This window comes from Desulfobacter curvatus DSM 3379 (assembly GCF_000373985.1).
Taxonomy (GTDB): domain Bacteria; phylum Desulfobacterota; class Desulfobacteria; order Desulfobacterales; family Desulfobacteraceae; genus Desulfobacter; species Desulfobacter curvatus.
Genome location: NZ_KB893053.1, coordinates 1 through 57,671, shown reverse-complemented (window position 1 = coordinate 57,671; position 57,671 = coordinate 1). Strand labels below are relative to the sequence as shown.

Here is a 57,671-nt window from a genome sequence, read left to right as displayed (position 1 = left end):
ACTGATTTCCAAACTCCGGGCAAGGCCCTGGGTTATTCCTCTAAGCACTGTTTCCGTTGTTTTGGTGGGACTGAAATATACAAGGGTAATCTTTTTCATGCCTGAAACCTCCATTTCTTGTGTTCTATCGTATCCGGGTATCTTTCACAAAGGGTAAAACGGCGGCCTTTAATGCCACCATATCATCGGCGCTTAGAAAATGTTCATCCACGGCGGCAAAACCCGGATCCAGCACATCCACGTTCCGTGAGCAGGGCTGGAGCACATAGGATTCTGCCCCCCGGATCATTTTGCCGATATTTTCCATAATCCCAGGCGAGACAAACGGTCTTGCACAGGTGGTCCTGAATTCATAGGCCGGTGCTTTTTTCATGATCAGCGCAATACTTTCCATGATCCGGTCCAGGTGTCCGGGATTTTTCATCACCATGGGATAGTGGTCTATATCTGTTTTAATGTCCATGGCCAGATAATCCACAAGGCCCTGATCAAACAGAACGTCCAGCACTTTAGGCGCTGTGCCGTTGGTGTCCAGCTTGACTTTATATCCCATCTGTCTGACCGTTTGGATAAAATCAGTCAGATCCGCTTGAAGGGTGGGTTCTCCGCCGGTAACCACAACACCTTCAATCATGCCCTTGCGTTTGTCCAGAAATTTTAAAATTTCTCTCTGATCCGGGTTGTCGGACTGGCTCAGGTTTAATGGATTCAAACCCGAATTACCGGAACTGACGCCCCTGTCGGGACGGGCAGTTCCGGTAGCAAGATCCGGATTATGGCAATAGGGGCAGGTGAAGTTACACCCCCGGGTAAACACCACACAGGCTATGGTTCCCGGAAAATCAATCAGGGAATTTTTTTGAAATCCGCCAAGATACATGGGTAACGGTTTTTAAACGGTTATGATGCGATCTTTGCCGCCACCTTCTGGGGGGTATAGGTCTTGCGCATGTGAAATTCTGTCTGTTTGCCGTTGTTCCACTGGCTCACCGGCCGCAGATAGCCCACTACTCTTGAGTAGATTTCCGTATCGGCATTGCAGGTTTCGCATTTGGCATGTTCCCCTGCAATATAACCGTGGGTGGGGCAGACACTGAAGGTGGGTGTCAGGGTGAAATAGGGCAGGCGGAAGGTGTTGGACACCTTGGAGACCATGTGTTTGACTGCCTCCACGTCTGAGACCTCCTCACCCAAGAACAGGTGCTGAACCGTGCCGCCGGTGTATTTGGTTTGCAGTTCGTCCTGAAGTTCCAGCGCCTCAAACAAGTCATCGGTATAGTTTACCGGCAGGTGGGTGGAGTTGGTGTAAAAGGGGTCGGAACCGTTTTTAAACTCTTCTTCGTTGGCGCAGACAATGTGTTTGAATTTCTTTTTATCCAGTTTGGCAAACCGGTAGGTGGTGCCTTCGGCAGGGGTTGCTTCCAGATTGAATATTTCACCGGTGCTTTCCTGCAGGCTTTCGATTTTGCTGCGGATATGATCCATGGCCTTGACAGCAAAGGCCTGGCCCCGGGGGGTGGCAATGCCGCTGTCCGTGCCCAGGAAATTCAGGCAGGCTTCATTCATGCCCAGAACGCCAATGGTGGAAAAGTGGTTGCGCCAGTAAACACCGGTGTTTTCCTTGATTTGTCGCAAATAGAATTTTGAATAGGGATACAGGTCGCCTTCGGTGAACTTTTCAAGAATTTTGCGCTTGATACCCAATGATTCGGCACTTATGTCAATCAGCTTATCCATGCGGTTGAAAAAATCTGCCTCATCCTCGGCAAGGCGCCCGATCCTGGGCAGATTCAAGGTGACAACCCCGATGGAGCCGGTCAACGGATTTGCACCGAAAAGCCCGCCTCCACGCTTGCGCAGTTCCCGGTTGTCCAGTCTGAGCCGGCAGCACATGGAGCGTGCATCCTCGGGGTCCATGTCGGAATTGACAAAGTTGGAAAAATAGGGGATGCCGTATTTGCCCGTCATTTTCCATATATTTTCCAGTTTGGGATTTGCCCAGTTAAAATCCGCCGTGATGTTGTATGTGGGAATGGGGAATGTGAATACCCTGCCCTTAGCATCACCTTCCATCATCACTTCTGCAAATGCGGAATTAATCATGTCCATCTCATTTTGGAATGCGGCATAGGTGTCTTTCTGGTATTTTCCGCCAATAATGACAGGGGAATCCTTGAGCATGGCAGGCACGTTCAAGTCCATGGTGATATTGGTGAAAGGTGTTTGAAAGCCCACCCGGGTTGGGATATTGATGTTGAAAACAAATTCCTGCAACGCCTGTTTAACTTCTTTGTATTCAAGCTTGTCATATCGGACAAACGGGGCCAGCAAGGTATCAAAATTGGACATGGCCTGGGCTCCGGCCGCTTCTCCCTGCAAGGTATAGAAAAAGTTGACGACCTGGCCCAAGGCGCTTCTGAAATGTTTGGGCGGAGAGGACTCTACCTTGCCGGCCACGCCTTTGAAGCCTTCAAGGAGAAGATCCTGCAGATCCCAGCCCACACAGTATACGGACAGAAGGCTTAAGTCATGGATATGGATATCTCCGCTGTAATGGGCATCCCGGATGGCCGGGGGATAGATTTTATTGAGCCAGTATTCGGCTGTGATATCCGAGGAGATGTAGTTGTTTAGTCCCTGGAGGGAGTAACTCATATTCGAGTTTTCCCTGACCTTCCAGTCCATGCGGCTGATGTAAGATTCCATGAGGCCGACGTTTTCATTGATGGCAATTTTCCGGATCTGGTTGTGCTGCTCCCGGTAGATGATGTATGCCTTGGCGGTTTTGTAAAACGGGGAATCCAGAAGTACCCGCTCCACAATATCCTGGATCTCCTCCACCTCGGGAATGGGCCCAAGTTGAAGGTCACGGGCAAGGGTCAGTACCCGCATGGTCATTTTTTTTGCATCCCTGCCGTTGAATTCCTTGGTTGCTGCACCTGCTTTGATCAAAGCGTTTGTTATTTTAGAAGAATCAAACGCAGCTACCCGTCCGTCTCTTTTTTTGATTTGTTCAAACATTTGACTACCTCTTGAAATCTGATTGATATTCACATACTCTGATGAGAATGCAGACGGGGAACCCCGGGCTGCAGCTTAAATTTAACGCGATATGTAGTTGTGTGTCAATACAAAAAAACTATATGTTGTGTTTTTAACACAAATCACACAAGGGTGTCATGCAACTTGACCAGAATCCGTTTTTTAGAAAAACCATAACACCGTGGTATGATTCAAACTTCGCCTGCTGGCTCCTGATTTGGTCTATGGTGCTGGTCTTTTGTTTTGCCGTGGGCGGAGTGATTGTGGCTGGTGACGATCCTAGGCTTGCCCGCCATATATGGTTTCCGTTGCTGCTGGCCGGGCTTTCCGGTTTTCTGGTTGTTAAGGTTTATGTGCGGTTAAACAACAGGATCAACAACGAGTAGCTCGTGCCCATCAGAAATAGCCTTTTTGCCCAATTGTGAGCTAAAGCTCTTCTTCGAACCTTCGTTGGATGAAAATGCTTATTTCTGGAAAGGCACGAGTTAAATGTCTCCGACTACCTCTATCAGGTGGTGAACAATCTGGGCTGTAACTCCCCATATCACCACATCTTCGTATGGATAAGTCAGTTCCTTGACACCGGGCCTGTGGCCGGCATAGCCGTTTTTCCGGTGGGTTTTCAGGAGCGTTTCAAAGGGAATTTCAAGCACTCTTGAAATTTCTTCGGTCTCAAAAACGATGTCATCTTTCTGGTTCCAGATACCTGTAAACGCTTGGATGTCCCGGTTTTTCAAGGTCTGAAAATGTCCCAGTGATCCGATATACTGCACATTTTCAGAAAGAATGCCTGTCTCTTCATAAAGCTCACGAAAGGCCGCTTGCTTGGCCGAAGCGTCTGTTTGTTCCACATGTCCGCCTGGAAAAGCCATCTGGTTGCGCCAGGCATATCCTTCCCGGTCCGCTTTCTGGATGAACAGCAGGGCAGGTTCCCGGTTGAAAAGAAAGAGTGCCATCACGGATGTGGGCTTAAACTGCGCAGGATCCGGGGCCGGCGGATGGGCGGCCGAAACAATAGCTGAATTTATTATTTCAATATATGATGAGATGTTCATGGATCATCCTTTTAAACTATATCTATCAAGCCTACAATCTTAATCTGCCGTTGTCAAACCGGGCCTTTTTGAATTTTAACCCGTTGTCTTGACAATTAGTTTTTAGCGACAATTATTATTAAAAAAATTTAATTTTAATCGTTAAACCGTAAAGTTCTTAGGAGTTATAATGGCAGAAAAAGAAACCAGACAATTTAAAACCGAAGTTCAGCAGCTTTTGCATCTGATTATTCATTCTCTTTATTCCAACCAGGAGATTTTTATCCGGGAGTTGATTTCAAACGCCTCGGACGCCATTGACAAAGCCAGATTCAAGGAACAGACAGAACCGGATCTGTTTGCCGATGACAATGATTATCATATTCGCCTGGCTGCGGACAAGGAAGCCAAAACCTTCACCATCACGGATAACGGTATCGGCATGACCTTTGACGAGGTCAATGACAATATCGGCACCATTGCCCAATCCGGCACTGCAGCCTTTATGGAAGCACTGGAAAAGTCAAAGAATGAAACCGGCCTCTCCCCGGAACTCATTGGACAGTTTGGCGTGGGCTTTTATTCTGCTTTTATCGTGGCAGACAAGGTGCGCCTGGATACCAAAGCCCCGGGACAGGAAAAGGGGGTCCGGTGGGAATCCGACGGTAAGGGTGAATATACCCTTGAAGAGATTGACAAGGAAAAACGGGGTACACAGATTACCTTGTTCCTCAAAGATCCGGAAGAAGGCGAGCAGGATTTCACCGAAGAGTATGTCATCCGCAACATCGTTAAAAAGCATTCCGATTTCGTCACCTATCCCATTATCATGAACGTGGAGACCAGCGAGCCCATTCCTGAAAATGAGATTATCAAAGACAAGGACGGCAAGCCCATCGGAGAGACCTACCGGAAAGTCAGAAAAGACGAGACCCTGAACTCCATGAAGGCGATCTGGGCCAAGTCCAAGGACGATGTGACCGAAGAGGAACATAAGGAGTTCTATAAACACATCTCCCATAACTGGGATGACCCCTGTGAAATTATCCACAAAAAGTTTGAAGGGGTGACCGAGTATGATGTGCTCATGTATCTTCCCTCCAAGGCCCCCTTTGACATGTTCCGGCCGGAACGTAAACACGGCATGCAGCTTTACTGCAAGCGGGTGTTTATCATGGATGACTGCAAGGAGCTTTTGCCCGAGTATCTGGGCTTTGTCCAGGGCATTGTGGATGCACCGGACCTGAATCTTAATGTCAGCCGCGAGATTCTGCAGGAAGACCGCTTGGTCAGAAATATCCGCAAGAATCTGGTCAAACAGATTTTTAGCGTGCTCGAAGGCATGGAAGATGAGAAATACATTGAATTCTACGAGGAGTTTGGCCAGGCCCTTAAGGCCGGTATCCCCACGGATTACGATAATAAGGAACGGCTGGCATCGTTGCTGCGTTACAAAACCACCAAGTCCGGTGACAAATATGTGACCCTTGACCAATACATTGAAAACATGCAAGAGGGCCAGAAAGAGATTTACTACATCACGGGTGAAAATCTGGCCTCTCTTGTCAATTCCCCGCTGCTTGAGGCGCTCAAAGCAAAGGATTACGAAGTCCTTCTCATGGTGGACCCCATTGATGAATGGGTGACCCAATCCCTGCCCGAGTACAAGGAAAAGAAACTGAAAAGCGCGGAAAAAGGCGACCTTGACCTGGAAAAGGTGGATGACGAAAAGAAAAACGAGTATTCTGCGTTGCTCTCTTTTCTTAAAGGCAAGCTGGAAAGCAAGGTCAAGGACGTGGTGGTCTCCAACCGGCTCAAGGACTCTGTTTCCTGTCTGGCAGGCGATGAGTGGGCCATGAGCGCTTATATGCAGAAAATCCTGAAAGCATCCGGCCAGAAAGCCCCGGATCAGAAGCGTGCCTTGGAAGTCAATGTTAACCATCCGGTCATGGAAAAAATTAAGTCCGTGTTTGAATCTGACACCACAAACCCCGTGCTTACGGACTATTGCGACCTGCTTTATGATATTGCCGTGATTTCCGAAGGCGGCAAGCTTGATAATCCGGCACGGTTTTCCTCTCTTGTGGGAGATCTTATGGCAAAATCCATATGAAAATTTGCCTTGAAAGCCTGGGCTGTTCAAGAAACCAGGTGGACAGTGAAATTATGCTTGGCCGGCTGACTGCAGCCGGCCATCAGATCATAACTGACCCGGTTCAGGCTGATGCCATCATCATAAATACCTGCGGGTTTATCTCAACCGCCTCCCAGGAGGCGGTTGATGTTATTTTGGAGATGGCTGAATTTAAAACCACCGGTGTGTGCCGGCACCTGGTTGTTACCGGTTGTCTTGTCCAGCGGTATAAGGATGACCCGGATCTTTTGGATAGTTTGCCGGAAGTGGATGCTTTTTTAGGCACTGCAGCCTGTGATCATATCGTAAGCGCCGTGGAAAATGCCGGCAAGACCCCATTTACCCTGTTTCCAGAGCCCGACACCCGGCAGGTGGACACCCCTGTGCAGGCCCGGGAACTTCTTTGTGAAAAAACCGCCTACATCAAGGTGTCCGAAGGATGCAGCCGTCATTGCACCTATTGTATTATTCCCAATCTGAGAGGACGCCAGCGTTCCCGGCCCGTAGAACTGATCTGCGATGAGGCGTCTGCGCTTCTTGATCAGGGCGTTAAAGAGGTCATCCTCACAGCGGAAAACACCACGGACTACGGTCTGGATTTGGATGGACCGGACTTTCATACGGTGCTTGAAAAAACTGCGGAAACTATGGCCCGAAAAGATCCGGCCGCCTGGCTGCGGTTTTTGTATACCCACCCGAGTACCCTTGATGAACGGGTCATTAAAGCGGTGCAACGCCATCCCAATATCTGTTCATACTATGATGTGCCCATTCAGCATGCCCATGATGAGGTCTTGAGACGCATGGGCCGGCCGTATACCCGGCAGGATCTTACCCGGTTCTTTTCCGATATTCGACAGCTGGATCCGGATGCCGTGTTGCGGACCACCGTAATCGTGGGCTTTCCCGGGGAGACAGACCAGCAGTTCAAGGACCTGTTGGCATTTATACAGGAGGTGGAATTTGATCACCTAGGGGTATTCACCTATTCCGACGCCCATGACCTGCCCGCCCACAAGTTAAACGATCATGTCCCCGAAGACCTGGCCGAACTGCGGCATGACACCATTATGGCGGCCCAGGCAAAGATTTCAGAAAAACGCAATGCCCGGCATGTGGGCCGTGTCTATCCGGTTCTTGTGGAAGAAAGTCCTGAGGACGGGGTATACATCGGCAGAACCCCGTTCCAGGTGCCTGAAGTGGATGGGGTAACATTTATTTATTCAGATGGACTGGACATAGGCAGCTTGGTTCAGGTAAAAATAACCGACGCATTTGAATATGATATTGCCGGGGAGATGGTGTGACAAAAAATATAAAAAAAGAGATTATGGCGCTGGCCGGTCCGGACCTTTTGCTGGTGGAGCAGGCCCTTGAAACAAATTTGACCCCGAATCTGGATCTGGTCAGGCAGGTGGCAGGCCATCTGCTGTTTGCCGGCGGTAAAAGGCTGCGGCCGCTGCTCATGATCCATGCCGCCCGCATGTGCGGGTTCCAGACCGGGCAGGAAATCGAGTTCTCCACTATTTTTGAGTACCTTCATGCAGCCACTTTGCTCCATGATGATGTGGTGGACGGCTCTGATACACGCCGGGGCAAGCCTTGCGCCCATACCCTGTGGGATGCGCCCACAGTGGTACTTACAGGGGATTTCCTTTTGGCCACAGCGCTAATTATTGCCGCAAAAACAAAATCCCCCCGGGTCATTGAAGTGATCGCTCAAATTACGGCAGACATGTCCCAGGGCGAAATTCTCCAGATGGAAAAAAAGGGGAACCCGGACCTCACAGAAGATGAGTACAATGAAATCATAGAGCGAAAGACCGCCGTTTTGATCCAGGGTGCCTGCCGCACCGGTGCCATTGTGGCCAAGGCCGATGAAAATCGGGAAACCGCCCTTAAAAATTACGGCTGGCACTTGGGCATGGCCTTTCAGATGGCCGACGATCTGCTGGACTATACCGCCACCGCCGAACAGCTGGGCAAGAATCCCGGGGCGGATATGCGGGAAGGCAAGTTGACCCTGCCCCTGATTTACAGTCTTGGAAAGGCCGATGCCCAGGACCGCGAATGGATGCTGGATGCCATGGCCCGGCCACAGTTTAATCCGGACGAGTTTGAAAGTCTTAAAGTCCTTCTGACCCGTTTGGGCGGCATTGAATATACAAACAACCGGGCCCTTGCCCATGTGCAGTCAGCCCGAACCGCCTTGGATATTTTTCCTGAATCCGATTCAAAATATCTGTTGGAACTGATTGCGGATTATTCCATCCTCAGAAAGGTATGACCATGATCTCTCCATTCCGATTTTTATTGGCCGCATTTATCATTGCGATTTTTTGTTTTTCCCTGGCCGGGGCAATGGCTGCCGGGCAGGATAGTGTCTACATCACCACCGGCCGGCATAAAATAAGCGGTCAGGATACGTTAAGTGCCAAAAAGGCTGCAGTGACAGATGCCTTGGAAAAGGCGGTTCAAAGTGCTTTTGTCTCTGTGGTATCCCAGAAGAAATTGGGCGAAAATCTTGATTTTCTTTACGACCAGCTTCTTGTCCGTACCATGGATTTTGTGTCTACGTACCGGGTTATTAACGGCAGGGCCCACAATGGGGCATATCTTGTGGGCGTAGAATCAAAGATCAGCCTGGACCTTATGAAGAAACGCCTGCGTGATTCCGGTATCTTCAACCAGGCCCGGAACAATCCAAAGGTTCTTTTGCTCATTGCAGAACAGGGACTTGAAGATACGCAACCCCGGTGCTGGTGGTGGCAACCGGAAGGACAATCCTATACCTCCATTGCTGAAAAAAGCCTGAAAGCCGTATTTGAGCACGCCCATATTCCTTTGGTTGTTACAGGGAATAATTATCCTGATCCTGCTGCCTATCATGTTGTATTTTCTGCCATGGATGACCAGGCAGCCGCCATGGCCATGGGGCAGGCCCTTGGGGCCGACATGGTCGTTTTTGGCATGGCATCGGCCCAGGAGTCCGCGAACCGGATGGGTAATGAAAAAACCTTTGAGGCGGGTGTTTCCTTTACGGTGCTGGATATGGCTTCCCAGAAAGAGGAGATCCGCACCACTGCCACTGCGACGGCCAAAAGCACGGATGCCCAGGGCGCAGACCAGGCACTTGTCCAGGCCGCAGATACCGCCGGGCAAGCCTTGAAGGAAAAACTTGAAGGGTTCTGGGCCCAGGCCATGAAAGAGAAAAGAGCCTTTGATCTTTATGTGGAAGGGGACAATTTTCTGACCCGGTTTATTGCCCTGAAACGTCAGCTCAAAGACATCCGGGAGATTGAAGATATTTCGCCCCGGGAGCTTGGATCTTCCCATGCCATTATGGAGGTCAACTATAAAGGTACCCCTGCCCAGTTTGCCAATGCTGTGATGCTGAGAACCTTTGAGGAATTCGGTATTGAAGTTTCCGTGGTTTCTGATGAAGCGGTGAAAATAAGATTTGTAGCCTCCCCGGACAACAACGTGGCCCCCCAGACGCCCCAGGACGACACAAAAGTTATTGCCCCGCAGCCGGACACCTTTCCCCAGGGATCGGACAACACGACCGGCCAGGGAATTATTCAGGAAACACTGCAAGAATAGCTTCAATATTCTTGACATAATTTCAAGGGTCTGTTAGAAATTACCTAAATTTAATGGCGCGTAACTCAGTTGGTAGAGTGCTACCTCGACACGGTAGAAGTCAGCGGTTCAAGTCCGCTCGTGCCAACCATAAAAATCAAGCACTTACGAAAAAGTTCGTAAGTGCTTTTTTAGTTTTTGCTACCGGCTGCTGCCAAAACAATTAATTGAAAACCCGCGGGGTTGGTCCGCCCCCTGTCAAAATATAAGCGGGCGTGCTTTGGCTGCCCCCCGGAGTTATGTGTTAGCTTTCCGGAAACTCTCATTCAGGTATGCCCGGATCTGGATGAGAAATTCTGGTTTTCTTATTGGAGTGTATTGTATTTTTTCCAATTGTCCGCTAAGAATGAGAAAGGATATACTAATTGACATTTTTTTCGATAGCGTTGAAAAAAACTTGCAAATGTTTATTCTCCTTATATTATGGAAGTTCGTGTTTAATAAGAAATATGGTTTTTTGTGGCAATTGAATTTAATAAAAAAATGATTAAAGAATCAAATAGATAGTGGTAAGTATTATGAATAAATTGCCCGCTAAAATAGATCCTTGTCCGGTTCAGGAAGCAATTCTTGAAATTCGATATTCATCGAAATTCCCTAGTGATGCCATTTTTGGTATGTTTTATGGAAAAATTGGAAGCCTATTTGATGGAAAACCTATTTCATTACCAATACTCCAAATCCCGGAAGCTATAAGGCGTCAAGATCCATCATTAAAATATAAAGCCTATCATCAATTCGTGAGTGGTAAACATACCCTAAACATTGGGCCAGATGTCTTAACTTTTTCGACTAATACCCCCTATTGTGGATGGGAAGAATGGTCTGCCTTCTTCTATGAAATTTTGTCAAAAAGCATTGACGCTGAAGTTATGACTAAAGTTGAAAGGTTAGGCCTTAGATATATCAACCATTTCAAAAACAATATTTTTGGGAAAATACACTGCGAAATTGACTTAATTGGTAAAAAGCTAAAAAAAGAGTCAACAAATATCCGTACAGAAGAGGTGGATGGAGATTACATAAAAATCCTTCAAATTGGCAATTCTGTCACCATGGTGAAAGGGAACCATTCGATTTCAGGCTCCATTATTGATATTGATATCTTATGCAACATCGAAAATTCAATGTCTTTTTTAAAGAATTATATTGAGGTTGTTGAAAACGCCCATATTAAAGAAAAAGAACTCTTTTTTTCTTTAATGAAAGACTCGTTTCTTGAAGAATTCAATCCTATTTATGGAGAATAGTCATGGTAGAATTATCAAGCTCGACAAACTCGGTTTATAAAATGGTCATAGGCATTGGCACAGCATCATTAATTTCTCTGAATTTCACACCGGATTCTGCCGGCCAAGTGTATGCAGGTACGTCCTATGATTATCAGTATGAATGTACATCTGAGAATCAATGCTTTTATCAATTGAAACATGAAACAATGAGGCAGGCATCGCACCAAGACAGTTTGGAGCCAATCGTTGCTATGCCAGTAGTAAAAAAAATAAAAGTGAGATTTAATAAGCCTCGAAAACTCTCATTTCATGCTGTTGAGAATGAAGAAGGGTTTCTGAGTTAGCAATATGAATTACCCATGGTACAAAGAGGTTCATGACTCTGATTCTATTACGCAAGGAGATATAATTTTTGAATGCCCGATCCCTTCTCCAGATGAAAATCTGTTTCAGGCTATTCTTGATGAAGCTGAAGAAATAGAGTCGAGTATAGATTTACAGACTGCGGATATAATAATTTTAACTCAAGCCTGTGATATCGAGCACGATAAAATTGATTCTGTTGTGTTATGCCCCATATGGCCCCTTAGTACTTTGATAGAAACAAATTCATATTTTAAAGCGAGCAAGGCCAGAGAAAGTTTAAGGCAAGGAAAAGAGCCCGCCTATCATTTATTAGGCGAATATACCTCAGATAAAATCAAATTAGATTTTTCAATTGTTGATTTTCATCGGATCTATTCATTGCCAAAAAAATACATAAAACAAATAGCCAAAAATAGAACAACAAGATTGCGGTTGCTACCACCATATAGAGAACACCTTTCTCAAGCATTTGCTCGATATTTTATGAGAGTGGGTCTCCCAATCGATATTGAGAAAGACGCCATAAAGGCGTATTCATAATATTTAATTTTTGCCTAAAATGTGCATAGTTTAATTGGTGAAAGATCAGGTCGGCCATGGCTGTTATTAAAAATCAGACAAAAAAATCAAGGGGTTACGTAAAATTTTTCGTAACCCCTTTTTGATTTTTGTGCCTCTCTCAATTCAAAAAGTATACTCTTCGGAAAAAATTCACCCGGCTCCAATACCATTTTTTATAAAGGTAAATACGGCCATGAGTACACACATCAGGGAACTTACAACAATCATGGCCCGGATTTCTTCTGGTCCAAGTTTTCGGACTGCGGGATATTTTGCTGCCATGGCGATTAGAAAAACAATGACGATAAAGGGCAGGGCCGGCAGATACAGGTTCATGGATCTTGCCGTTACAATTGAGAGAATCAGGCCGATAGCGGCCACAGGGAAAAATGCCCGGGATTTGTTTTGCCTTTGTTTTGATCCGGCAAGGCTGAATATATTGTCGCTCATGCCGAACCGAAGGGCGCCTGCGGACAGCAGGGCCACCACGACCCAGTCGGTGACACCGAATATGGGCATGAAATAATCATTGCCGGGCATGGGCATTTTGACCAGGAAAAAATCTACCAGGGGCACCGGGCCTGTCATACCTTCCCGGTAATAGTCGGAAATATCTTCTGCAAAATTTCGGGTGGGGCCTGAAAAGACACTGAATATGTCGGACAATGCCACGGCCATGCCGATGGGAATAAATTCAGACGGCCGCTTCAGGGGGATGACCAGCCAGTGAGCTGCCACACAGGCTAAAAGCACCAGGGTTGCCGTGGACAAGGCTGTAACGATATTGTTTTTCAAACCTGCCTGGCCCACCGGCAGGTAGAGTATTATAAAGATCAGGGTCAAAGCGCCTATCCAGGACAGACGCCGGGCAGTGTTTGTGCCGATGGCCGGTTCAATTTGTCTTTGATAAATCCGGGTCATCCAGGCCAGGCAGACAATCAGGCCCACAATGATGATATAATTAAACCCGGGCCGGGCCGCTTCCGGCAATATCCGGCCCAGGGCTTGGAATCCAAGTGTGCCAAGGCCCCAGACCAGGTATATGCTGATTATAGGCCGAATCGTTATTCCTATCTGTCGGCGGCACTGCCTATCCCGAGAAGATCGGCGATATTTGCAGAGGGGTCAATTTTAGGTTCAATCTGCGGGGTTGCACAGGTCAACAACGTGGAGACGCCGGGGCCGTGACCGGCCAGCAGGCAGTTCGAGTGTACCACAATACCAATGGAGACCGCGCCCTGGACATAGGCCCTGCCATAGGAATTGTCATGGTCCATCAGGGCCACAAAATCCCCGAACCTGATTTTGTTCAGGTTGTATTTTTTCACGGTTTCGGGATCCGAAGTCATGACATCATAATCACCTGCCCCCACATGGGCCCGGCCAACACCTGATCCCATGCAGGGCGCAGGCACAATGGTAGTCACCGGTACCTGGAGAACCCCTGCGCCGGTTTCAACAATATTCATCTTTCCCAGCAGTTCCGGGTCCAGGTTAAACAGTTTGATATCAGGATAGTCGGTCAGGGTTAGCCCCTGACCTTTGGCCCGGATCAGGATCTTGTCTTCATAGCTCATCTTTTCCTTGGTTTTCCGAGGGAACTCTACAATCACATGCTCGGAACCGCCGTGGTGGCCAATGACGACACCGGTGTCTCCCTGGGCGTCCCCGGAAATAATTTTCGCCTGGTTGCCCACACAAGAGAACAGCTGCAAGGTGTTGTTGGGGAAATCATTTGGTTTTTCCATATTGGCCGTGCAGGATACCCCGGGTTCGATATGGTCACCGGCCAAGCCAAATGCCGGATCCCCGGCCTGGACATTGAGGGTGATGCCGCCGATGCCGGGCAGAAGAAATGGATTTCCCTTATGGTCTACTTTCCAGCCGGCCCCTGCCCGGGGCATGCCGGGTTTGCAGGCCAGAAACATTTCAACCACTTTATCTTTGTTTGTTTTTAACATGATATATACCTTATTTTTTTAATTTAATGAGAAACGGAATTGCCGTGAAGCCTGCCAGGGCGGATATGATAAACATCCTCTCCAGGTCGAATGCGTCGGCAAGGGCCCCTGCCACCACAACAGCTATGGATCTGACGGCAAAGGAGAGCATCATGAAAAGACCATTGGCGGCTGCTGGACTTTTTTTGGCATTCTCCTGGACCAGGGCCAGCATTACGGGGGTGGTTGACAATACGGTGAACCCTGTTATCAGCAGCGAAATCACCTGGACGGCACCTGTGGTTGTGGCAAACAATAAAATGGTTACAGGCGCTACGGTCAATGCCCAGAACAGCACGCGCCTTCGCCCCAGGCGATCGGACAAGGTGCCTGCGGAAAGGATGCCGGCAACGCCTGTGGCCTCATACAGGGTCAGTGCCGTGCCGCCCATCCACAACGAACCGGTGGCCTGTTCCACATATACTGTCAAAAACATGCCCATGGAACCGTGCATCATGGCCCGGGCCGAAAGGATGCCCGCCAGGGGATTGAGCACATGCCGGATTTCTTTGTAAGCTTGGGTTAAAGATCCCCGCCGCTTTGCTTTTACAGGTTCCTGGGAGGGTTCCAGGGTTATGAATAACAGCACGGAGGTGGCCAGAGCCAAAGCCAGGACAAAATGGAATTGGGCCAGCCCCAGGTAAGATACCGCAGCCACGGCAAGGATGGGGCCCATTGTCCTTGCAAGCTCGCCGCCGGTCATGAAAAAGCTCATGCCCCGGCCTTTGAATTTGCCCGAATACCTTGCCACCGCCACCGGCGCCGGGACATGGAAAAGGGATACCGAGATGCCGGCCACAAAGACCAGGACCAGCAGCATACCATAGGACGGGGCAATGCCGATGAGGCTCATGGGAATGGCAGTCAGGGTCGGGGCCAGGATAACCAGCCACCGGGCCAGCCCTTTGTTGTCTGCAAACAAACCGATGAACGGGTTGGCCAGGGATGGGATCTGCATGACCGTGGATAAAAGACCTGCCTGGCTCAGGGTGATGGAAAGCTTTTCAATGATCAGGGGCAGCAGGGGGGCCAGAAAGCTTGTGTAAATATCATGGACAAAATGGGCAAATGCAATGGTGGTGACCCTGGACGCTTGAAATTCGGACGTCTGTACCGAATTTTTATCTGGTATTGTCATTTAAAAATCAGCCTTTGCGACCACATCCATGGCTGCATGGGCCGTCATGTCGCACTGCAGCGGTGTGATGGATATAAAGTTTTTATGCAATGCACTGTCATCAGAACCTTCACATGGCACCGTTTGCTCCATACCGGCGTACCAGTAGTATGTCAGGTCCCTGGGATTTTGGCGGCGTTCGAACATATTGATCAGGTTGTTATCCGCCTGGGATGTTACCTGGGTTCCGGCAATCCGGTCAAAGGAAATGGCCGGTGCATTGATGTTCAGGAAAACCCCCGGGGGAAGATCCAGGGCCATGGCTTTATCCAGAATGGAAGCCGTATAGCTTGCCATGCCCTGAAAGTCCATACCATCACCGTACTGGATGGATACGGCAATGGCGGGAATTCCGTTAATGGCCGCTTCCCGGGCCGCGCCTACGGTACCGGAATAGTTGATGTTTACCCCGGTGTTGGACCCGGCATTGATACCTGAAATCACAAGATCCGGTTTCTGGTCGCAGATATCAAACAGGGCCAGTTTGACGCAGTCGGCCGGGTTTCCGGCAACCGCATGGCCAAAGTCGCTGTGTCCCAGGCGCACTTTCTGGTGTTTCAGCGGCGTGTGCAGGGTGATACCATGCCCCACGGCGCTTTTCTCCCTGTCCGGGGCAGCCAGGGTCACCTCATGGTCTGATTTTAAGGCATTGAACAGGGCACGAATGCCCGGGGCCTGGTAGCCGTCGTCATTTGTCACTAATATTTTCATAGCTTGTTTGGTTCCTGTTGCAGATTTGCGCGCTTAAAAAAATTTTTTGCGCTTGTGTTGATAAAACATAAAAGGGGAGACAACTGCAATAAAAATTGACAAAAAAAGGCTACGCCCTTATATATTATAAATTGATTAGCATATAAACAATAAAAAAAGGCAAAGGAATTCATGGGAAGAAAAAGCATATCGCATATCAGAAAACCTGAAATACTAAGACATACCTACAAGGTTGTGGAAGAAGAAGGCTTTAAGGGTATGACCATCGGTAAAATCGCAAAACGTATGGGCGTCAATTCAGGTCTGCTTATTCATTACTTCAAAAGCAAAGAAGGTCTGATCATGGAAATGGTAGATTTTCTTTATGAAACTTCCATGAATAATTATCTCAAGGAGCTGGAGACGCTCACCAGCCCCAAGGAGAGAATGGATACCCTGCTGGAAATCCTTTTTGACGCCAGCGGCACCTGGCCCCAGCGGGATGCGGTGTTCTGGTCCTGCTACGCCATGGGATTCAGGGATGAGAATATCAGAGAAAGAATCCGGGACATGATGCTTAAATTCATTGAGTTCGGCATTGAAGAGATCGCAGGATGGGAAGAGACGGGGCTTGCCAGTGTAGAAAACAAAAAGAGAGCCTCCGCTAAAATTTTTGCCCTGTCCGAGGGCTTCGGTATTGTGAAAAATTCACTGGATGATCCGGAGCTTATTAAGGAAGTTGCCGACTTTTTCAAAAATACCACCTTGAAAATTTTAAATTGCAAATCAGCATTAAATCGGGATCAGTCCTGAAAACCACCGTCCTGCTTTGCTGTTCCCGGTAAAGCTGTTTTACATCTTTTTTGACTTCTACAAAATCAGTGCCACAGATAGTGAAATATTTGAAACATATCTGACTATGGCCCAGGAAAGAGGCGATATTTAAACCACGAAGACCTTATTGGGGACTAGGCTCAGAAAACGGCTGCCGGTTTCCGTTATCTGGATCACGCTTTCTATGCCTGCGGCAAACCGGTCTTTAAAAATGAATTTCGGTTCCACGGCAAACACCATTCCCGGTTCAAGTACTGTGCTTCGCCCCTTTGAGATAATGGGATCTTCCACCAGTTCGAGACCAATGCCATGACCTAAAAATTTGGATTTTAATCCGGGAAGACCTAAAAATTGTTCCCCGTATCCCAGTTTGTCCGCCATGGTCACGGATCTTTGAAAAATCGTTTTCATGGCAACACCAGGCTTCATGGCCTCCTTGACATGGAAAAGAATGTCAATGGCTGCCTGGCTTGCCGCATCGGCCTGGCTGTCCATTTTTCCGGCCACAAACATCCGGGATTCATCCATGTGATAGCCAAAGGCCATGGTGCCCAGATCAATGAGTACGGGATCATTTTTTTCAATCACCCGGGTGCCTGCACCAAAGGGATAGGCCGTGTACATACCGGTGCCGCATACCGGGGAATCAAGCGCCCCGGACTGCCCCCCGCTTTCCCCTCCCATGATATGGAAGGTAAACCCAACGGATCTGTAATGGCGCGTCTGAAGGCGGCCCGAGTGGCCCTGGGTCCTGGCAAAGGCCTCAATGCGGCCGGCAAGGTCTGTTTCCCGGGTGCCGGGTTCAAGGTTTCCGGCGATAAAGTCAAACACCCGGTTTGATATTTTTGCCACATCCTGCATAAGGCTAAGTTCATATTCTGACTTTATAGCCCGGCAGGACATGATCAGCGGCGTGGCATCCTGCCAGGTACAACCAAAAAACAACGACTGATAAAATTTGAAATCCCTGACCGGAACAAGGTCAAACGCGATGCCCATGGTTTTTGCAAAACCGCCGTGTGTGTCCTTGATGATTTGGGGGATTTCCGTGACGGAATGCACCGGGACAATCTGGGCCAGCGGGCTTTCGGCAACCGCTCTGGGAAGGTATCTTTTTACGAATAAAAGAGGTTCATGGTCCAGGGCCACGTATAGCCAGGCATCCTGGCCCGAGCCGCTGAAGTAGTAATAATCAGGCCTGTGGGTCAGAAATACCCCGTCCACGCCGGCCTGGGCCATCTTTTTTTTCAGAGTTTGTATCCGCCGGCTGATTTCTGCTTCAGGGGTCAAATCCAGGGGCAAAAGTTTGTCTATCATTTTTTCTCAATTATGTTGTTTATCGCACTTGAAGTTACTTGTTTACTTTATCAGTATATTCTAGATTTTCAAAGGGTTTGGATAAAGGGCAACATACCGACAACCGGAACCGCTGTTTTGGTAACGGTTTTGGTGGTTTTTCTTTTTTTTATGTTTGACATCCGGCGATTTTATATTAACTTCAAATAAATTTTTTAATTTTCAGGAGAAAAAATATGGCAGATTTGACAGCAGTTATGGAAACTTCAAAAGGCACCATTAACATTACGCTTTTTGCAGACAAGACCCCGTATACCGTGGGGAATTTTGTAAACCTTGCCAAACGGGAATATTATAACGGTTTAACCTTTCACCGTGTGATTGCCGATTTCATGATCCAGGGCGGATGTCCTTACGGCAATGGTATGGGCGGCCCGGGTTACGAATTTGAAGATGAATTCAAAAAAGATCTCAAACATGATAAACCCGGCATCCTGTCAATGGCCAATGCCGGTCCAGGGACAAACGGCAGCCAGTTTTTTATTACCCATGTGCCCACGCCCCATCTCGACGGTATGCACACGGTATTCGGGGCTGTTGTCAGCCAGGCCGATCAGGATGTGGTCAACAGTATTACCCAGGGAGATACCATTGAAAGCATCACCATCAAAGGCAATGTGGGTTCTGTGTTCAAAAAAGTTAAACCCAAACTGGATGAATGGAATAAAACTTTGAATAAGTCCTTTCCCAAGCTTCCCAAAGCTTAAATTCGCCTTTAAACAAAAAGACCTTTTGCTGCTTGATCATGCGGCAAAAGGTCTTTTATTTTTGATTCAGCGGTTTTGTCTCTAATGTTCGGTTATCAGTCCAGGTCAATGTACAAAGGGATAATATGAAGGGACGCGGAATTTTCCTCAGTATCCCCCAAACGCCAGTTTTTCGCCGGAATTCCGGCTTCTTTGATTTTTTCAATCATGCCGTTGATATTGATCAAGGGGTGCCGGGTAAATACATTGGGCAGTCCGTATGTCAGGCTGCACACCAGGCATTTGTCCGGCCGGCGCAGCAGATTAAAGGCAAGGACAATCCGGCTGCCGGAAATGCTGATAGGCTCCAGCCTAATGTCATAGGCGCCTTCTGAGGCATCACCATACAACGCATCAAAAAACTGATCACTTCTTTCCGGCGGCAACAGCTCATCTAAAAAGTCCTGGGTGAGTATGCTGTCAAAATCTTTTTGAACCATTTTTCTCTATCCTTTTTTATTGCCAGTATGTTCATTAGATCAGATTTCTCTTCTATTCTTTTCATGCGGGAAAATCAAGGGATAAACCTGGAAATCCGGGCTAATTGCATGTAACTTGTCTCCAGCTTGATACCACTTCCATTGGATTATACGGTTTGGAACGCCCTTTGTATTAAATTTAAAAAGCTGTCGCTTAACCATTTGATCTTGCTTCGGTATCTGGTACAATGAAAACTTAAAAGAGAGAAGGGGCTTCCGTAACGGGTGTCCATTCGTAAAAAATGTCTATATTCTGTTCATTGCCAGTCATAAAAATGGAAATAATTAAATGAAAACGTTAAAAATTTCCCGGGGGTTTGACCTGAATGTGGCTGAACAGCCCGATTTGAGTTGTGCGCACCTGGCCCTGCCGTCCAGTTTAGGGTGCTGTGCCGGGGATATACCGCATATTCGGCCTAAATTGCTGGTTAAAGAGGGGTGGCACGTTAAAACCGGCCAGCCGTTGTTCACAGATAAGCGGGATACGACCATACAGTATGTCTCTCCGGGAACCGGCCAGGTGGAAACGGTTGTTTACGGGCCCCGGCGGCGCTTGATGGAGGTGGTGATCGCCATTGAGTCCGAAGATGAGTATGTTGAATATGATCCGGTTGCGTTGGACGGCATCGCGGGCATGCCCCGGGATGCGCTTGTGACGGCCCTGAAACAAGGCGGCCTGTGGCAGAGCTTGCGCCAGTTTCCTGCCCTGGATTTCGCAAATCCCGATCATTCTCCCGCCGTAATTATTGTGGCCATGGACGGCAATGACATCTTTTCGCCGCGCCCCAATTTCATCCTTCAAGATAACATTAGTGCCTTTGAAGCGGGCATGGCGGTTTTGCGCAGGTTTTCAAATCGGCTTGCCGTGGTCTGCCGGGAAAGCAGCCTGGAAGGTATCCAAGCGTTGGGCAGTTCAGTTTCGGACCAGATCACCCATACCGCCCCGGACATCTATCCGGCCTGGCACCCCGGTGCCGTGCTCTATCAGATCAAGAAACAGGCGGCGGAGAACAGCGCTTGGTGTATCCGTCTGGATCATCTGGTCATGATAGGCCGTTTTTTACTATCCGGGCGGTATCCGGTTGAGAAAATCGTCACCATTACCCAGCCCGGCGAACGGAAGCCCCATATGCGGGTCCGCCAGGGCATGCCGTTGTCTGCCCTGGCCGGAAAAATGCCTGGGAATAGTATTGCCACCACAGGCCGCTTCAATGGCCGGATTCTGGAAATGGATGCCCATATCGGTTTTTTTGAAAATACGGTCAATATCATTGAGGCCGGGCCTGGGGAAGAGATGTTTGGGTTTGTCCGGCCGGGCCTTGACAAGCCCACGGTATCGGCTACCTTTTTGTCTTCCCTGTTCCGGCGCCCGGCAAAAATGGACTGCACCCTTCACGGGGAAGCACGGGCCTGCATTAACTGCTCCTATTGCGAACGGATCTGTCCCAATGATCTTATGCCCTCTTTTATCATGAAGGCGCTACATGCCGGTGAACTTGAAGACGCATTGGCGCTTGGACTCATGGATTGCTGCAAATGCGGGCTGTGTTCATTTACCTGCCCATCAAAGATTGAACTGACCCGGATACTTTCGGACGCCATGGACGCCTATTACAAGGACAAATAATGAAGAATCCGTTAAAAAAGTTTTTTGATGATACAAAGCCCTTGTTTACCGGAGACGGGAAGTATAAGAAGTTTGAACCTGTCTGGGACGCCACAAAAACATTTTTCTTTCTGCCTTCCCAGAGAATTAATGTTATGCCCTTTGTCCGGGACCATCTGGACCTGAAGCGCTACATGAGTATTGTGATCCTGGCACTATTGCCGGTAACATTTTTCGGGATATACAATACCGGCTACCAGGCCGGCATCGGGGCCGGAGAAGCCTGGTCTGTGATCCAATGCTTTCTTTTTGGTGCCTGGTATGTGTTGCCCATAATTATTGTTTCTTATGCTGTGGGGTTTGTTTGGGAGTTTCTCTTTGCAGTCATCCGGGGACATAAGATATCCGAAGGACTTCTTGTCACAGGACTGCTTTTCCCCTTGACCCTGCCCCCCACCATCCCCTTGTGGCAGGTGGCCCTTGGCATTTCCTTCGGGGTGGTGATCGGCAAGGAGGTGTTTGGTGGAACGGGCCGCAATATTCTTAACCCGGCACTGACCGGGCGGGCCTTTCTGTTTTTTTCCTACCCGGTCTCCATGTCCGGGGATGTATGGGTGGCGGGCAAGCATCTGGTGGACGGCGTAACCGGGGCCACGGCGCTTTCCGTGACGGGTGCCGGGGGGCAGTCCATCACCGCATCCCTTTCCAATGCCGGTTATTCCCTGGGGCAACTTTTCATTGGATTTGTGCCGGGCAGTGTGGGGGAAACGTCCGCGCTTTGCTGCCTGATCGGTGCCGCCATTCTCATGGTGACCCGTATTGCCAATTACAGGATCATTATCGGCGGCATTGCAGGGCTTGTCATCACCGGTATTATTGTCTACCTGATCCCCGGGAGGCAGGGTACCTGGTCCAATGCCGGTCCCCTTTACCATTTGTGTGCCGGTGGATTTTTGTTCGGCATTATCTTTATGGCCACGGATCCGGTCTCCGCGCCGGGTACCAACCCGGGGCGTTGGATTTTCGGAGCTGCCATTGGTTTTTTAACCGTGATCATCCGGGTGGGCAACCCTGCGTTTATGGAAGGGGTGATGCTGGCCATCCTGTTTATGAACGTGTTTGCACCTCTGCTGGACCACCTGGTACTCAAGTATAAATCATCAAAGAGGATACCCAATGTTTGAGAAAAACTCAAAAGCCCATGTCATCCTTTTTGCCCTTGTCCTGTCCGTGGTGTGCAGCCTTTTGATTACGGCGGCGGCAACGGGCCTTAGGGACCGGCAGCAGGAGAACATGGCCCTGGACAAAAAAGTGAACCTGCTCAGAGCCGCAGGCCTTGTGGATGCCGGCAAAAAGCTTGGGAAAGACACCATTAACACCCTTTATGACCAGCGCATTGAAGAGGTGGTTGTGGACCACCGGGGAAAAATTATGGAAACTGAAAACCCCGACGGCATGCATTTGTATTTTGTCCATGCACAGGGCGCTGGGAACAGTCATGACTTAAAGGATATTTCCGGTTATATCGTACCCATCAATACCCGGGGGCTGTGGGGAAAAATTCATGGGTACCTGGCCTTTGAGAATGACGGGCAGACCGTATCGGGATTTTCCGTGTTCAGCCATTCTGAAACCCCGGGCCTGGGTGGGGAGATTGAAAGTGCCTGGTTCCAGAAGAATTTCAAGGGTAAAAAGATCCTTAATTCCCAGAATAAATTTGTCTCCATCGGCATTGCCAAGGGAAAAGCCGGTGATCTGCCCAAAGATGAACAGAAAAATTATGTGGACGGTATCTCCGGGGCCACCCTGACAGGCCGGTATCTGTCCGAAGGCATTAAAAATACCCTGATGAAATACGAGGGGGTATCGGTGACCTTCCGGCAGAAACAATTAAAAGCGAAAGATGGAGATCCATCCCATGACTGAAATATGCAAAAGGTGAACCATGAAGCTTAAATCCAAAAGTGAATACCAGGACATTCTGATCAAGGGCCTGTGGAGCCAGAACCCCGTGGCCTACCAGGTGCTCGGGATCTGTTCAGCCCTGGCCGTAACCGTGAAGATGTCCACGGCCGTTGTCATGGCCCTGGCCCTGACCGCTGTAACCGCCTGCTCATCCATGATTATCTCATCCATGAGAAAGATCATTCCCTCCAACATCCGGATCATTGTGGAACTGGCCGTTATCTCCACCCTGGTGATCGTTACAGACCAGGTGCTTAAAGCCTATTTTTATGACATCTCCAAACAGCTCTCCATTTTTGTGGGGCTGATTATCACCAACTGCATTGTTTTAGGCCGTGCCGAAGCCTTTGCCCTGGCCAATGATCCCATTGATTCTTTTGTGGACGGCATTGCCAATGGTCTGGGTTATGGTCTGATCCTTGTGGTGGTGGCCTTTATCCGGGAGCTTCTGGGGTCGGGGAAATTTTTAGGATTCCAGGTGGTCCCGGGCTTTTTATATGATCTTGGTTTCCAGAATATGGGGCTGATGGTGCTGGCCCCGGGCGCCTTTTTTGTCATCGGCCTTCTGGTGTGGCTGAAAAATTCTTTGCCCGGCATATCAAGCCAAAAAAAATAAGGAGCTGTCATGGGCGATCTATTCAGTCTGTTTATCAATTCCGTTTTTATCGGCAATATCCTTCTGGCCTATTTCCTTGGGATGTGTTCCTTTATTGCGGTGTCCAAAAATGTGGATACTGCGGCAGGGTTGGGGTTTGCCGTTATTTTTGTGCTTTCTGTCACATGCCCGGTCAACTGGATGATCTATCACGGATTTCTGGCCCCGGGCGCTATGTCCTGGCTGGGACTTCCCGATCTTGACCTGAGCTTTTTAAAATTCATTACTTTTATTGCCGTGATTGCCGCCCTTACCCAGGCCGTGGAGATGGTTATTGACCGGTATTCGCCTGAGCTTTACGCGACGCTGGGAGTGTTTTTACCCCTGATTGCCGTAAACTGCGCCATTTTGGGCACCAGTCTTTTTATGGTGGAGCGAAATTATACCTTCATGGAATCTATCATTTTTGGCGCAGGTTCCGGCACCGGCTGGATGCTGGCCATTGTCACCATGGCCGCTATCCGCAAAAAAGCCCGGTATTCGGAAGTGCCAGACGGTTTGCAAGGGTTCGGGTTTACTATGATCATTGCCGGATTGATGGCCATGACCTTTATGATGTTTTCAGGAATTACATTATAAGGAGGCATATCTTTGATTTATATTATCAGCATTGTGGTGTTTACCGTCGTTATCGGTGTTCTGGTTATGGTGCTTCTGTTTGTGGAGGCAAAAGTGACCACAAAGGGAGAACATGTGGTGACCATCAACGGTAAGGCCGACGAGGCTTTGACTATTTCGGGCAATCCCACGCTTTTGTCTGCCCTGGCGGGTAAAGAGATCTTTTTGCCCTCGGCCTGCGGCGGGTCCGGGTCCTGCGGGATGTGCCGGTGCAAGGTCCTTGAGGGCGGCGGCAGTGTGCTGCCCACAGAGCTGTCGCATTTAAGCCGGAAAGAAAAAGTAGAAGGGATTCGTCTCTCCTGTCAGCTTAAAGTCAAAGAAGACCTTTCCATTGAGGTACCTGAATCCATTTTCGGCATTAGAAAGGTGGATGCTGAAGTGGTGTCCAATAAAAATGTGGCCACGTTTATCAAAGAACTCGTGCTGCGTCCTTCCGACCCCTTTGATTTCAAGGCCGGGGCCTATATTCAGATTGATGTGCCCGAATATGAAATTGATTTTAAAGATTTTCATATTGCAAGCAAGTATGTCAGTGAATGGAAAAAGTATAATCTTTTAGAGCTGACCTCCAAAGGGATAAAGCCTGGATTCAGGGCCTATTCCCTGGCCAATCCACCCCATGACAAAGAGGTCCTCATGCTCAACGTACGCATTGCAACGCCGCCGCCGGGCACCGAAGGCATTCCTCCGGGATTTGGTTCCTCCTATGTGTTCGGGCTTGAACCCGGGGACCGGGTGATGGTGTCAGGCCCTTACGGGGATTTCATGGCAAGGGATACGGACCGGGAAATGTGTTTTATCGGCGGAGGCGCCGGTATGGCGCCTTTGCGTTCCCATATTCTGCACCAGCTGGACGGTATTAATTCCGGCCGTAAGATCTCCTTCTGGTACGGGGCCAGATCCATCAAAGAGATGTTTTACGACGAAGATTTTAAAGAACTTGTGGAAAAATATTCCAATTTCTCCTACCATGTGGCCTTGTCCGCCCCCGAACCAGAAGACAACTGGACCGGCCGGACCGGGTTTATCAACACCTATCTTGTGGAGACATACTTAAGTACCCATGAAGATCCGGCTGAGATTGAGTATTACCTGTGCGGTCCGCCGCCCATGATTGATTCGGTTATTGATAGCCTTTACGAGATGGGTGTGGAAGATGATATGATATTTTATGACAAGTTTTAAAGGAATTGGATGCAAACTTCGTTTTTAGGGAAAATCCTGCACACCCCCCTGGTGCTGGCATCAGGTGTGCTCGGCAACAATAAAGCCATTTTAGAAAGGGTCTGGGAAAACGGGTGCGGGCTTCCCACCATGAAGTCCATTGGACCCGCCCCCCGGGAGGGCCATAAAAATCCAACGGTCATTGACCTTGGCAACGGCATGATCAATGCCGTGGGACTGCCTTCGCCGGGCTACTTGAACATGGAAGAGGAGTGGCAGGAACTGTCGGACCGGGACTTTCCCGTAAACGCCAGCATCTACGGCGGGTCCGTGGATGAATTTGTCCGGGTGGCGGAGTTTGTTTCTGCAAAGAAGCCGGACTTTATTGAACTGAATATCTCCTGCCCCAATTCGGATCAACACGGCATGATTTTCGGGGTGAATGCCCAATCTTCCCATGATGTTGTGGCCGCGGTTAAAAAAGTAATTCATGTGCCCCTGATTGCCAAGCTGACGCCGGCAGCCCCGGATATCGCAGCCATTGCAAAGGCGTGCGAGGATGCCGGTGCCGATGCCATCTGCGCCATTAATACGGCCGGGCCGGGCATGGTGATTGACATTGAGTCCCGGCTGCCTGTGCTTGCCTTTAAAAAGGGCGGGCTTTCAGGTCCCATGATCAAACCCATTGCCGTGCGCTGTGTGTACGATATTTTTCGATCCGTATCCATTCCCATTATTGGCCTGGGCGGCATCAGTACGGGAGAAGATGCCATAGAGATCATCATGGCAGGGGCGACCCTTGTGGGAATTGGCACAGCCGTGAGGTACCGGGGTATCACCGTGTTTGATAAGGTAAATAAAGAGATCGACGATTGGCTGGCGGCCCACGGCACCACCATGGAAGAGATCCGGGGTGCAGCCCACAGGGAGGCCCTATGATTACGCAGTTGCTGCCCGCCATGGTCAAGGTGGCGGACAAGGACGTTCACAGTCCGGAGTTTGCCACCCTTTATATCAATGAGTCCATTGACTTTAAACCGGGCCAGTTTATCATGGTGTGGATTCCCGGTGTGGATGAAAAACCCTATACCATTTCCCATCACAGTCCGGACCGCTTCGGCATTACCGTGGAAGCCAAGGGTGTTTTTTCAAAAAAAGCTGTCTCCCTTGGACCTGGTGATAAAATCGGTATTCGTGGGCCCTTTGGCAATGGATTTAATATGGGAATCGGTCATAAACGGGTTGCCGTTGTGGCCGGCGGCTGCGGTATGGCCCCCCTTGCCCCCCTTGTGGAGGCTTTTCAGGCCAATAACGGGCCTGAGGTTCTGCTGATCCAGGGAGCCCGGTCCAAGTCTTTTCTACTCTACCCGGACCGGTTCACGGCAAAAGCCGAAATCTGTACCGATGACGGATCAAAAGGGTATAAAGGATTTGTGACGGATATCCTGGTACGGAAAATAGAAGAACTGTCAGCGGCTTCCGCCCCTGGTTTTGATATGGTCTATGCCTGCGGTCCGGAAATCATGATGGCAAAGGTGTTTGAAGTTTGTGAAGCCCACGGCATCCCCTGCCAGGTCTCCCTGGAACGGTATATGAGATGCGGGTTCGGCGTGTGCGGGGCCTGTGTCTGCGGTCATGCCGTGGTGTGTAAAGACGGGCCGGTGTTTGGCTCAAAGATGTTGAGAACCATGGCGGATTTTAATACCCGGGCACTGTTGAAAACCGGCAGACCGGTGCCGTTAAATGAGTATGCAGCCTGGCGCTGCCAGTAAAAGGAAAAAGAATGAATTATAAAGAGGAATTTATTGAGTTTCTGGTGCAGTGCAATGCCCTGAAGTTCGGTGAGTTTGAGCTGAAAAGCGGTAGAATTGCCCCCTATTTTATTAATACCGGCATGTTTGATACCGGATCAAAGATTAAAAAATTAGGCACCTATTATGCCAGGGCTATTGACGCCCATTTTAAAGAAGATTTTCACGGGATTTACGGACCTGCATACAAGGGTATTCCTTTGTGCATCACGGCAGCCTGCGCCCTGGCTGACATGGGCATTGACAAGGGGTATGTGTTCAACCGCAAGGAAGCCAAAACCTATGCCGATAAAAGTGCTGTGGTGGGCATGCCGTTGACCTCCGACACCCGGCTGATCCTGGTGGATGACGTCATCACTTCGGGCAAGGCTATCCGGGAATCCCTGGAAATTCTAAAAGGCTGCAGCAATCCCCAGGTGTGCGGCATTATTATCAGCGTGAACCGCCAGGAAAAGGGGAAAACAGACAAAAATGCCCTGGCAGAGGTGGCAGATACCCTTGGTATTCCCATTTTTGCCATTGTGACCATACGGGAGATCATTGAGTTTCTCCACAACCGGGAAATCGCCGGCAAAATTGTTTTGGATGACCCAATGAAAGCAAAGATCGAAAACTATCTGAAAACCTATGGTGCAGAGAGTTGAAGTTAATTCAGCCCATGGTTTAAAATTCATAATCAAAATACAAAAATCCCGGGAAAGTAACCATTCAAAGCCAGGCCCTCAGGTGCAATGCCTATTTAAAAAGAGTATCTATTGAATATGCCCTTTCTTTTTTCCAACAGTTTTAAAATCCAACGCTAATGCCATAGTAACATTTTTTGTTTATTGCTTCGGGGTTGTTTCCGAGTCCCTAAATTGAAACAATTTTCCCTTTCCCGGGATTATTTTTGATTCACACAACCCAAAACGGAGGAGAAGAACAATGAAAAAGCTTGCCGTTGTAGCAGCAGGGCTCATTCTGGGCCTGTGTCCGGCTGCGGTTTTTGCCCACGGCCATGGATTAACGCAAAACAAGCACTACCATCAAAAGCACCACCACCATCAACAGCATCGTGCATCCCAGAAGCTGTTCCGGCATGTCGGCACATTTGATGTCATGGCAGGCAACGGTTCCGGGGTTGCTGAAATTGTTGACGTCACCACTGACGGCAAACAGCTAGTGTATACTGACGGCGAAAATAGCGCCATCGGTTTTGTGGATATCTCTGATCCGGCCAATCCGGTCGGCCAGGGTACCGTAACCGTCGGCGGTGAGCCGACCAGCCTTGTGGTTCTTGATCCCCTGGTGCTGGTGGGCGTTAATACCTCTGAAAGCTATGACAATCCTTCCGGTCAGCTGGTGGTGGTTCACCGCAATACTCGCCAGATTGTTGCCGTGCATGAACTGGACGGTCAGCCCGACTCTCTTGCCCTGGCCCCGGATCACAAACGCGCCGCCATTGTTATCGAAAATGAACGGAATGAAGACCTTAACAACGGGATTATTCCCCAATTGCCGTCCGGCACCCTGCTGATCGTTGATCTTCGAGGGCCTGCCAAAAATTGGAAAATCACCGAAGCCGATTTTTCTGATGTGAAAGAAACGGCTTTTTCAGGCACGGACCTGGAAGTTGAGTATGTGGACATCAACAGCCGCAACCAGGCTGTGGTCTCTTTCCAGGAAAATAATCATCTGGCCATTGTAGACCTTGTCACCGGCAAGACCGTCAACAATTTTTCTGCCGGGAAGGTGGTTTTGAACAATGTTGACACCAAGGAAAATGACCTCATCGAATTTAACAGCCGGATCGAAAAGCGTGCGGAGCCCGATGCCGTATCCTGGATCAATAATAATACCTTTGCAACGGCCAATGAAGGCGACTACGAAGATGAAAACGGTGAAGAGGGCGGCAGCCGCGGATTTACCATTTTTAATACCGCGGGGTCAGTTGTCTATGAATCCGGGGAATCTTTTGAACTGTGGCTGGCCTCCATGGGCCATTACAATGAAGGCCGTTCGGAAAACAAAGGTTGTGAACCCGAGGCTGTTGAAGTCGGTGTTTACGGCAAAAATCAGACCCTGCTCTTTGTGGGTTCCGAGCGCTGTAATGCTGTCGGTGTTTACGATGTGAGTAACTCTGATGAGCCCAAAGCGTTGCAGGTGCTGCCCACGGGTATCGGTCCAGAGGGGCTGAAAGCCATTCCAAAACGCAATCTTTTTGTCGCTTCCACTGAGACAGAGGTGGCTGATGACGGGATTCCGACCATGATCAATATCTACCAGCTTAAAAAAGGAGACCCCGCCTATCCCATGATCTCTTCTGCCACTGGCGACAACGACACACCTATTCCCTGGGTAGCCCTGTCAGGTCTTGCCGGTGATCCTGAAAATCCGGATATCCTTTATGCGGTAAGTGATTCCTTTCTTGCCCAAGGATTTATTTACACCATTGACGTTTCCAGGAAACCAGCCTTAATCGTTGACCGTATGCCGGTTACGGGCGCAAGTGAAAGCCTTGATCTTGAAGGTGTTGCTGTTGGCCCTGACGGCAACTTCTGGCTGGGCAGCGAGGGCGACGCCGCCGACCGTCCCAACCTGATCCTCAAGGTGAACCCTGAAACAGGTGCGGTCATAAAAGAAGTGAAGCTGCCCTCGGATCTGGAATCCCAAGCCCTTAAAAACGGTTTTGAAGGGATTGCCGTAACCGGCGAAGTCGACGCAGAAGTCATTTATGTGGCGATTCAACGCGCCTGGCCGGACAGCGGAGACACCAAAAAAGTAAACACCAAAATCGGTCGTTATGATGTGGCCAATGATGCCTGGTCATTTGCCTACTATCCCCTGGAAAAGGAAGGAGACGGCGGCTGGATTGGCCTGTCCGAACTGACCCTTCTGCCTGACGGGACCTTTGCGGTTATCGAGCGTGACAAGGGCTGGGGACTGAGCACGGGGAATAATGCCGAGCTTAAAGCTGTGTATGGCGTTGACCTTGCCTCTACCGAATTCCGTACCTGGAACGACTCAGAAGGACTGGTCACCCTTGACAAAACGCTGCTCTGGAATCTTGTGCCGGAGATGACCCATGCAAGTATCTGGACTGCTGAGAAACTTGAAGGTCTGGCTGTGGCAGCCAACGGCATGGTTTATGCGGTTACCGATAACGACGGTGTGGACGATGCTACGGGTGAAACCTTGTTCCTGCGTCTTGGCCTCTGGAAAAAGCCCTGAGTTTTATCCTTTTTGGGGCCTACCGGTAAAAGATACTGCGCTTTAGACAGAAGAAGATAGAGTTAACCGGGTCGGCGAATTTGCCGGCTCGGTTTGTTTAGGGGACATTTTTGACTGCAAAGAGGCTAAAATCTATGGTGCAGACTGTCGAAGAGAATGGTGCCCATGGTTAAAATCAGCAATTATTTTTTGATTTTCTTTTATCTGTTTTGATAAAATCAGGTAAAAATTTTGCCGTATCAAAGGTTTTGGGTGGTGGGTGAACAAGGCTGCAGTTTTCTTTGGAAAAATTTCCTTTATGGTGTCATATCCGCTTTCTAAAATAACAGGCATATAATCAATCTCACCTGAAATCAGTTTTCTGAAATTGGCTTCCTCGTTTTCTGCTGTCTGTGACAAAAGCCGGTCTGAAAAAATTGCGGCATCAAAAAGATCCTCATAGCGCATCCCTTCAACAATACCTGCCCTGTAGCGCCCCAGATCATCAAGTTGCTGCCAGTCAAATTTGTTGGATTTCAGATGAAAAAAAACAATGTCTGCCGCAATGAGGGGGGTACTGAAATAAAAATCATCATTTCGGCTTTGGGTTTTTTTCCAGAGAATCGTGCCGTCAACCAGACCGTCCTTTGCCATATTAAAGGCGCTGAGCCTGGATCTGAAAATGAAGGAGACCTGGTAGTTTTCCAATGCAAATGCCCGGGTCACGATGTCTTCCACTTTGTTGGAAAAGGAGGGCTCAAAATTCCGGGATGGTGTTTGGGGTGGCCGAAGTCCTGTACTGATCGTGATTTTCCGGGCCGGGCCAAATACTTCCTTCTGGGCCCTAAGAACATATTTGTCTATGAGATGTTCGTTTTTCATCTGTTCCAGTACTGATGCCAGGGGTTCTGCCAGGTGGGCATATTTTTTGTTCAGATAGGGATAAAAGGGCAGGGTTCCTAAAGAACCGGCATTGTATATATCTTTATGCCTGAATTCTTTTTCCTTGAGAATGCTGTCAATGGCATCTGAGAATCCCAGAAACATCTCGATTCTTTTCGATACAAGCATCCGCAGACCCTGGGTATAATTCATTGCGCCATAGAACGCTTGGGATTTTGAACGATACTGTCGAACCATCCGATCAAGATAGCCGCCGCCTTTGCTGAATCCGATAACGATATTTTCATATTTTTTTAAGTCCTGCCATCCATCCACCCGAATATCCGCACTTGTGGAATAAACACAGAGGTGACTTTCCCATATGGGTTCTTTTACCTGTATCAGATTGGGATATTCTTTTTGCAAAGCCGGGGTCATCCAGCCCCTTGCACATTCTCCATCAATCCGTCCGGCATTGGATTCCGGAAGGGAGCGTTTCAGCGGATACAGATTGTAGGCAAAGGTATAACCCAGTCTGGAAAAGGCCTCCTTATAACATAGTTCCATGGCCCGGTTACACATACCGCATCCGAGATTAGACATCGCAAAAACAATGGGTTCCCTGTCAATATGTTCCAACGGCCGGTGAGCCGCGACCTTTTCCTGTGCCGCGGACCCGTCGGCAGCCAAGGGAAAAAGAGAACAAACAAGACTGATCCACAGTATAAAAACTGCTTTTATGATTGCCATTGCTTTATCGAGAGCCTTTTATTTTAGCGTACCCGTCACAAAGTAAAGGGCTGGGATAAATTATAATGCCCGGCTGATGATTTTAAGACCATCCAGGGTCAGGGCCAAGTCCACGGATTCAATGGCATTGGATACTTCGGCAATGAGCGGGGAAAGTCCGCCCGTGGCAATGATCATGGGCGTGGTCTTCATTTCCTGTTTCATCCGGTCCACCATACCGTCCACCATGGCTGCGTTGCCGAAAATGATGCCGGACTTGATGCTCTCAATGGTGTCATTACCGATCACCCTTTCCGGTGCTTTGAGCATTTCTACCCGGGGCAGGCGCGATGCTCTATGGAACAGTGCTTCCGATGAGATCACCACGCCGGGACAGATGGCGCCGCCAAGGTATTCACCTTTTTCCGAGATGGCATCAAAGGTGGTTGCTGTGCCGAAATCAATGACGATCAGTGCCTTTTTATATTTTTCATAGGCTGCCACGGCATTGACAATGCGGTCTGCACCCACTTCGTTGGGGTTGGAATAGAGAATGGGCATCAGCCCTTTTACGGATTTTGCATTGATCCACAATGGTGTAATACCCAGATAGCGTTCGCAAAACGCGTTTAATATCCTCACGGACGACGGTACCACGGAGGATATGACTATTTTTGTGATGTTGGTGAGTTGGATGCCTTTGTCGGCAAACAGAGCCCGGGCCAGGATATTGAACTCATCGGCCGTGGTTTCCCTGATGGTTCTGATACGCCAGTCCTGCTTCAACCTGTCGTTCTCATAAACGCCGATCACCGTATTGGTATTGCCCACATCTATTACCAGCAGCATGTTTTTTTCCTTTGGTGTCTATTCAATTTTAACGGTAAATACCCGGGGTGAGGCATTGGTCATGACCAGCTCCACGGGGATGTCAATACAGGCGTGCCGGGCATATACCCCGGGTTTAAGCCCCGCAAGATCCATAAACGCATGAATTTTGTTTGTCAGGGTCGTGTTGTTCAAATTTTCCTGGTGACCTTTAAGGTCAATGGAAATGGTTGACGGTTCAATGCTGATTTTTTTACCGGGCCGATTTTGAAGCTCTATTGGAATCTGTTCAATGGTTCGGATCCCGGTGAGCGGCTGAACCTGCACGGACACCACAAATATGGACTGGGCAACCGTGAACAGTTCCGGCTGGTCAAGGTCCAGGGGAACTTCCTTTTTAAAATTTTCATTGGCATTGGTCAGATCCACGGGTTTGGTGGAGAGCTGTTCAATTCGATTGATCAGGGATTTTGCACCGGTCAGGGCCACGGTGGCAGGTTCACACACCGGTGAAAGCGCCATATACCCCTTGGCCGTTTCTCCGATATACGGAACCGTCACCTTGAAGACCCGGGTTACTTTTTTTTCCAGGCGGATGTTTAAATAGGAGGGCGTGATTTTAACAATGGAAGCAAAACGTCCCAGAGGAATTCGGGTTTTATCCACAGGTAGCAGATAGCGTCCCGGTTCAATGGCATCCGTACCGCCTGCCGGGTCAAAGGCCAGGTCGGTGTAGATGTCCGCAGGATAGACCAGACTTCTTTCTGCCAGTTTTTCAATGTGTTTGGGCCGGCATTTGATCCTGACTTCGATTTTATCCGTGTGAAAATTGGTCAAAATCATATCATCCGGAACATTGGCATAATCCACAGGTAGAAGCAGGTTTGTTTCCCGGGGTTCCTGGGTGCAGGCGGCAAAAATAATAATCGTTATGACCGCAGCCGCAACAGATATTGGGACGGCCGGAGGAAAAAATGAAGATATCCGGCTGCGCTTAAGCATTCCTGATGGCGTCAATGATGTGTGAGAATGCGCACACCGCTTCAACATCATGGACCCGGATGATGTGTGCGCCGTTCATCAAGGATGCTGCACAAGCAGCCAGGGTCCCGTATTCGGTGCCGGCATCCCTGGGCCCGGTCTTTTTGCCCGACACATTAGCCAGCACATTCCGGATAAAGGTTTTTCTGGACGGGCCCATGAGTACCGGATAGCCTAATGCCGTGAGCTGGTGGAGCTCCTTGATCAGAACAAGGTTGTGCGCAACGGTTTTACCAAACCCTATGCCCGGGTCCAGGATAATATTTTCCGGTGCCATGCCTTTTTCAAGCACAAAATTAACCCGTTCTTGCAGATAGGTGATGATTTCACCCATGAGATCATCATAGTTTGGATTCACCTGCATGGTTTCCGGGGTGCCTTTCATGTGCATGAGAACAGCAGGGGCACAGGTCTCCACGGCCACATCCACCATGCCGGGGTCTTTTTCAAAAGCGGAGATGTCATTGATGATGGAGCCACCTGCGGCAAGGGCTTCTTTCGCCACCTTTGCTTTCACCGTGTCAATGGAGATAGGAATATCAATCCGGTCTGCAATTGCCTCAATGACAGGGATGGTCCGGTCAAGCTCTTCTTGTTCACTCACCGGTTCGGAAAACGGCCTGGAAGATTCTCCACCGATGTCCAGAATATGGGCGCCTGCCGTCACCATCTCTTGGGCCCGGGTCAGGGCTTTATCCAGAGTGGTGTATTTCCCCCCGTCTGAAAAGGAATCCGGTGTGGTGTTCAGGATACCCATGATACAGGCCCTTGGACCCAAATCCAATTTGAAGCGGCCAAATTCAAGTGTAAAGGATGTGGTGGTCAATACAATGTCCTAATTAGTGATTGAACGAAAAGTCTCCTGCGTCATTGCATCCGGGTAACTTTTCGTCCAATCACGGGTTTTTGTTCAGGCACTAATTATCCTTGGAATCAACTGATTTATCAGAATCCTGCGTGTCCGGATCAGGGTCTTTTGTTTCTGTATCGCCGTCGGAGCCGTCATCTTTAACATCTTCCTGCTCATCCGGTTCTGGCTTCTCTTCTTCTTTGGGCGGCGCTTGTTCTGTTCGGATATTCCGGCGTCCAAAAAAATCAAAATCCGGGCGAAGGCTTGCAATAAGATCATCAAGTTCAGGCCCCATAATGGTTTCCTCTTCCATGAGAAGGTCGGTCAGGGCATGAAGGATGTCGATGTTCTCCTCTAAAATGGTTTTGGCCGTACTGTATGCGCGGCTGATCAGGCCTGCCACTTCGGCATCTATCTTCTGGGCCGTGGCTTCTGAATAACCTTTGGCCTGGGTCATTTCCCTGCCGATGAAGATATTGTCATCATGATCTTCATAGGAGAGCGGTGCCATGGCATCACTCATGCCGAAACTTCTGATCATGCGGTTGGCAAGTTTGGTGGCCTGCTTTATGTCATTGGAAGCTCCTGTGGAGATTCGTTTGAATATGATCTCTTCGGCCACACGGCCGCCAAAGCCAATGGCCAGTTCGTTTTCCAGCTGGTCCTTGTATTTGAAATCCCCTTCCTCGGGCAGAAACCAGGTCACCCCGGCGGCCCTTCCCCTGGGGATAATGGTGATTTTATTCACAGCATCCGTATTGGGCAGGAACCGGGCCACCAGGGCATGGCCACCCTCGTGGTAGGCTGTGGTCTTTTTTTCGTCTTCCTTGATTACCTTGGATTTTCTTTCAAGCCCCATGTAAACCTTGTCCTTGGCATCTTCAAAATCGCGCATGGACAATTTTTCTCGGTTACGTTTGGCTGCCAGAAGGGCTGCCTCGTTGCACAGGTTTTCCAGATCTGCACCGGAAAAACCGGGGGTCCCTTTGGCAAGAGTGGTCGGGTCCACGTCATTGGCCAGGGGGCTTTTTTTCATGTGCACCCGCAAAATGCCTTCTCGGCCTTTGATGTCCGGCATATCCACCACCACCTGCCGGTCAAACCGGCCGGGGCGCAGCAGTGCCGGGTCCAGAACATCGGCCCGGTTGGTGGCTGCCATGAGAATAACCCCTTCATTGGATTCAAACCCGTCCATCTCAACCAACAGCTGGTTCAAGGTCTGTTCCCGTTCATCGTGCCCGCCACCGAGGCCTGCGCCCCGCTGGCGGCCCACGGCATCAATCTCGTCAATGAATATGATACAAGGCGCGTTTTTTTTGCCCTGGGCAAACAGATCCCTGACCCGGGATGCGCCCACACCCACAAACATTTCAACAAAATCGGATCCGGAAATGGTGAAAAAGGGAACACCTGCTTCCCCTGCCACGGCCCGGGAAAGCAGGGTCTTTCCGGTACCGGGATTTCCCACAAGGAGCACGCCCTTGGGGATGCGGCCGCCCAGCCGGGTATATTTACTGGGGTTTTTCAGGAAGTCCACTACCTCGGTGAGCTCCTCCTTGGCCTCATCAATGCCTTGGACATTAGCAAAGGTGACCTTCTCCCCCTTGTCATCCATGAGCCTGGCCCGGCTTTTTCCAAAAGAGAGGGCTTTCCCGCCGCCGCCGCCACCCTGCATCTGACGCATGAAAAAGATCCACACTCCGATGAGTACAATCATGGGCAGCCAGGAAACGACAATGGACATGAACCAGGATGACTCAGCCGGCGGCTTGGCCTTGATGGCCACCCCGCTTTTGCGCAGGATATCGATGAGTTGGGCATCGTCCGGGGCATAACTGTTGAACTTTGCACCGCTGGTATCTGTAATGATCAGATCCCTGCCCTGGATAACCACACTTTGAATCCGCCCGTCTTCCACAAGGGATAAAAATTCTGAATAGCCGAGGTCGGACTGGCCGCCCTGCTGTTGGTTGAATATATTGTAAAGCATGACCATCATCAGGACAATCACCAGCCAAAGGGAGATATTTTTATAGAATTGATTCAATGCATTTCCTCTCTTAGGATTTATATGAAAATCTGTGTAACCAACACCGATTTTTCAACTTTGGTTGTGGGCTGAGTCTGGGTGTTGATAGACCACATCAGCCCATGGCTGTCAGCAAAAACGTCAATAAGTATATATAAACATAAATTTATTTTATACAAGGGTCAGAATCGGGGTTTTCGTCCGGTTGTCCCTTTTGATACCTGCGGGTCTTAAGATGCCTGCCAAGCGTCCGCAGTGGTGTTTCTTCTTTTTTTATACGCATAGTGTCCCTTTGTTTGTATACCCGGATTTGGCCGGGAAGGTCCAGACTCTTTCCTGATTCTCCTTTTTTGCCTGCAAAGTAAAGGATATCCCGGATATGGATGTTGGAAATTCGTCTTAAATTTTGTTTTACCGACAAAAGTGCGGCACGGATGACCCGGGCCCCCAGCGCCCGGTCAAGTTTGTTAATCGCTGATATGGACAAATCAATCTGCTCTTTTTTTTTCCCTGTTGTTGCTTTGTCCAGGGCGGCTTGGGCCATCTGGTCCAGAAAATCATCCTCCTGTGCGATGATGCCGGAGAGCCGCTCTATCCCTGCTTTAATGTCTGGATTGAACTCCTTTTCAAGAAACGGAATCAGACGATGCCGGATCCGGTTGCGCAGGTAGGATGTGTCCTCATTGGACCCATCAATTCTATATCCCTGGTTTATTTCATCAAGAAACGCCAGGATGTCTGCTCTGGGTATCCGGATCAGCGGACGTATAAATTTGCCCTGCCTGACCGGCGGAATACCCCGAAGGCCAAGGGGGCCGGTTCCTCGCACAAGATTCATTAAAACCTGTTCTATATTGTCATCCCGGTGATGGCCCAGGGCAATACGGTGAAATCCTTTTTCACATGCCACCCGGGTAAAGAAATCATACCTGGCATTCCTGCCGGCCTCTTCTACACAGAGCCGCTGCTTTTTCGCAAGTTCTGCTATATTTTTTTTTTCAACGACCAGGTCAAGATTGTGCTCCCGGGCAAATTCACAGACAAATGTCTCATCAGCCAGGGCGTGGCTGCCCCGAAGCATATGGTTCAGATGTGCCAGGCCTATACGGATGCCCAGATCTTTTTTTAAACCTGTTAAAACCTTTGCCAGAGCCATGGAGTCAGGACCGCCGGAAACGGCGATCAATATACTGTAGCCGGGAGCAATCATATCGTGTTCCCGGATTGTGTCAAGCACCTGGTCTGTAAATTTCTGGGCAAAGGATGATTGGGCCGTCATTTGTTATTAATGTTGCTTGTGAAATACAGATGATTGTTTCAGTGTCATAAATTCTTAATAACAGAAAACAGACCTAATATGCAATGCCCGCAGCTTTGGGTTCACACGTCAATTAAAAATATAGTCCGACATCTCATCGGATGAAAAGTCCTTTGCAAGGGGAATTTTTATCTGCTTCTTTTCCTTTGCCGACAGGTATAACGCCAGAACGGATTCAACAGACATCATGCCTGATTTTGCATCAGCAATGGTCGATTTTTTGTTAAGCACGGCATCTCTCAGGTCGGCGTATATTCTGGCATGGGGATTTGTCAGGGAGAACAGGCCGGAAAGCCCTTTTGACCGGAGCTCTTTTATCAAGTACTCAAGGGTTTTCTTTTTCCCGTTGATTCTGATGTCAAAATATGGCCTGCCACGGCGTATCCCCATACGAAAGCCGCCCTTTTCTCCAAGCAGGTAAAAAGCCGCCTCGTGGTCCCGGGAAGGCGAGTTGGTTGTCCCTTCGATTTGGCACAGCGCCCCATTGTCAAGCTTGAGTGTCCCAAGGGCGATATCTTCTGCCTCCATGTCATGGAAGCGTTTTCCAAGCATTGCATTTGCTGCTGTGGCTTGGCCGTTCATCAGCCAGCAGATAAGATCAATGGCGTGGACACACTGGTTCATGAGCACCCCGCCGTCGTGTTCCCATGTGCCGCGCCAGGCGGTCTGATTGTAATATGATTGATCATGTCCCCAACGTACAACTACCGAGCCGTGACTGATTTTACCGAACCGTCCGGCAGCAACATCCTTTTGCAGATTCCCGACAACGGGGAAATAACGGAAAATATGCCCCATGGCAATTCGCTTGTTTTTTTGTTCGGAAATATCAAACAGCTCTTTGGCCTGGCTTACGCTCATACTCATGGGCTTTTCAAGAAGAATATGAGATCCGCTGAGCATCGCCGCTTTTGCGATGGCATAGTGCAGCCCTGAAGGCACCGTTATTGATGTGATATCCGGTTTTTCCTTTTCAAGCATTCGGTTATAATCCGTATATGTTGTTACGGTATTTTTGATTTGATGCTTTTTTTTGTCTGACAGTTTGCAGGAATCAAACAATGTGTCAAACGCCTTGGGGGATGTGTCTGCCACAGCACAGAGCAAAAGGCCGCTGTGCCTTTTTGTTATGGCCATGATGTGCTTGACGGCAATCCGGCCGCATCCGATCAGTGCCACCCGAAGCAGTTTTTCAGCCATTTTTTCTCCTTCAGCGGTTGGGTTTTGTCAAATCTATACTGATGGCGTAAGCCCCACCGTCAAGTTTGGCCGTCAGCGGATATTCGCCTTTTTCAAATACCTTGAGCATGGCCCGGTTGGAGGAGAGGACATCTGCGGTTATTTTCACGGCCCCACGCTCCTTTGCCAGGCGGGTGAGCATTTTAAACAGAAAAGAGGCAATGCCCAAGCCCTGGTATGCCTCGTCCACGACAAAAGCGATGTCCATGAACGGTTTGTCTGGATGCTTGGCAATTCTTGCCTCGGCAATGATGGTCTGGTTGCCGGGTTCGCCCACAAGGCCCACCACGGAGAGTACCTCCCTGTAATCCACGTTCACATAGGCCTGCATTTTGGCGTGGGGCATGGCTTTGATGGGTGCAAAATAGCGGTAGTATATGGCGTCATCGGAAAACCGGTAAAACAGTCTGCGCATCTGCTCTTCATCCGATGGCTTGATGGCCCTGAACCGGACCTGCAGATTATTTTTGAACGTCTGGGTGGTTTCGATCTCCTTGGGATAAAAACGGGCGGAGTCGGCAATGAACATCTGGTCAGGATAGAGCAGGTTTTCTTTTTTACCACCCTCTACAAGGCCGGGCCGGTCTTCGGGGTGGGCGATCTCGATCAGGGCCTGGGCCCGTTCCCGCAGGCTTCTGCCCCTGATGTGGGCCACTCCGTATTCTGTGACCACAAGGTCAATACATTCCGGAAAACTAAGCTGGTCCGGGATATCATCTATAAACAGACGGATATTGGGTTCTCCGCCCTTGTTCCGGCTGGGGAGGGCCACAATATTGTATCCGCCCCGGGAGAGTTCCGCGCCATTGAGGATATCGGCAATCTGGCCCGGATCTGCGGAAATATTGGCAGACTTGGCGTAAATGGCCACCCGGCCGGACAGGGCCACCCGCCGTACCGGAAGAACCATGACAAATTTTTTGTTACGCCCGATCTGCAACGGGTCGAATATCTTGTCAATGCCCTGGAACTCCACCATGGGATTTTTGTCGAGCCATGCCATCAGCTTTTGGGAGCCCAGAGCATAGGTGGTCAAAGACCGGCCCAGAAACATACCCTTTTCCCGGTTAGTGACTGCCCCGCTTTCGGCAAGTTCCATGAGCGCATCCGTGAAAAACGGGGTATGAATGCCCAAATTTTTTTTCTTTGCCAGGTGCCGGGCCAGGGCCTCGTAAATGGGGCCGTAACTAAAGGCAATGCATGATCCGTCTTCAATCACCGAGGCGGCATTTTCGGCGATTTTGTCAAACACATTGTTTACGGGGTATCTTGGGACATAAAAGGGCGGGACCTGGGCTTGGACCAGCATATGAAATTCATCTATATGGACAAAGGTGTCCCCCAGGGTAAAGGGAATGTTTTCATTAATCTCAGCCACCACAAAACCGGCCTGCTTCATCACCCTTCTTGCCACATCCACACCAAGACCAAAGCTGCAATAGCCGTTTTCATTAGGTGGGGTGATCTGGAGAAACGCCACATCAATGGGTATCAGGCCGTCCCTCATGAGCAAAGGGACTTTGGAGAACCGCGCCGGAATCAGATCCACCCGGCCTGCGGTGATGGCCTGGGCCGACACCCAACCCGAAAAAAAGGTTTTTAAACGGTACCGGTGGGATTCCAAGGCGTTGTAAGACACGGCATCTCCGAAACTGACCAACTGGATCAGGGTCAGATCCTCCAGATTGTAGCCTTCGGCGCACATGAGCGCATTCACAAGGGTTCTGGGTTCGGCGGTTCCCGTACCGATAAAAATGTGCATGCCCGGCGCAATTTTGGACAGCACTTTATCCGTGGACACACAACGTGTTTTCCAGGCAGGTCTTTTTTTCCTGAACATAGCGCCCTATTTTTTTAATTTTTTAATATTATCCCGTGCAAATTCAATGGTTGGATCTATGTTTAAAGCCATTTCATAAAATTTGATGGCAACTGCCGGTTCTTTAAGTTCCCGGTAACAGGAACCCATATTGGCATAATTAATCGCCTGGCTTGGGTCCACATCCAGGGCTTTTTCAAAATAGGTAATGGCGGTTTTAAAATCCTTTTTCATAAAACAGCAGGCCCCTGCGGTGTTCAAGATATCAGGGCGCTGGGGATCGGCATCAAGACCGGTTTGACATGTCTCAATAGCCGGATCCAACAGCCCGGCATCTTTCTGGGCCGCAGCCATATGGGAACAGATATCAGGCAGATTGCGCCTGGCAGGGTCGCGGTCAAGGGCGGCTTGGAACTGTGTTATGGCATCTGCTCCCTCTTCCAGGGCGGTAAGCATCAATCCTTTGTAGAAACTGGTGTAGTATTTTCCCGGGATGAGCGCTTCCAGTTCATCCAGCTGGTCAATGGCCAGTATGGGATGGGAATTTTCCGTAATCAAACGGGCGGCAAACATGCCCACACTTGCTTCATCGGCACGCTCCCTGAAATGGGCCCCCGGCATGATGGTGTAAAAGGCGGGAATATCCAGGCCTGGATGGGTGGTGCAAATGGAGAGCAGATGAAACCCTTTATCCGCCAGAATCCGGATCAGACTTTCTACTTCCACCTTCATATTGTCGGCAGACAAATCCGGCAGATCTGCGGCATCCACCATGGTTTCAGGATGGGTGATATAGCTGGCCGCGTCTATATCCGTAAATTTCGGCAACCCGGATGCCACGTAATTGGAACCGGAGTTAAAGTCCCCGGCAAGCTGGGCCACCTCGGTCAGGGCACGCCCCATGGCCTTTTCCGGGGATGGCGCCGTGCCGGCGGTCCATACGATCTCGCTTGTATCCGGAAAGGTGGACGGGTCCCAGGCCAGCACTGCGATGGTGGGAATGCCCGTGTCAAGACAGAGATCACTTGCATAGACCTTAATGCCTTGGGTGTCATATTTGGCAAGAAGTTCCCGGACAAGGGGATCTTTAAAGGAGTCCAGGCGGATGCCGGGCACCTTTAATTTTTCCCGGGATACCCGGGAGCAGACATGGCGCTCCACAAGTTCGCAGATGCCCTGGGTCAAGGCCTCTTCCGTGCAGTTGCCCGCACTGGGACCGTTAAACTCATTGATCATATAGAACCAGTTAAAGGGGATATTCACCTCTTTTTTATTGGTCAGGTCGTAGCCTTTGGTCCATTGCAGGGGCAAAGAATCAAATATGGGTTTAACCTTTAAGGCCTCGGACTCATCGTCATGGACCGACTGGGTGATCAGGGTATAATCCAGGGCCTTTTCCCCAAGCTGCTCAGGCGTGGCATGGATAAAGTTTTTCTCATCCTGGGCAAAGGAAAAAAAGCTGAACCGCTCCACCAGTTCCATGACCGCACTGGCCTCGGACTGTTCCGGGGTCCCGCCTTTGCCCATCTGTTTATTGGTGCCGGTCACCCGCCGTGCATCCGCACCACACTCACTGAAGAACACCGGGATATCCAGGCGGCCGTTGTCGATGCGCCGGGTTCGGCTTAAGATATCAATATCCAGGGCTGCGGCCTTTTCCCTGAACCGCCGGACCGTTTCGGAAGGAGAGATGATTTTATCCTGATCAAAGGTATAATTTTTCGGGGCGTCTTGGAGTATTATTTTATAACCCATGGGGTTCAAAACCTTTCAATTTATATGTAAAAAGGCCCCACCTTACCATGAATTGTTGCGGATTTCATCATGATAGCACCTGTATTGATTAAATAATCTGCATTGCCGGGATCTTTTTTGAAAATGTCAAACGCGGATTAATTCCATGAACTTAAGATTAGCCCGGGGAAAAGGAAACTGGTGAAGCTGATCAACATTGACCCATTTATGGTCAATGGGTCCGTTGAGAATAACTTGACCGGAGATATAATCGCAGAAGAATACATCCATTTCAATTTTAAAATGGGTATACGCGTGGAAAACCCGGGTCAAAAACTGTAGATTACCGGTCTCAATGCCCGTTTCTTCCCGGATCTCACGGATGCAGGCCTGTTCAGCAGCCTCTTTAGGTTCCACCTTACCACCTGGAAATTCCCATAATCCACCCAAAAGCCCGTCAAGTTTTCTTCTGGTGATCAGAACCTTTCCATTTTTCCTGACAATCCCCACAGCAATATGAACGGTGGGCACCTTTTTTTTCTCCATGCGCCGGGGAAAGAGATCCGTGACCTGTTTTTTACAGGTACAACATTCCCGGGCTAATGGACATGCGCCGCAGTCCGGGCGTTTAGGGGTACATACCAGAGCGCCAAGTTCCATGATGGCCTGGTTGTATGTGCCTGGGTCCTTTTCATACAAAAATTTTTCGGCAATGGCCTTATATGCTTTATGGGACGCGCTGTGATTCACAGGGGTATCAACGCATAAAAGCCTTGCCAGGACACGCTTGACATTGCCGTCCACCACGGCATGGGGCTTTGCCCTGGCAATGGAGAGTACAGCCGAGGCAATATAGTCCCCCACACCCGGAAGACCTTTAAAGCCCTTGTAATCATCCGGAATAATACCCCCCATATCACAGACCACAATCCCGGCAGCCTTGTGAAAATTTCTGGCTCTGGCATAATAGCCAAGCCCCTCCCAGGCCTTCAGCACGGTTTCAAGGTCTGCGACGGCAAGATCTTTAAGATCAGGCCAGGTTTCCATGAACTTGAGATAATAGGGAATCACAGTTTTGACCTGGGTCTGCTGGAGCATCACCTCGGAAACCCATACCCGGTACATGGATGTATCCCTGCGCCAGGGAAGTTGCCGGCAATTGTCCCGGTACCAGGCCATTAAGGCTGTTTGAACTATTTTACTTTGCCTGTTTTCCAGTTTCGCACCAAATTAATAAATGTTCTGGTGGCCGTTCCCGAAGGGCCTTTGGGAATATACGTTTTTTCTGTAAAAGCCCAGGCCGTACCGGCGATGTCCAGATGTGCCCAAGGAGTTTTACCCACAAAATTTGACAGATACGCTGCCGCGGTTATGGTCCCGGCCGGTTTTCCGCCGGTGTTTTTGATGTCCGCCACCTTGGATTCGATCTGTTTTTCATAATTTTTATTCAGGGGCAGGCGCCAGACAGGTTCCCCTGCAAGATTCCCGGCAGCCTCAACCGCCTTGACCAAGGCGTCGTTGTTGGACACAAGCCCTGTATAATGATGGCCAAGTCCGATAATGACGGCGCCTGTCAGGGTTGCTGCGTCAAGCACACATGTGGGCTTGAAATTTTCAATACCCCAAGCCAGGGCATCAGCCAGGATAAGGCGGCCTTCGGCATCGGTGTTGACCACTTCACTTGTCACCCCGTTGTAGTGGGTGATGATGTCGCCGGGATGAATGGCCTTGGACCCGGACATATTATCCGTGGCAGGAACAATGGCCACAACACCCACATCCGGCTTTTCCAGGGCAACGGCCTGCATGGCGCACATCACCGCCGCACCTCCGCACATATCGTATTTCATCTCCTCCATGCCCGCAGACGGTTTGATGCTGATCCCTCCGGAATCAAAGGTCAACCCCTTACCCACAAGCAGGATGGTCTCGGTTCTGTTTTCTGGTAAATATTCCAATATCACTATGCGTGCCGGTACATAGGAGCCCTGGTTGACGGCAAGAATCCCCCCCATGCCCATCTGTTCCATCTCCTTTTTTTCTATACACCGGTAACCCAGCCCCGTGTCTGCGGCAAGCTGTTTGGCATATGCCGCAAAATCGGCAGAGGTCCAGTGATTGCCCGGCTCATTGGCCATATCACGCGCCGTACAGGCGGCAAAGGCCGAATTTTTTGCCTTTTCAACACCTTGGCGTACGACTTTAAGATTATCTTGGCATACAAATTTTATCGCACCAAGCCCAGGGTAATCGGTTTTTTTCTTGGTATTTTCTTTATATTTTTCAAACCGGTAATCTCCAAGGATGACGCCTTCGGCCAGTGCGCCCGCACAGATTTCCGGATCATCCAGGGCCAAAGACAGATGTTTTGGGGTCGGCAGACAGATCACAACATCTTTAGCCTTGACCGATGCACACACCTTGGCAACCTGTCCGCCCGCCTCCCGAAGCATGTCCAGGGCAACTCCTTCATCCTTTTCTTTGTTCACAGGTCCTGTTCCTAAAACCAGAACCCGGACAGCAGAAATTTTTGACTGGTCCGGCGGATAAAATAATATCTGTTCTGCGGCCTTGCCGGAGAAATCTTTCAACTCAAACGCATTTTTAACCTGGGGTTTTACAGCGGCATCGCATGCAGGCATTTTACCCTTTGCCTCCACGGCAAAATAAACCAGAAGATCAGTTTTAATTGTTTCGGCAGCTTTGGTGATAGTGGTGATACGGTCTTTTTTCATGGGGGGCACCTTTTTTTACCGGTTGTTTGGAAATTTAAAATCTATGGGAATTTAACATAAAACCCGGGTCAGGTAAAAGAATTCAAAGAATAACCGCCATGGGATGACATCGTCTAACAAAATATCCAAATTATTTAGCAAGTTCGATACTATTCATAAATTGTTGTTCTTGCATCTTGCCTTATTCAAAATATTCCAGTATACCTTAATTAAATTAATTATTTATAAACTTACAGGAGGCAAAGACATTGAACAGTATTGCTGTACTTGCCGGTGACGGTATTGGTCCGGAGGTCATGGCGCAGGCAATCAGGGTGCTTGACAAGGCTTCGGATCTTTTTGGTTTTGAACTATCCTATGAATACGCAGATGTGGGCGGTGCAGGCATTGATAATCATGGTAAAGCCCTGCCGGACTCAACATTGGCATTGTGCGAACAAAAAGATGCCATTTTGTTTGGTTCCGTTGGCGGTCCGAAATGGGAACACCTGCCACCCGAGGAACAGCCTGAACGTGCTTCACTTCTGACGTTGCGCAAACACTTTGGTTTATATTGCAACCTAAGGCCCTCCAAAGTGTTTCCCTCTCTGGCATCGGCATCTCCCCTGAAACCGGAAATCATAAAAAACGGATTTGACATCTTATGTGTCAGGGAGCTGACCGGCGGACTCTATTTTGGAAAACCCAGGGGCAAAAGGGGCAGTGGCCCTGATGAAACTGCATTTGATACCATGGTCTATTCCAGATTCGAAATTGAGCGGATTGCCAAAATGGCGTTTGAGGCTGCCAGGAAAAGGCGCAGTATTGTATCATCTGTGGACAAGGCCAATGTGCTGACCTCTATGGTTCTGTGGCGGGAAGTGGTCATAGACGTCGCCAAATCATATCCTGATGTCACTTTGAACCATATATATGTTGATAATGCAGCCATGCAGCTTATTCGAAACCCCCAGCAATTTGATGTGCTTTTGTGCGGAAATATGTTTGGGGATATTATATCCGACGAATGCGCCATGATTACCGGATCAATGGGGTTACTGTCTTCGGCAAGTTTGAATGAAAAAAAATTCGGCCTTTATGAGCCGGCCGGCGGCTCGGCCCCTGATATTGCGGGCAAAGGCATCGCCAATCCCATTGCCCAGATCCTGTCCACAGCCATGATGCTGAAATACACCTTTGGGCAAACCCAGGCCGCTGATGCCATTGAAACCGCAATTTCCAATGTTCTTGATCAGGGAATTCTCACTGCAGATTTGACAGATAAAAAAGAGAATGCTGTAAATACTGAAGAGATGGGAACTGAGATTATCAATGCGCTGACCAATATCAGCAGAACTTGACGCCTCATTATTGAAACCTGCACGTCCCGGCCATTGAGCGTCTTTTACTCCATGGCCGTTTTTTTTGTCTTTTTTTGACTGGCCCAAAAGCAAAAGGGCTTTTGAGTATCCTCAAAAGCCCTTCTTTTATTGTGGCGGGAGTGACGAGACTCGAACTCGCGGCCTCTAGCGTGACAGGCTAGCGTTCTAACCAACTGAACTACACCCCCGTAGTTTACTTCTTCGTTTTGGTGGGCGATGCAGGGATCGAACCTGCGACTTCAAGCTTGTAAGGCTTGCACTCTCCCAGCTGAGTTAATCGCCCGAAACGGCAGCATATATACCAAGTCCAAATATGGGTGTCAAGCAAAATTGTTCTTTTTTTTGTATTCTTTTATTTTGTTTGAGCATCCGCCTAATATTTAATCAAATCCTTGCAATATTATGGGGACATTGTTATGCTGTTCCATTAATATGTAAACATTATAGAATAATTTAATGCAAAATCTTATCACCTTTTTTCCTGACAACAATCAAAATCAGACAAGGGATATCGCACGTATAAAGTCCTTGATTTATAATGTCAGCAGCAAAAGTATAATTTAGGAGTCGATAATGGAACCTGTTCAGGGATATCTGGAAATCATGGACAAGGGGTTTGGTTTTCTAAGGAATATAGAAGAAAATTTCAATCCCAAGCCTGAAAATCCCTATGTACCCAACAGCCTGATACGCAAACTCAACCTTAGGGAAGGCAGTTTTATTCAAGGCTATGGAGAAAAAAAGAGCCCGCAGAATGTAAACGTTGCCCTTATACGTATTGAGACCATTAACAATCTTCCCTTTGACGAGTTCATAAGAACGCCAATGCTCCAGGAGCAGGTCAGCATCAACCCCTTTGAAAGGTATCATCTTACCCAGGGACCTGATGACGTAACGGGAAAAGCGTTAGATCTGATTGTTCCAATCGGCATGGGACAGCGTGGGTTGATCATCGCACCGCCAAAGTCCGGAAAAACAACAATTTTAAGGCACATGGCCAATTCCGTGGTCCTCAACCATCCTGATGCCAAAGTCTTTGTCCTGCTTGTGGATGAGCGGCCTGAGGAAGTTACCGATTTCCAAAGAGGACTGACCGATGCCCATGTACTCTATTCCTCTGCTGACCAGCAAATTGGTCAGCACATGAGGATGACGCGACTTGCGATGCACACGGCCATCAGATGTACGGAAATCGGCCAGGATGCCGTGGTTTTCATCGACTCTTTAACCCGGATGACCAGGGCGTTTAATATTGACACCGATTCCTATGGTAAAACCATGAGTGGTGGACTTGGCGCCAATGCCATGGAGTTTCCCAGAAAAATTTTCGGGGGTGCCCGCAAGCTTGAGAACGGCGGTTCCCTTACAATCATTGCTACGATTCTGGTCGAGACCGGCAGCCGTATGGATGATGTGATTTTCCAGGAATTTAAAGGCACCGGCAATATGGATCTTTACCTGTCCAGGGAGTGCGCCGAACAGAGAATCTGGCCAGCCATTAATATCAACAAATCCGGAACCCGGAAAGAAGATTTGCTGATGGAACCTGACGAGTATGAGGGTATGGTGAATATTCGCCGGAGCATTGCACCGTTAGATGAAGTAACGGCCATGTCACAGTTTTTATCCATGATCGAAGATAATTTATAAAGACGGCATTTTTCTTGTATCTTTAAAAATAAAAAATCGCGGCACTCAAAACATTTCAAGTGCGGCGATTTATTATTTTTATAAGCCCTAATTAAAATATAAATACTATACGATTAGGGCATGCTCAAGCACTTCAGCCATATTTTCCACATAGACGATATCAAGCTGTTTTTGGATCGCCTTTGGAACGTCTATGATGTCTTTTTTGTTTTCATCGCAAAGAATAACTTTTTTAATCCCATTGGCATGGGCTGCCAGAAGTTTTTCCTTTAGACCGCCAATGGGCAGTACCCGTCCACGAAGAGTAATTTCCCCTGTCATGGCCACCGTCCGGCTTACGGGCCGGCCGGTGAGAATGGAAACGACTGCCGTGCACATGGCAATACCGGCTGAAGGCCCATCTTTGGGGATGGCCCCTTCCGGCACATGGATGTGGATGTCCGTGTCCTTGTAAAAGTCTTCTCTAATTTTAAGATCTGCACTTCTTGAGCGGACATAGGATACCGCTGCCTGGGAACTTTCCTTCATCACATCCCCAAGCTTTCCGGTAACCATTACCTTTCCCCTGCCCGGCATGGTCACCGCCTCAATGGTTAAAAGCTCGCCACCTGCCTGGGTCCAGGCCAGTCCGGTAACAATTCCGGTTTTATCTTCCTGTTCCAGAATGGAATTTCTAAATTTGGTCTGTCCCAGATATTTTGACACCGTATTTGCTGTGACCAGATGTTTTTTACGGGTCTGGGTCCGTACTATTTCCGTGGCGATTTTTCTAAGCACAGAAGAGAGCTCTCGCTCAAGATTTCTCACCCCGGCTTCTTTGGTGTATTGCTTGATAATCATCTCAACCGCAGCTTTGGAAAAAGAGATTTCACAATCATCTAACCCGTTTTCATGTATCTGTTTAGGAATCAGGTAGCCGGTGGCAATCTGGTATTTTTCATAATCGGTATATCCGGGTATCTGGATCACCTCCATGCGGTCACGCAGGGGGGCGGGGATTTCATGCAGGGTATTTGCTGTGGTGATAAACAAAATTTCCGACAGATCGTAATCCACCTCAAGATAATGATCATTAAAATTTTTGTTCTGTTCAGGGTCCAGTGCTTCCAGAAGGGCAGAAGAGGGATCTCCTCTAAAGTCACTGGTCATTTTATCAATTTCATCCAGACAGAATACCGGGTTGTTATAGCCCACTTTCTTCAACGTCTGGATGATTTTTCCGGGCATGGCGCCTACATATGTTCTTCGGTGCCCTCGAATCTCCGCCTCATCACGAACCCCACCCAGGGAGATCCTGGCAAAAGAGCGTCCGGTCGCTGTGGCAACAGACCGGGCAAGGGATGTCTTGCCCACCCCGGGGGGGCCCACCAGGCACAAAATCGGGCCTTTTATCTTTTTAACCAGAATCTGTACAGCCAAATACTCGAGAATTCTCTCCTTGGGTTTTCGCAAGCCGTAATGGTCCCGGTCCAGAATCTGCTCTGCCTTTGAAAGCTCATTTTTTACACGTTCCTTCCGGTACCAGGGCAGGGATACCAGCCAGTCTATGTAATTTCTGACCACGGTTGCTTCCGAGGAGGTTGCCGACATCAACTTAAGCTTTTCCAACTCTGTGCGCACAACACCGGCGGCTTCTTTAGGCATGCGCTTGGCCTTGATCTTTTTTTCAAGATCGGCAAATTCGCCGCCTTGGCCGTCCTCACCCATTTCCTTTTGGATTGCCCGCATCTGTTCGTTAAGATAGTGGCGTTTTTGAAGTTTATCCATCTGTTCTTTGACCCTGCCCTTGATCTTCTGGGACATGGAAAAAACTTCCGTCTCTTTTTGAATAAATGTTAAAAGCAGAAAGAAACGTTCTTCAATATCTCCGCACTCCAGCAGCTTCTGTTTATCCTGAACCTTAAAGGGCATTTGGGCGGCAATGGTATCGGCATACCTTGACGGGTACTGCTCTAAGGCATCCAGCCCTTTGAAAAAACTTTTGGAAACCACGCCGGACAGGCCGGCATAATGCTTGAAGGCCTCATGAACCGTCCGGATAGCCGCCTCGGTGTTGGCTGCGGTCAACGGCTTTTCAGGGACGTCCACGTAATCAACAACCTGAAACCCGTCCTGGTCATGCATTTTAACAATACATCCCCGGGCAACACCTTCAACCAAAGCCTTTACCGTACCATCGGGCAGGCGCAACAACTGTGTGATCCGGGCCTCGGTACCCACCTGGAAAATATCCTCGATAGTGGGTTTCAGGACTTCAGGATCTTTCTGGGTCGTAAGAAAAATTTTTTTATCACCGCCCATTGCCTGGGAAAGCGCCTTGATGGATTTTTCCCTTCCCACAAAAATAGAGGTTGTAACAAAGGGGAAGAGGACAATATCCCTTAGGGGCACCAACGGGAGGGTTTTCTTCTCTTTTTCAGCCCCATCCTCGGGATTGAAAAAACGGGAAATACTGATCATGGATGCAAACTTTCTATTTAAGCCTGCTTTTTGGGCTGTTCATACAGCAAGATGGGATCCTCGTTGTTTAATACCACTTCTTCGCCCACCACACACTCAACCACATCTTTTTTGGACGGAATTTCATACATGATATTCATCATGGTTTCCTCCATGATAGCCCGCAACCCTCTGGCTCCGGATTTTCTGGCAACCGCCTCCTTGGCCATGGCTTCAAGGGCCTCATCCGTAAACTGCAGATTCACCCCTTCAATGCGAAAAAGTTCCTGATATTGCCGAACCAGCGCATTTTTAGGTTCGGTCAGAATCTTGACCAATGACCCTTCATTTAACTCCCCTATGGAAGTTATAATGGGCAACCGCCCTAAAAATTCTGGGATCAGGCCAAATTTAATCAAATCTTCAGGCTTTACCTGCTCCAGCAGTTCCCCGATATTTATGTCCTTTTTATCTGCGATCTTAGCACCAAACCCCATAGTTTTCTGGGTTAAACGGCTCTCAACGACTTTCTCAAGACCCGTGAAGGTTCCGCCGCAGATGAACAGGATATTGGAGGTATCCACCTTTACATAATCCTGCTGGGGATGTTTTCTTCCTCCCTTGGGAGGGACCGAAGCAATGGTGCCTTCAATAATTTTAAGCAGGGCCTGCTGGACACCTTCTCCGGAGACATCCCGTGTAATTGACGGGTTGTCTCCCCGCTGGGAAATCTTATCTATCTCATCAATGTAGATGATACCTTTCTGGGCCTTTTCAATGTCGTAATCAGCATTTTGAACCAGGGAGAGAACGATATTCTCGACATCCTCCCCAACATAGCCAGCCTCGGTCAAGGCCGTGGCATCGGCAATGGCAAAAGGGACATCCAGGAACCGCGCAAGAGTCTGGGCCAGGAGCGTTTTGCCACACCCGGTCGGTCCGATAATCAGAATATTACTTTTCTGAATCTCGACGTCTTCATCGGTTTTCGCCAGATGCGAGGCCAGGCGCTTATAATGATTATAAACCGCAACGGATAAGACCTTTTTTGCACGATCCTGCTCTATGATATATGAATCAAGCTGCTCTTTGATCTGTTTGGGCACCATGAACTCCTTGGCGCTCTCCGGCTCGACAGACAACTCTTTTTCTTCATCTTCGATAATCTCGCCGCACAGCTTAATGCATTCATTGCAGATATATACGCTGGGCCCGGCTATCAGTTTTTTTACTTCTTTTTGATTTTTACCGCAGAATGAACAGAAAAACTGATCGTTTGTATCATCTTTTTTGGCCATATTTTATGACTCCTTTGACGCTGACGCCTCCTGCTCAGAGGCCTGTTCCAATTGGCTCCTGTCACTGACCACACGGTCGACAATGCCGTATTCCAAAGCTTGCTTTCCAGACATGAAAAAATCACGTTCCGTATCCGCTGCGACCTTTTCAATATCCTGTCCCGTATGCTTTGCTATAATTTCGTTCAAAGAATCTTTCATTCTTAAAATTTCAGTCGCCTGAATTTTGATATCCGTGGCCTGGCCCTGGGCACCACCCAGCGGTTGATGAATCATAATTCTGGCATTGGGCAGGGCAAACCGCTTGCCAGATGTTCCGGCCGTAAGAAGCAACGCCCCCATACTGGCTGCCTGGCCGATACACACCGTTGCCACATCCGGCTTGATGTACTGGATGGTGTCATAGATAGCCATACCTGCTGTAACAACGCCTCCAGGAGAATTGATATAAAAATTGATATCTTTCTCAGGATCTTCGGATTCAAGAAACAGCATCTGTGCAACAATGAGGTTGGCAACTTCATTGTCTATGGCAGATCCCAAAAAAATAATCCTGTCTTTTAATAGCCGTGAATAGATATCATAGGCACGTTCTCCCCTGTTGCTCTGCTCAACAACCATTGGAATAAGAGGCACGATTTAACTCCTTGTCATGATCTAAATATAAGTTTTTAACCTTGTTGCCGCCCAAGCAGTTAATTGAATTGACCTGCTTCAATAACAGCCATGGGTTGATCCCGACCGATTAACACCCAGGCTCAACCCACAACAAACATAAAAGCAATTCAATAAGTTATTGATGCTTTCATATTAAAGCTTGCGGATTTTTTACACTTGTGCGCCTTCTTCTTCAGTTTGCTCATCAGCGGCTTGCGCATCATCCGGTGTCACTTCAACGACATTGCTTTTTTCTATTATAAGGTCAATAGCCTTTTTTTCAAGCTGGGTATGTTTATAATATTCAAGCTGACGTGGGTCCATGTTGAAAAAATTCTTAATGGCATCCTTTGTCGCACTCATGGCCTGGGCCATCTCTTCAAAACCGGTATCAAGTTCTTCATCGCTAAGTTCCATTTTTTCCTGGGTAATCAACTTGTCCAGGATCAGATGCCGACGGGCCTGTTTTTCGGCCACATCCTTGTATTTTTCTTTCATGATTTCCCGGCTTAATCCGACTTCTTCCAAGGAGGTATTGTTTTGGGCATAGGCCTGTTCCGTCTCAGCAATGATACCGTCCAGTTCACCTTCAATCAGGGCGTCAGGAACTTCAAAATCTGTTTTTTCAAGTATCTGAGTAAAAATTTGTTCACTCATCTCATGCTTGACCCGCTGGGCAATTCCCTTTTCGAGGTTATCCCGGATGGCGACTTTTACATCTTCAAGGGTTTCGTATTGCTCAAGGTCTTTTACGAGGTCGTCATTGGCTTCGGGCAACACTTCTTCCTGGATTTCCTTGAGCGTAACCTTATATTGGATGGTCTTTCCTTTCAGATTTTCATCATGGAAATCATCTGCGTAAACCACTTCGATGTCCAGATCCTGAACCGGGATGGCGCCAATAAGTTTTTCGGAAAATTCTTTAGGCAACGGTTCCATGTTGATGGCTGTAACATAATTTTCAACTTTGGGGGTATGCTCAAAAGATTCTCCATTTAAAAAACCTTCATAGTCAATCAGAACAAAGTCACCTTCTTTTACCGGACGAGCCTCTTCGACCTTCTGCTTTGTGGCCATGGTCTTTTGCAGCATATATATCTGGCTTTCAATCTCGGCCTCACTAACTTCATAAAGCGTTTTTTTAATTTCAAGGCCTTGGAGATCAATATCATCCAGTTCAGGTTTAATTTCCACAGTGATCTCAAACGAATAATCAGCATCCGGCTTGAGTTCCGGAGGGTCAAGTTGGGGCCCGCCCACGATATCTAATTTATGATTTTCAACTGCTTCAACAAAAGCCTCCTGGATCAGGCGCGGGGCAACCTCGGCATGAACGTCTGCGGCAAACCGGTTTTCAAGCACTTTTCTGGGAACTTTTCCTTTTCGAAAACCTTTAATATCCACCTTCTTTTTCAAATCGGCATAGGCTTTACTCAACTCTTTGGAAATTGTTTCCTTAGGAATTTCAAAAGAAAGCACTTTTTTAATACTGCTCTGATCTTCGATTTTTACCTGCATGATTTTGTCCTGTTATTTCCTGTTAATTGGCGTTATTCTACTTAACGCACCTTCAAAAATAATAATTATACCCTAACTGATTTATTATACGGTACAAACACTTTACACAAAGTTTACTAAAATACCCCGTCTTCATGGTGGTGTCAAGGAAATTGCCGATCCTAAATAGATAGGGGAAAAGCTTAAACCATGTAACTTTTGGATACATCTCACGATTATGGTGCGGGCCTGGCCGGAAAAATTGAGCTTGATTTTTTTTATTTCAGGTGATAAAAATCTCTTCTATTTTTAGGTGTCGGGGCGTAGCGCAGTCTGGCAGCGCGCCTGCTTTGGGAGCAGGATGTCGGAGGTTCGAATCCTCTCGCCCCGACCAGCACAATATAAGGCTTTCAGTGTTTTTACTGAGAGCTTTTTATATTTTTGGTTGTGGCTTCTGGTTGCGGTTTTTCATTTTTTGACTCAAATCTCCCGGATATAGAATCCATAGCATCCTCTATGGCACCATCCAGTTTATGAAGGTATATTTCAGTTGTCCTGGCTTCTGAGTGGCCTAAAATATTCTGAATCGTCTTCGTTGAGATTTTGGGATTGTCAGCCAGGAGAGAGGCCATAAGGTGCCGCAAGGTATGAAACCCAAAATAAGGATTTATTCCGGCTCTTTTACAAAGCCCTTTCATGAACTTTGGGCGATGATTAAAGCGATCATTTGTTTTTTCATTAAAAAACACCCAGGTGTCTTGTTTTCGATTCTGCCACATTTTCCATAAGGTAAAATACAATTCATCGTTTATGGTAACGGTAACAGCCTTATATGATCCACCATGGGTTTTTCGGGTCCATTTGGTAAGCAGCCGTTTATCAAAATTGATGTCTTCCCAAGTTAAGCGTAATACTTCGTCAATCCGGGCTAAAGTATGAAGCATAACAATCAACAAATCCTTTTCGTCAGTTTCCGGGTCCGCAGCCAAAAGAAGTTTTATAATATCCTGTTCCTGGGGGACCCGTTTCCGGGCTACCGTATGGGGAAGTTTTTCAATCTTTTTGACCGGATTTCGATCAATGGATTCAAGTACATTTTCTGCATAGCTGAATAATGATGACAATTCTTTACGGTGAACATTGTAATTATTATTGCTTGGACGGGTACCTAAGTATTTCGCTATGACTTCCGGGGTGATTTTTGAAATGGGAAAATCATCACCACCAAGAAAACGACCAAAGGCCACAAAAACACTTTTCTTGTATTTCCATGTTTTTAAAGCATGCCGACGTGATGAAAAATCAAGATACAAATTGCATAGCGTCAAGTAACCCATGCCGGTTGAGATCGGATTTTTCTTTACATCTTCCTTTCTTTTTGCCCGAGCGGCCGCCGCTTCCGTTTTTGTCTTGAATCCCCTGGCCGCATAAATTTCGTTTTGATACTGAAAACTGTAGCACCAATGTTTCCGGGTCTTGTCCTTCCATAATCCCATAAATTACCTCTTGCCTAAAACGCCAAACCCCGATACCGCCAGGCTTGAAGCCACCTAATTTTTTCACATGTTTATAGACGGTGTTTTCTGAAATTTGTAATAATTCCGCGACATCAGAAGGGGTCAAAAGCTTGTTCCTATTATGACCAGCCGATCCTTTCGTCATGTTTCATCCTCAAAGTATGATTACGGTTTTAGTGATTATTTTCTATTTTTTGAAAAATGACCTCTGGCATAATCCGCATAGCAATAATGCAAATAGGTGTTGTAATCAATGTTGCCTGCCATATATTCATGCTCAAATTTTGTTATGCTGTTCTTTCCGTTTTTCTTTACCAAAAGGTAAAGGTGATTTTTCAATTCTCGTGGGTTCATTTTATTCATTCTTTATTTAATGTTCACCGATCCTAAATAGATGCATTGATAAGGATGATTATTAGAAAATGCCCGGGGTAGGCCACATAATAGAAGTATTTTTGGATCGTTTTTGGCAAAGGAATGGTGGCCCTGGAGTACATGAGGAAGACAGCAGCCGGACCGAACAAAACATAAGCGGCTCCGGATAAATAATACACCAAAAGAAAAAAAGCAGTCATAGCGCCCAAGAGATAAACCGGCCGATGATGCAGGAAATAAACGGCAAAGACTATGAAAATATAGATTGATACGACGTTGGCCAATAAAAGAAGCAGGGTCAAATAAAATGCCTGATAGCCGTACCGTTCGTACAGGACAAGGATAATCAGGCCAAAAAGCAGGGTATAAAGATCATTGAGTCTATGCAGGGCAGGGAACAAAATATTAAACAGGGGCTGGGTAACACCGGCGCAAGTCACCAGGGAGATGATATAAAGCTGGAGATTCTTGGTATATTTCAGGCCCTGGGTAATGAAAAAGGCAAACAAAGGGAAAGACAGTGCGCCCAGGGACCGCATGATCAATTCATGTTCCGGGAAAAAGAATATGGCCGAATGGTCAATCACCATTGTGATGAAGGCAATAAGTTTAATCATTTTGATGATCCCAAGCTTATGGTGTATGAAATCAATCTGAAAACACAAAAAGAAAAAGCGATTGCCACAATGGGCAAACCGACATATGTGACGATGTCACTGATAAAAAGGGCAAGGTCAAAACCTTCGGGTAAAGAGATCATTTTAAAGCCTCAAAGACAGGCCCAGGGCCAGGGCGTTACATGAAAGTGCGCCGATGATTAACGAGATACTTTTTGAGGTCAAATCCGAGGTATCGGTGATCTCAATATAATCGACTTGGCCCGGATCTGAATCAAGATCCGTTACCGAGATCAATGTTCTTTGGTAGTACGCTTTGGTTAAAATATTAATTTGAGAAAAATCGGAAGTATTAAAAAGATAGTCATCGACAACAAAGAACGCGTTCACCTGATCCACCCGGTAAAGATCCACCTGGCCGGTCTTCGTAACCGCTGCATATGATTCTGTATTGGAAAGAAGTATTAAAACAAACAAGATGCCGATTGAATTGAAACGGGAAGATCCAATCCGAAGGGCTGATACAATGGCCCGAATAATGATGCCCAGGAGCAACGAAATAACGACCAGGCCAAAACCATTTCCAAATGCTTCTAAATCTATCATGCTTTATCCTCTAATCATCTTTGGTTTTGTCTTCGTAAAGTTCATCAAAAATATCGGAATATTTTTCGGCTCTGACATTGTTCAGGCTCATTCGATATTCTTCTTTCATCAAAGGTTCACGCCAGGTGCCTTTGCTATTCTGCCAGCGG

Annotated in this window: 51 protein-coding genes and 4 tRNA genes (1 of these 55 running past the window's edge); 24 read left to right on the top strand and 31 right to left on the bottom strand. The window is 48.4% G+C overall.

Annotated features, from left to right (window positions below):
- The 3 genes in view from B147_RS0111480 to B147_RS28215 are tightly spaced (at most 25 nt apart) and all read right to left on the bottom strand, a layout consistent with a single transcriptional unit that may run on beyond the window.
- Window positions 1-99 carry the 5' portion of an EFR1 family ferrodoxin gene (locus B147_RS0111480; protein ID WP_020587343.1) on the bottom strand. Its footprint begins 729 nt before the window's first position, so the window shows 99 of its 828 coding nt (coding positions 1-99); it begins with the start codon at window positions 97-99; the stop codon falls past the left edge of the window.
- A 25-nt stretch (window positions 100-124) separates the two neighbouring features.
- Window positions 125-880, bottom strand: a complete 756-nt coding sequence (locus tag B147_RS0111475; RefSeq protein WP_020587342.1) for an anaerobic ribonucleoside-triphosphate reductase activating protein — start codon at window positions 878-880, stop codon at window positions 125-127.
- A gap of 20 nt (window positions 881-900) precedes the next feature.
- Entirely contained in the window at window positions 901-3,021 is a 2,121-nt protein-coding gene (locus B147_RS28215) for a ribonucleoside triphosphate reductase (protein WP_020587341.1), read from the bottom strand.
- Window positions 3,022-3,179: 158 nt separating this feature from the next.
- Here B147_RS28215 and B147_RS0111465 point away from each other — a divergent pair, with 158 nt between their 5' ends.
- Window positions 3,180-3,428 carry a hypothetical protein gene (locus B147_RS0111465; RefSeq protein ID WP_020587340.1) on the top strand — a complete coding sequence of 83 codons (249 nt, stop codon included), beginning with the start codon at window positions 3,180-3,182 and terminating at the stop codon, window positions 3,426-3,428.
- A 99-nt stretch (window positions 3,429-3,527) separates the two neighbouring features.
- On the opposite strand, the gene B147_RS0111460 is transcribed toward B147_RS0111465, so the two are convergent.
- Window positions 3,528-4,097: an NUDIX hydrolase gene (locus B147_RS0111460; RefSeq protein WP_020587339.1), complete on the bottom strand. Its 570-nt coding sequence runs from the start codon at window positions 4,095-4,097 to the stop codon at window positions 3,528-3,530.
- 169 nt (window positions 4,098-4,266) lie between these two features.
- Here B147_RS0111460 and htpG point away from each other — a divergent pair, with 169 nt between their 5' ends.
- From htpG to B147_RS30265, 8 genes are all read left to right on the top strand, one after another.
- Complete coding sequence (gene htpG, locus B147_RS0111455; RefSeq protein ID WP_020587338.1) at window positions 4,267-6,189, top strand: molecular chaperone HtpG; 1,923 nt, start codon at window positions 4,267-4,269, stop codon at window positions 6,187-6,189.
- Window positions 6,186-7,517, top strand: a complete 1,332-nt coding sequence (rimO, locus tag B147_RS0111450; protein WP_020587337.1) for a 30S ribosomal protein S12 methylthiotransferase RimO — start codon at window positions 6,186-6,188, stop codon at window positions 7,515-7,517. Before htpG ends, rimO begins: the two co-directional genes overlap by 4 nt.
- Entirely contained in the window at window positions 7,514-8,497 is a 984-nt protein-coding gene (locus B147_RS0111445) for a polyprenyl synthetase family protein (protein ID WP_020587336.1), read from the top strand. Before rimO ends, B147_RS0111445 begins: the two co-directional genes overlap by 4 nt.
- 2 nt (window positions 8,498-8,499) lie before the next feature.
- Complete coding sequence (locus B147_RS0111440) at window positions 8,500-9,813, top strand: hypothetical protein (RefSeq protein ID WP_020587335.1); 1,314 nt, start codon at window positions 8,500-8,502, stop codon at window positions 9,811-9,813.
- 54 nt (window positions 9,814-9,867) lie between these two features.
- Window positions 9,868-9,943 (top strand) — tRNA-Val (locus B147_RS0111435).
- Window positions 9,944-10,370: 427 nt separating this feature from the next.
- The gene (locus B147_RS31180) at window positions 10,371-11,102 is read left to right on the top strand and encodes a TIGR04255 family protein (RefSeq protein ID WP_083927884.1); all 732 of its coding nucleotides are present in this window, start codon (window positions 10,371-10,373) and stop codon (window positions 11,100-11,102) included.
- 2 nt (window positions 11,103-11,104) lie between these two features.
- Window positions 11,105-11,428, top strand: a complete 324-nt coding sequence (locus B147_RS0111420; RefSeq protein WP_020587332.1) for a hypothetical protein — start codon at window positions 11,105-11,107, stop codon at window positions 11,426-11,428.
- Between the two features lie 4 nt (window positions 11,429-11,432).
- A complete protein-coding gene (locus B147_RS30265; protein WP_020587331.1) occupies window positions 11,433-11,990 on the top strand; it encodes a hypothetical protein in 558 nt (185 codons plus the stop codon).
- 171 nt (window positions 11,991-12,161) lie between these two features.
- On the opposite strand, the gene B147_RS0111410 is transcribed toward B147_RS30265, so the two are convergent.
- The 4 genes from B147_RS0111410 to surE all read right to left on the bottom strand — a co-directional run bounded on the left by B147_RS0111410 (window position 12,162) and on the right by surE (window position 15,899).
- Window positions 12,162-13,001 carry a hypothetical protein gene (locus B147_RS0111410; protein ID WP_020587330.1) on the bottom strand — a complete coding sequence of 280 codons (840 nt, stop codon included), beginning with the start codon at window positions 12,999-13,001 and terminating at the stop codon, window positions 12,162-12,164.
- A gap of 80 nt (window positions 13,002-13,081) precedes the next feature.
- Window positions 13,082-13,972, bottom strand: a complete 891-nt coding sequence (locus B147_RS0111405; protein WP_020587329.1) for a DUF4438 domain-containing protein — start codon at window positions 13,970-13,972, stop codon at window positions 13,082-13,084.
- 10 nt (window positions 13,973-13,982) lie between these two features.
- A complete protein-coding gene (locus B147_RS0111400) occupies window positions 13,983-15,149 on the bottom strand; it encodes an MFS transporter (protein WP_020587328.1) in 1,167 nt (388 codons plus the stop codon).
- Window positions 15,150-15,899, bottom strand: coding sequence for a 5'/3'-nucleotidase SurE (gene surE, locus B147_RS0111395; RefSeq protein WP_020587327.1), 750 nt, complete (start codon window positions 15,897-15,899; stop codon window positions 15,150-15,152).
- A 171-nt stretch (window positions 15,900-16,070) separates the two neighbouring features.
- Here surE and B147_RS0111390 point away from each other — a divergent pair, with 171 nt between their 5' ends.
- A complete protein-coding gene (locus B147_RS0111390) occupies window positions 16,071-16,691 on the top strand; it encodes a TetR/AcrR family transcriptional regulator (protein WP_020587326.1) in 621 nt (206 codons plus the stop codon).
- Between the two features lie 129 nt (window positions 16,692-16,820).
- On the opposite strand, the gene B147_RS0111380 is transcribed toward B147_RS0111390, so the two are convergent.
- Window positions 16,821-18,029, bottom strand: a complete 1,209-nt coding sequence (locus B147_RS0111380; RefSeq protein ID WP_020587324.1) for a M24 family metallopeptidase — start codon at window positions 18,027-18,029, stop codon at window positions 16,821-16,823.
- Window positions 18,030-18,244: 215 nt separating this feature from the next.
- Between B147_RS0111380 and B147_RS0111370 the strand changes: the two genes are divergently transcribed.
- A complete protein-coding gene (locus B147_RS0111370; protein ID WP_020587322.1) occupies window positions 18,245-18,775 on the top strand; it encodes a peptidylprolyl isomerase in 531 nt (176 codons plus the stop codon).
- A gap of 95 nt (window positions 18,776-18,870) precedes the next feature.
- Here the strand turns inward: B147_RS0111370 and B147_RS0111365 are convergent, their stop codons facing one another.
- The gene (locus B147_RS0111365; RefSeq protein WP_020587321.1) at window positions 18,871-19,254 is read right to left on the bottom strand and encodes a hypothetical protein; all 384 of its coding nucleotides are present in this window, start codon (window positions 19,252-19,254) and stop codon (window positions 18,871-18,873) included.
- 328 nt (window positions 19,255-19,582) lie between these two features.
- Between B147_RS0111365 and B147_RS0111355 the strand changes: the two genes are divergently transcribed.
- From B147_RS0111355 to B147_RS28205, 10 genes are all read left to right on the top strand, one after another.
- A complete protein-coding gene (locus B147_RS0111355; RefSeq protein ID WP_020587319.1) occupies window positions 19,583-20,920 on the top strand; it encodes a 4Fe-4S dicluster domain-containing protein in 1,338 nt (445 codons plus the stop codon).
- On the top strand, window positions 20,920-22,083 hold the full coding sequence (locus B147_RS0111350; RefSeq protein ID WP_020587318.1) for an NADH:ubiquinone reductase (Na(+)-transporting) subunit B: 1,164 nt from the start codon (window positions 20,920-20,922) through the stop codon (window positions 22,081-22,083). Before B147_RS0111355 ends, B147_RS0111350 begins: the two co-directional genes overlap by 1 nt.
- Window positions 22,076-22,825 carry an FMN-binding protein gene (locus tag B147_RS0111345; RefSeq protein ID WP_020587317.1) on the top strand — a complete coding sequence of 250 codons (750 nt, stop codon included), beginning with the start codon at window positions 22,076-22,078 and terminating at the stop codon, window positions 22,823-22,825. The genes B147_RS0111350 and B147_RS0111345 overlap by 8 nt, the downstream gene beginning before the upstream one ends.
- A 19-nt stretch (window positions 22,826-22,844) precedes the next feature.
- Window positions 22,845-23,480 carry an NADH:ubiquinone reductase (Na(+)-transporting) subunit D gene (locus tag B147_RS0111340; protein ID WP_020587316.1) on the top strand — a complete coding sequence of 212 codons (636 nt, stop codon included), beginning with the start codon at window positions 22,845-22,847 and terminating at the stop codon, window positions 23,478-23,480.
- 9 nt (window positions 23,481-23,489) lie between these two features.
- Window positions 23,490-24,098: an NADH:ubiquinone reductase (Na(+)-transporting) subunit E gene (nqrE, locus tag B147_RS0111335; RefSeq protein WP_020587315.1), complete on the top strand. Its 609-nt coding sequence runs from the start codon at window positions 23,490-23,492 to the stop codon at window positions 24,096-24,098.
- 12 nt (window positions 24,099-24,110) lie between these two features.
- Window positions 24,111-25,322, top strand: coding sequence for an NADH:ubiquinone reductase (Na(+)-transporting) subunit F (gene nqrF / locus B147_RS0111330; protein ID WP_020587314.1), 1,212 nt, complete (start codon window positions 24,111-24,113; stop codon window positions 25,320-25,322).
- A gap of 9 nt (window positions 25,323-25,331) precedes the next feature.
- Window positions 25,332-26,240, top strand: a complete 909-nt coding sequence (locus tag B147_RS0111325; protein WP_020587313.1) for a dihydroorotate dehydrogenase — start codon at window positions 25,332-25,334, stop codon at window positions 26,238-26,240.
- Window positions 26,237-27,073 carry a dihydroorotate dehydrogenase electron transfer subunit gene (locus B147_RS0111320; RefSeq protein WP_020587312.1) on the top strand — a complete coding sequence of 279 codons (837 nt, stop codon included), beginning with the start codon at window positions 26,237-26,239 and terminating at the stop codon, window positions 27,071-27,073. The genes B147_RS0111325 and B147_RS0111320 overlap by 4 nt, the downstream gene beginning before the upstream one ends.
- A gap of 11 nt (window positions 27,074-27,084) precedes the next feature.
- Window positions 27,085-27,756, top strand: coding sequence for an orotate phosphoribosyltransferase (gene pyrE, locus B147_RS0111315; RefSeq protein WP_020587311.1), 672 nt, complete (start codon window positions 27,085-27,087; stop codon window positions 27,754-27,756).
- 280 nt (window positions 27,757-28,036) lie between these two features.
- Window positions 28,037-30,322 carry an esterase-like activity of phytase family protein gene (locus B147_RS28205; protein WP_020587310.1) on the top strand — a complete coding sequence of 762 codons (2,286 nt, stop codon included), beginning with the start codon at window positions 28,037-28,039 and terminating at the stop codon, window positions 30,320-30,322.
- A 132-nt stretch (window positions 30,323-30,454) separates the two neighbouring features.
- Here B147_RS28205 and B147_RS0111305 read toward each other — a convergent pair whose 3' ends face one another.
- From B147_RS0111305 to B147_RS0111255, 11 genes are all read right to left on the bottom strand, one after another.
- The gene (locus tag B147_RS0111305) at window positions 30,455-31,933 is read right to left on the bottom strand and encodes a substrate-binding periplasmic protein (RefSeq protein WP_020587309.1); all 1,479 of its coding nucleotides are present in this window, start codon (window positions 31,931-31,933) and stop codon (window positions 30,455-30,457) included.
- Between the two features lie 60 nt (window positions 31,934-31,993).
- Window positions 31,994-32,761: a type III pantothenate kinase gene (locus tag B147_RS0111300; protein ID WP_020587308.1), complete on the bottom strand. Its 768-nt coding sequence runs from the start codon at window positions 32,759-32,761 to the stop codon at window positions 31,994-31,996.
- Between the two features lie 18 nt (window positions 32,762-32,779).
- Window positions 32,780-33,742, bottom strand: a complete 963-nt coding sequence (locus B147_RS0111295; RefSeq protein WP_020587307.1) for a CdaR family protein — start codon at window positions 33,740-33,742, stop codon at window positions 32,780-32,782.
- Window positions 33,735-34,607 carry a dihydropteroate synthase gene (gene folP, locus B147_RS0111290; RefSeq protein WP_020587306.1) on the bottom strand — a complete coding sequence of 291 codons (873 nt, stop codon included), beginning with the start codon at window positions 34,605-34,607 and terminating at the stop codon, window positions 33,735-33,737. The genes B147_RS0111295 and folP overlap by 8 nt, the downstream gene beginning before the upstream one ends.
- Window positions 34,608-34,698: 91 nt before the next feature.
- Complete coding sequence (gene ftsH, locus B147_RS28200; protein WP_020587305.1) at window positions 34,699-36,678, bottom strand: ATP-dependent zinc metalloprotease FtsH; 1,980 nt, start codon at window positions 36,676-36,678, stop codon at window positions 34,699-34,701.
- Window positions 36,679-36,826: 148 nt separating this feature from the next.
- Entirely contained in the window at window positions 36,827-37,939 is a 1,113-nt protein-coding gene (tilS, locus tag B147_RS0111280) for a tRNA lysidine(34) synthetase TilS (RefSeq protein WP_020587304.1), read from the bottom strand.
- A 108-nt stretch (window positions 37,940-38,047) separates the two neighbouring features.
- Window positions 38,048-39,178 (bottom strand): Gfo/Idh/MocA family protein, encoded by a 1,131-nt coding sequence (locus B147_RS0111275; protein WP_020587303.1) that lies wholly within the window; start codon window positions 39,176-39,178, stop codon window positions 38,048-38,050.
- A 10-nt stretch (window positions 39,179-39,188) separates the two neighbouring features.
- A complete protein-coding gene (locus B147_RS0111270; protein ID WP_245568998.1) occupies window positions 39,189-41,018 on the bottom strand; it encodes a bifunctional acetyl-CoA hydrolase/transferase family protein/GNAT family N-acetyltransferase in 1,830 nt (609 codons plus the stop codon).
- A 45-nt stretch (window positions 41,019-41,063) separates the two neighbouring features.
- Window positions 41,064-42,791, bottom strand: a complete 1,728-nt coding sequence (locus B147_RS0111265) for a YcaO-like family protein (protein WP_020587301.1) — start codon at window positions 42,789-42,791, stop codon at window positions 41,064-41,066.
- A 126-nt stretch (window positions 42,792-42,917) separates the two neighbouring features.
- The gene (gene mutY, locus B147_RS0111260) at window positions 42,918-43,949 is read right to left on the bottom strand and encodes an A/G-specific adenine glycosylase (RefSeq protein ID WP_020587300.1); all 1,032 of its coding nucleotides are present in this window, start codon (window positions 43,947-43,949) and stop codon (window positions 42,918-42,920) included.
- A gap of 14 nt (window positions 43,950-43,963) precedes the next feature.
- Window positions 43,964-45,505 (bottom strand): leucyl aminopeptidase, encoded by a 1,542-nt coding sequence (locus tag B147_RS0111255; protein WP_020587299.1) that lies wholly within the window; start codon window positions 45,503-45,505, stop codon window positions 43,964-43,966.
- A 248-nt stretch (window positions 45,506-45,753) separates the two neighbouring features.
- On the opposite strand from B147_RS0111255, the gene leuB reads away from it, so the two are divergent.
- Window positions 45,754-46,845 carry a 3-isopropylmalate dehydrogenase gene (gene leuB / locus B147_RS0111250; protein ID WP_020587298.1) on the top strand — a complete coding sequence of 364 codons (1,092 nt, stop codon included), beginning with the start codon at window positions 45,754-45,756 and terminating at the stop codon, window positions 46,843-46,845.
- A 132-nt stretch (window positions 46,846-46,977) separates the two neighbouring features.
- On the opposite strand, the gene B147_RS0111245 is transcribed toward leuB, so the two are convergent.
- Both B147_RS0111245 and B147_RS0111240 read right to left on the bottom strand, forming a co-directional pair.
- Window positions 46,978-47,054, bottom strand: a tRNA-Asp gene (locus B147_RS0111245).
- A gap of 19 nt (window positions 47,055-47,073) precedes the next feature.
- Window positions 47,074-47,149: transfer RNA gene (locus B147_RS0111240), tRNA-Val, on the bottom strand.
- 290 nt (window positions 47,150-47,439) lie between these two features.
- Here B147_RS0111240 and rho point away from each other — a divergent pair.
- Window positions 47,440-48,516, top strand: coding sequence for a transcription termination factor Rho (gene rho / locus B147_RS0111235; protein WP_020587297.1), 1,077 nt, complete (start codon window positions 47,440-47,442; stop codon window positions 48,514-48,516).
- Between the two features lie 105 nt (window positions 48,517-48,621).
- Here rho and lon read toward each other — a convergent pair whose 3' ends face one another.
- The 4 genes from lon to tig all read right to left on the bottom strand — a co-directional run bounded on the left by lon (window position 48,622) and on the right by tig (window position 54,428).
- The gene (lon, locus tag B147_RS0111230) at window positions 48,622-50,976 is read right to left on the bottom strand and encodes an endopeptidase La (protein ID WP_020587296.1); all 2,355 of its coding nucleotides are present in this window, start codon (window positions 50,974-50,976) and stop codon (window positions 48,622-48,624) included.
- A gap of 17 nt (window positions 50,977-50,993) precedes the next feature.
- Window positions 50,994-52,253, bottom strand: a complete 1,260-nt coding sequence (clpX, locus tag B147_RS0111225; RefSeq protein ID WP_020587295.1) for an ATP-dependent Clp protease ATP-binding subunit ClpX — start codon at window positions 52,251-52,253, stop codon at window positions 50,994-50,996.
- A 3-nt stretch (window positions 52,254-52,256) separates the two neighbouring features.
- Window positions 52,257-52,889, bottom strand: coding sequence for an ATP-dependent Clp endopeptidase proteolytic subunit ClpP (gene clpP, locus B147_RS0111220; RefSeq protein ID WP_026259612.1), 633 nt, complete (start codon window positions 52,887-52,889; stop codon window positions 52,257-52,259).
- Between the two features lie 192 nt (window positions 52,890-53,081).
- Entirely contained in the window at window positions 53,082-54,428 is a 1,347-nt protein-coding gene (gene tig / locus B147_RS0111215; RefSeq protein WP_020587293.1) for a trigger factor, read from the bottom strand.
- A 296-nt stretch (window positions 54,429-54,724) separates the two neighbouring features.
- Here tig and B147_RS0111210 point away from each other — a divergent pair.
- Window positions 54,725-54,801 (top strand) — tRNA-Pro (locus B147_RS0111210).
- A gap of 25 nt (window positions 54,802-54,826) precedes the next feature.
- On the opposite strand, the gene B147_RS0111205 is transcribed toward B147_RS0111210, so the two are convergent.
- The 4 genes from B147_RS0111205 to B147_RS0111185 all read right to left on the bottom strand — a co-directional run bounded on the left by B147_RS0111205 (window position 54,827) and on the right by B147_RS0111185 (window position 57,522).
- Complete coding sequence (locus tag B147_RS0111205) at window positions 54,827-55,654, bottom strand: tyrosine-type recombinase/integrase (RefSeq protein ID WP_245568997.1); 828 nt, start codon at window positions 55,652-55,654, stop codon at window positions 54,827-54,829.
- A gap of 55 nt (window positions 55,655-55,709) precedes the next feature.
- The gene (locus B147_RS32900) at window positions 55,710-56,069 is read right to left on the bottom strand and encodes a helix-turn-helix domain-containing protein (protein ID WP_083927883.1); all 360 of its coding nucleotides are present in this window, start codon (window positions 56,067-56,069) and stop codon (window positions 55,710-55,712) included.
- A 241-nt stretch (window positions 56,070-56,310) separates the two neighbouring features.
- Window positions 56,311-56,916, bottom strand: coding sequence for a TraX family protein (locus tag B147_RS0111195; protein WP_020587290.1), 606 nt, complete (start codon window positions 56,914-56,916; stop codon window positions 56,311-56,313).
- A gap of 144 nt (window positions 56,917-57,060) precedes the next feature.
- Window positions 57,061-57,522 (bottom strand): hypothetical protein, encoded by a 462-nt coding sequence (locus tag B147_RS0111185; protein WP_020587288.1) that lies wholly within the window; start codon window positions 57,520-57,522, stop codon window positions 57,061-57,063.
- Between the last annotated feature and the right edge of the window lie 149 nt (window positions 57,523-57,671).

Excerpts from the sequence above, each read along its gene's own strand:
- B147_RS0111475 (WP_020587342.1), bottom strand. The coding sequence starts at position 880 with ATGTATCTTGGCGGATTTCAAAAAAATTCCCTGATTGATTTTCCGGGA.
- B147_RS28215 (WP_020587341.1), bottom strand. The coding sequence starts at position 3,021 with ATGTTTGAACAAATCAAAAAAAGAGACGGACGGGTAGCTGCGTTTGAT.
- B147_RS0111465 (WP_020587340.1), top strand. The coding sequence starts at position 3,180 with ATGCAACTTGACCAGAATCCGTTTTTTAGAAAAACCATAACACCGTGG.
- B147_RS0111460 (WP_020587339.1), bottom strand. The coding sequence starts at position 4,097 with ATGAACATCTCATCATATATTGAAATAATAAATTCAGCTATTGTTTCG.
- htpG (WP_020587338.1), top strand. The coding sequence starts at position 4,267 with ATGGCAGAAAAAGAAACCAGACAATTTAAAACCGAAGTTCAGCAGCTT.
- rimO (WP_020587337.1), top strand. The coding sequence starts at position 6,186 with ATGAAAATTTGCCTTGAAAGCCTGGGCTGTTCAAGAAACCAGGTGGAC.
- B147_RS0111440 (WP_020587335.1), top strand. The coding sequence starts at position 8,500 with ATGATCTCTCCATTCCGATTTTTATTGGCCGCATTTATCATTGCGATT.
- B147_RS31180 (WP_083927884.1), top strand. The coding sequence starts at position 10,371 with ATGAATAAATTGCCCGCTAAAATAGATCCTTGTCCGGTTCAGGAAGCA.
- B147_RS0111420 (WP_020587332.1), top strand. The coding sequence starts at position 11,105 with ATGGTAGAATTATCAAGCTCGACAAACTCGGTTTATAAAATGGTCATA.
- B147_RS30265 (WP_020587331.1), top strand. The coding sequence starts at position 11,433 with ATGAATTACCCATGGTACAAAGAGGTTCATGACTCTGATTCTATTACG.
- B147_RS0111405 (WP_020587329.1), bottom strand. The coding sequence starts at position 13,972 with ATGTTAAAAACAAACAAAGATAAAGTGGTTGAAATGTTTCTGGCCTGC.
- B147_RS0111400 (WP_020587328.1), bottom strand. The coding sequence starts at position 15,149 with ATGACAATACCAGATAAAAATTCGGTACAGACGTCCGAATTTCAAGCG.
- surE (WP_020587327.1), bottom strand. The coding sequence starts at position 15,899 with ATGAAAATATTAGTGACAAATGACGACGGCTACCAGGCCCCGGGCATT.
- B147_RS0111390 (WP_020587326.1), top strand. The coding sequence starts at position 16,071 with ATGGGAAGAAAAAGCATATCGCATATCAGAAAACCTGAAATACTAAGA.
- B147_RS0111380 (WP_020587324.1), bottom strand. The coding sequence starts at position 18,029 with ATGATAGACAAACTTTTGCCCCTGGATTTGACCCCTGAAGCAGAAATC.
- B147_RS0111370 (WP_020587322.1), top strand. The coding sequence starts at position 18,245 with ATGGCAGATTTGACAGCAGTTATGGAAACTTCAAAAGGCACCATTAAC.
- B147_RS0111365 (WP_020587321.1), bottom strand. The coding sequence starts at position 19,254 with ATGGTTCAAAAAGATTTTGACAGCATACTCACCCAGGACTTTTTAGAT.
- B147_RS0111355 (WP_020587319.1), top strand. The coding sequence starts at position 19,583 with ATGAAAACGTTAAAAATTTCCCGGGGGTTTGACCTGAATGTGGCTGAA.
- B147_RS0111350 (WP_020587318.1), top strand. The coding sequence starts at position 20,920 with ATGAAGAATCCGTTAAAAAAGTTTTTTGATGATACAAAGCCCTTGTTT.
- B147_RS0111345 (WP_020587317.1), top strand. The coding sequence starts at position 22,076 with ATGTTTGAGAAAAACTCAAAAGCCCATGTCATCCTTTTTGCCCTTGTC.
- B147_RS0111340 (WP_020587316.1), top strand. The coding sequence starts at position 22,845 with ATGAAGCTTAAATCCAAAAGTGAATACCAGGACATTCTGATCAAGGGC.
- nqrE (WP_020587315.1), top strand. The coding sequence starts at position 23,490 with ATGGGCGATCTATTCAGTCTGTTTATCAATTCCGTTTTTATCGGCAAT.
- B147_RS0111325 (WP_020587313.1), top strand. The coding sequence starts at position 25,332 with ATGCAAACTTCGTTTTTAGGGAAAATCCTGCACACCCCCCTGGTGCTG.
- B147_RS0111320 (WP_020587312.1), top strand. The coding sequence starts at position 26,237 with ATGATTACGCAGTTGCTGCCCGCCATGGTCAAGGTGGCGGACAAGGAC.
- pyrE (WP_020587311.1), top strand. The coding sequence starts at position 27,085 with ATGAATTATAAAGAGGAATTTATTGAGTTTCTGGTGCAGTGCAATGCC.
- B147_RS28205 (WP_020587310.1), top strand. The coding sequence starts at position 28,037 with ATGAAAAAGCTTGCCGTTGTAGCAGCAGGGCTCATTCTGGGCCTGTGT.
- B147_RS0111305 (WP_020587309.1), bottom strand. The coding sequence starts at position 31,933 with ATGGCAATCATAAAAGCAGTTTTTATACTGTGGATCAGTCTTGTTTGT.
- B147_RS0111300 (WP_020587308.1), bottom strand. The coding sequence starts at position 32,761 with ATGCTGCTGGTAATAGATGTGGGCAATACCAATACGGTGATCGGCGTT.
- B147_RS0111295 (WP_020587307.1), bottom strand. The coding sequence starts at position 33,742 with ATGCTTAAGCGCAGCCGGATATCTTCATTTTTTCCTCCGGCCGTCCCA.
- tilS (WP_020587304.1), bottom strand. The coding sequence starts at position 37,939 with ATGACGGCCCAATCATCCTTTGCCCAGAAATTTACAGACCAGGTGCTT.
- B147_RS0111275 (WP_020587303.1), bottom strand. The coding sequence starts at position 39,178 with ATGGCTGAAAAACTGCTTCGGGTGGCACTGATCGGATGCGGCCGGATT.
- B147_RS0111265 (WP_020587301.1), bottom strand. The coding sequence starts at position 42,791 with ATGGGTTATAAAATAATACTCCAAGACGCCCCGAAAAATTATACCTTT.
- mutY (WP_020587300.1), bottom strand. The coding sequence starts at position 43,949 with ATGGCCTGGTACCGGGACAATTGCCGGCAACTTCCCTGGCGCAGGGAT.
- B147_RS0111255 (WP_020587299.1), bottom strand. The coding sequence starts at position 45,505 with ATGAAAAAAGACCGTATCACCACTATCACCAAAGCTGCCGAAACAATT.
- rho (WP_020587297.1), top strand. The coding sequence starts at position 47,440 with ATGGAACCTGTTCAGGGATATCTGGAAATCATGGACAAGGGGTTTGGT.
- lon (WP_020587296.1), bottom strand. The coding sequence starts at position 50,976 with ATGATCAGTATTTCCCGTTTTTTCAATCCCGAGGATGGGGCTGAAAAA.
- clpX (WP_020587295.1), bottom strand. The coding sequence starts at position 52,253 with ATGGCCAAAAAAGATGATACAAACGATCAGTTTTTCTGTTCATTCTGC.
- tig (WP_020587293.1), bottom strand. The coding sequence starts at position 54,428 with ATGCAGGTAAAAATCGAAGATCAGAGCAGTATTAAAAAAGTGCTTTCT.
- B147_RS32900 (WP_083927883.1), bottom strand. The coding sequence starts at position 56,069 with ATGACGAAAGGATCGGCTGGTCATAATAGGAACAAGCTTTTGACCCCT.
- B147_RS0111195 (WP_020587290.1), bottom strand. The coding sequence starts at position 56,916 with ATGATTAAACTTATTGCCTTCATCACAATGGTGATTGACCATTCGGCC.
- B147_RS0111185 (WP_020587288.1), bottom strand. The coding sequence starts at position 57,522 with ATGATAGATTTAGAAGCATTTGGAAATGGTTTTGGCCTGGTCGTTATT.